The organism is Longispora urticae (genome assembly GCF_053902585.1).
In genome coordinates, this window is record NZ_JAQZSH010000027.1 from 230,686 (window position 1) to 287,491 (window position 56,806).

The following is a 56,806-nucleotide window of genomic DNA, read 5'->3' on the forward strand; positions in this document are numbered from 1 at the left end:
CTCGACCCCAGCCTCGTGGTCCTCGCCGGCTCCGTCTCCCTGGAGGGCGGCCGGGACCTGGCCGAACGGGTCGAGCGCGAGGTGCACGCGATCGCGCCGATCATCCACCCGAAGGTGGTGCTGGCCGAGGTCGACACCGACCCGGTGCTGAACGGGGCGCTGCTCACGGCCGTGGACGCGGCCCGCGAGGAGATCTTCGAGTCCTAGGGACGCGCTGAAAGGGGGCCCGTCCTGGTCGGACGGGCCCCCTTCACGCTGCCCGGGTGTCCCGGGTGGGGCCGGAGTCCCGGGTGGGGCGCCGGGGCCTGGCCGGGTGCCTCCGGCCGTCGGACCGGGACCGTCGACCCTTGCTCAGGTCACGTCCCGCCGGGTGAACGACCAGAACGCCACCCCGAGCGCCAGCACCACCGCCACCCCGAACACGACCGCCGAGTCGGTCATCGTCAGGGTCCAGCCCTGCGGCATGCAGTCCGCCGTCCCGGAGCACTTCGTGTAGTCGGCGAACTCCAGCTTCTTGAGCACCCACGCGCCCGCGTAGCTCGACGGCACGAACCGCTCGTACTGCGGCACCTCGAACAGCCCGGCGAACAGGATCCGCACCCCGACCTCGCCGACCAGGATCACCCCGATCGCCGCGCCCAGGGCCGCCGCCGTCCGCCGCCCGATCGAGGCCACCGCGAACGCGACCGTGCCGATCACCAGGGTCAGGGCGAGCATCCGCAGCCCGGTGAGGCCCAGCGAGGCGGCGTAGCCCGACGTGACCCCGTCGACGTTGCCCCGGAACCGGGCGGTCAGCCACAGGATGCCGGCCCACACCGCGCCGAGCGCCAGGAAGACGGCCGTCAGACCGGTGAGCAGGGCGACGTACTTGCCCAGCAGGGTCGGGGCGCGCTTCGGCCGCCAGAGCAGCAGGTTCGCCACGCCGCCGCTGGACCACTCCGCCCCGATGAACGAGGAGCCGACCAGGAACGCGAACAGGCACATCAGCCCGCCGAACACGGCGACCAGCGGCTCGGCGTTCTCCCGGAACGCGAACGTCGACGGCAGGAACCACTCCGGGTTCGCCGGCTCGATCATGTCGCAGTTCCGGCCCGGGCCGTTCGAGTCCGGGGTGCCCCGCTGGCAGCTGTCCCGCATCTCGGTCGTCGTCGCGGTGGCCTTGACCCGGGCCGCTGCCCAGTCCGCCTCCGAGATCTTCTGGTTGCCGACGAACAACCCGGCCGCGATGACCAGCAGGCCGCCCACCAGCACCAGCAGGGTCATCTTCGTGAACCGGCGACTGGCCAGCCGGTTCCACTCCGCCCTCAGGAGATTCATCGGATGCCCACCTGCTGGTCCACGCTGTCGGTCAGGGTCAGGAACACGCTCTCCAGGTCGGGGCGCAGCGGCACGAGCTCCGCCACGTACAGCTCCCGGGCCGCGAGCGTGCGGGTGATCCACGAGGGGTCGACCAGATCACGGACCACGAACCCGTCATCGTGTACGTCGACCTGGGCCCCCGCCTCCGTCAGGATCTCGGCGGCGAGCAGCGGCTGGTCCACCCGCACCCGGTACTCCCCGCGGTCCTGGCTGGCCAGCACGTGCTCCACCGGCCCGGACACGATGGCCCTGCCCTTGGCCACGATCGTCACCGAGTCGCAGATCTGCTGCACCTCGCCGAGGATGTGGCTGGACAGCACCACGGTCACCCCGTCGGAGGCCAGCTCGCGCATCAGGTCCCGCATCTCCCGGATGCCCGCCGGGTCGAGCCCGTTGGCCGGCTCGTCGAGGATCAGCAGCCGTGGCTTCTTGAGCAGCGCGGACGCGACCGCGAGCCGCTGGCGCATCCCGAGCGAGTAGCCCTTGACCCGGTCCCGGGCCCGGTCGGTCAGGCCGACGGTCGCGAGCACCTCATCCACCCGGGACAGCGGCACGCCGCCCGCCTGGGCCAGCAGGGTCAGCGTCTTGCGCCCGGAGAAGTTGCCGAAGAACTGCGGACTCTCCACGATCGCGCCGATCGAGTCCATCACCTCGGGCAGCGCCGCCGGCACCTCCCGGCCCAGCAGCACCATCCGGCCGGCGTCGGCCCGGATCAGGCCCAGCAGGGTCCGCAGGGTCGTCGTCTTGCCCGAGCCGTTCGGGCCGAGGAAGCCGTGCACCTGCCCGGCGGCGACGCTCAGGTCCAGCCCGTCGAGTGCCCGGTGCTCACCCCCGAACACGCCCTTGTACGTCTTTCTCAGTCCCTCGATCTCGATGACCGCCGTCATTGGCTTCCCTCCTGCACCGCCGGGGGGCCGACCGGCCGTCCCCTCAGCCGGGGCGGGCGCGGCGGAACGTGTGCCGCACCACAGTACGTCGCGGTGCCCGCTGTGGGCACTCGTGGTTGGATGGTCACGTGCCACATGCCGACACCGTTGTTGACCTCGCCGCCGTCACGGTCACCCGTGGCGACACCCGTCTCGTCACCGACATCGACTGGCAGGTGGAGCTGGACGAACGCTGGGTGGTCCTCGGCCCCAACGGCGCCGGCAAGACCACGCTGCTCCGGCTGGCCGGCGGCCGGCTGCACCCCAGCTCCGGCTCCGCGCACGTCCTCGGCGAGAAGCTCGGCGCGGTCGACCTGGCCGAACTGCGGACCAGGGTCGGCCTGACCAGTGCGGCGCTCGCCGACCGGATCCCCGTGCACGAGTCCGTGCACAACGTCGTCGTCACCGCCGCCTGGGACGTCGTCGGCCGGTTCCGCGAGGACTACGAGGCCATGGACGACATCCGGGCCCGGGTGCTCCTCGACCAGCTGGGCGTCGCGCACCTCGCCGACCGGGAGTACGGCACCCTGTCGGAGGGCGAGCGCAAGCGCGTCCAGATCGCCCGCGCCCTGATGGTCGACCCCGAACTGCTGCTCCTCGACGAGCCGGCGGCCGGGCTGGACCTGGGCGGCCGCGAGGACCTGGTCCGCCGCCTCGCCGAACTCGCCTTCGACCCGGAGGCCCCGGCGATGGTGCTGGTCACCCACCACGTCGAGGAGATCCCGCCCGGGTTCACCCACGCGATGCTGCTCCGGGACGGCGGGGTCGTCGCCCAGGGGCTGATCGGCGACGTGATCAACAGCGTGACGCTGAGCGCGACGTTCGGCCTGCCGCTGACCGTCGAACTCCGCCAGGGCCGCTACACCGCCCGGGCGCTCTGACCCGACCAGGACATCCACCCGGGCACGCGGGGCCCGACATGCGGTCGAGTGCCTCCGTGGCCGGTGACCGCCCCACTCGTAGCCCTCCCATGGTGTCGATCTACCGCACCAACCTGATGCTGAACCGGTCGGCCGTCAGCTCCGCGGGCTCCCAGCTGCGGCGCAGCCGCGCCCGGACATGGGTGTCCTCCGTGAGTGAGGCGCACAACGTGAACACCCGCTGCCCCTGCGACCCCGGCAGCACGCCCGACTCGACCCGGTCGGCGACCAGGCTCACCCCGGCCGGCAGCGGCTCCAGCTCCCAGCGGTAGCCCGTGCCGCCGCGCTCGGGGAGCACCAGCTCCAGGGTCTGCCCCGGTGACACCGCCACCGAGCCACCGTTGTGTTCCGCTCCGATCCGCACCGCGCCACCCGCCTTCCGGGACCCCGTTCCCCAGTATGGGGGCCGCGTCAGGGTGATCCCTGATGGCAGACGTGCCAGGGCCGGGCACGCTGGAGAGGTGCGATTCATACTGAACGTGTTGTGGCTGGTCTTCGGCGGATTCTTCCTGGCCCTCGGTTACGCGATCGCCGGCGCGATCTGCTTCCTCCTCGTCGTCACCGCCCCGTTCGGCATCGCGGCGTTCCGGATGGCGAACTACGCGCTGTGGCCCTTCGGCCGCACCATCGTCCGGGCCCCCGGGCACGGGGCGATGTCCTCCCTCGGCAACATCCTCTGGTTCGTGGTCGCCGGCTGGTGGCTGGCGCTCGGGCACCTGGTCGCCGCGATCGGGCTGTGCGTCACGATCATCGGCATCCCGTTCGGGATCGCCCACTTCAAGCTGATCCCGGTGTCGTTGACGCCGCTGGGGCGCGACATCGTCGACCTGTAGCCCGCCCGACGCGACGCGGTGGCTCCCCGGGGCCGCCGCGTCGCTCCCGTTCCCGGCCGGCCGCCGTGGGCCGCGCCCGGCCACCCGCCCCGGCAGGGGAGTGCGCGGCACCGGGCCGTCGGCGCGGGGTTAGGCTCGACCCGTGGCTGACCAGCGGATGCTCGACCGGGTGCGGGCCCTGCTCCGCAAGGCCGAGTCCACGACCTTCCCCGAGGAGGCCGACGCCCTCACGGCCAAGGCCCAGGAGCTGATGGCCAAGCACGGCATCGACGACCTCGGCCCGGGCGCGGACACCGGCCCCGTGCACCGCCGGATCCCCGTCCCGCCGCCGCACGACACCGCCAAGGCCATGCTCCTCGACGCGGTGGCCGGCGCGAACCGGTGCCGGGCCGTCTGGTCCCGGGAGGGGGCCTACGCCACGGTCTTCGGGTTCGCCGCCGACCTGGACGCCGTCGAGGTGCTCTACGGGTCCGTCATCGTCCAGGCCACGAAGGCGATGATCCGCGAGGCGCGCACCCGGGCCCGGTACGGCCGCCCCGACACCCCCGCGTTCCGCGAGTCCTTCCTGATCGCCTACGCCGACCGGATCGGCGCGCGCCTGGCCCGGACCACGGGGGAGGCGACCCCGGAGGATCTGCTGCCCGTGCTCGCGTCGCGGGAGGTGGAGGTCCGGGCGGCGGCCGACAAGCTGTTCCCCGAGGTGGAGAGCGTGCCGGTGGCGGTGCCGAGCCGGGAGGGCTGGAACTCGGGTTCGCTCGCCGCGAACCAGGCGGCCCTGCGGGACCACCGGGGCGTCGAGGGCCGCTGACCGCACCGGGCCCCGGGCCGTTGACCCTGGTCACTGACCGGCCTCCGCCCCGTCCGGGCCCCGTAGGGTAGGACCGTGTCCACCCTGAGAGACCTCGTCGAGGAGCACACCGACCTCGAACAGACCGACATCGACCACCTGCACCGCCTCGCCGGCGACTGGCAGCTCCTCTCGGACCTGTCCTTCGCCGACCTGCTGATGTGGGTGCCGGTGGAGAACGGCGAGTTCCGGTGTGTCGCCCAGGTGCGCCCGACGACCGCCCCCACGGCCTACCTCGACGACCAGGTCGGCCACGTCCTCGGCGGCCCGGACGTCGCGCACCTCGCCGTCGCGCTCGACGAGGCCCGGATCTGGCGGGAGGGCGACCCGGTCTGGTACGGGGACACCCCGGCCCGGCGCGAGGCCATCCCGGTGCGCACGCCCGACAGCCCCCGGGTGATCGCCCTGCTCGGCCGGGACACGAACCTGTCGACGGCCCGCACCCCCAGCCAGCTGGAACTCAACTACCTCACGACCGCCGACGACCTGACCCAGATGGTCGCGGACGGCACGTTCCCGCCGCCGCACCGGCCGGGGGAGACGACGAGCGCGCCCCGGGTCGGCGACGGCCTGATCCGGCTCGACGCGGACGGCAAGGTGGTCTACGCGAGCCCGAACGCGCAGTCGGCGTACCGGCGGATGGGTTTTCCCAGTCATCTCACGGGTGAGGACCTGGCGGCCCTGACCGGCCGGCTCGCGGACGACCCGCTGGAGGGCGGCGAGGCCGTCGAGCGGATCTTCGCGGCGCTGCGCGGGGAGTCGCCGGCCCGCAAGGAGATCGACGGCCGGGGCGCGACGCTGCTGCTCCGGGCCCTGCCGCTGCTGCCGGGCGGGCACCCGATCGGGGCGGTGGTGCTGTGCCGGGACATCACGGAGGTGCGCCGCCGGGACCGCGCGCTGGTCACCAAGGACGCGACGATCCGCGAGATCCACCACCGGGTGAAGAACAACCTCCAGACCGTGGCGGCGCTGCTGCGGCTCCAGGCCCGCCGGGTGGACTCGCCGCAGGCCAAGTCGGCGCTGGAGGAGTCGGTGCGCCGGGTCGCGTCGATCGCGCTGGTGCACGAGACCCTGTCGATGGCCTCGGACGAGACGGTCGAGTTCGACACGATCGTGGACCGGGTGGCGTCGATGGCCGCCGAGCTGTCGGTGGCCGAGAGCCGGGTGACGATCCGCCGGGAGGGCACGTTCGGGGTGCTGTCCGCCGAGATCGCCACCCCGCTGGTCATGGTCCTCAACGAGCTGTTGCAGAACGCGGTCGAGCACGCCTACGGCCCGGCCGAGCAGGGCGAGGTCGTCATCTCCGCGCACCGCTGGCGCCGGCAGCTGCACGTGACGGTGTCCGACTCGGGCCAGGGACTGCCGGCCGACTTCGACCTGGACGCGTCCAAGCGCCTGGGCCTGCAGATCGTCCGGACCCTGGCCACGGGTGAGCTGCGCGGCACGATCGAACTCCGCAACCGCGTCGACTCCGGGATGGAGGCCGTCGTGGTGGTCCCCCTGAGCCGCCGATAGAAGATCATCCGACGGCTACGAGTGGGGCGGTCCCCGGAGACGGAGGGCTTCAGCCGGGTGTCTCCGGCATGAGCCCCAGCTGGGTGAGGAAGTCCACCTGGTCGTAGTACAGCCGGTAGCTGGTGATCCGGCCGTCCTCGACGGTGGCCAGGTCCACTCCCCGGATCCGGATCGACCTCCCCGTGGCGGGCAGCTTCTCCCCGGAGGGCAGCTCGATCGGTCCGGAGTTCTTCCCGTGGAAGAAGCCCTCGTCGATCGCGGTGTCCCCCTGTTCGTACTTGGCCAGCGTGTCGTACCTGCTGTCCGGGATCGCGTCGTACATGGTGCGCCACCACTCGACGATGTTGTCCCGCCCCCGGATCTCGCCCAGGTCCGGCGTGAAAGCGACCGCGTCCTCCGCGTACAGCTCGGCCACGGCCTTCAGGTCCCGGGTCGTGGTGCTGATCTCGGTGAGCCGGTCCATCACCTCTCGTGCCTGTCCCATGATCCACCCCCTCGGGTCGACGATGAACGCCTCCATTTTCCCACGGCCCATGTCACGGGAGTGTTCGAAAATTCGGTGGCTGACCTGCACGTTCGCGCCTCCCGGGCGTCCCCGGCGCGGGACAATCAAGGCGTGCGCGCCGACCTGCCCGCCCGCTTGACCCTGCCCTACTCCGAGCAGGGCGACCCGACCGCCGTACCCGTCGTCCTCCTCCCGGGGGTCGGCGACTCGCACCGGGTGTTCGAGCCCCTGCTGGCCCACCTGCCGCCGGACGTCCACGCGGTGGCCCTGACCCCGCGCGGCTGCGGCGACGCGACCCGCCCCCGGGACGGCTACGGCACGCCCGACCTGGCCGCCGACGTGGCGATGTTCCTCGACGTGCTCGGCCGGGACGACGCGGTCCTCGTGGGCGCGTCGAGCGGCGGGCTGGTCGGCCAGCGGTTCGCCGCCGACCGGCCGGGCCGGGTCCGGGGCCTGGTGCTCCTGGGCGCCCCGGTGACCCTGCGGGGCAACCCGAAGGTGGAGGAGTTCGGCGCGGGCCTGCTCGTCGACCCGATCGAGCCGGGATACGTCCGTCGCATGTGGACGGACCTCCTGCTCCGGCCGTTGCCCGACGGCGTCCTGGACGTCCTCGTCGAGGAGAACCTCAAGGTCCCGGCCCGGGTGTGGCGCGCCCTCCTGGAGGGTCTGGTCGCCGACTCCTCGGCCGACGACCTGGCGAAGATCACCGCGCCGGTCCTGGCGCTCTGCGGGGACCGCGACCCGGTGCTGTCGTTGGCGGACCAGCGGGCCCGGGTGGCGGAACTGCCCCGGGCGGAGCTGGTGGTCTACCCGGACGCCGGGCACTGCTTCTACCTGGAGGAACCGGCCCGGGTGGCGGCCGACCTCACGGACTTCGTGCGATCCCTGTGACCGGAGGCGCCCACCGAGCCCCGGCCCCGCGACGCGCGGCCCCCGCCCGTCTCCGGTGGTACCCGGCCCCGGACGCGCGACAGCCCCTGCCGGGTGGAGGTCCGGCAGGGGCTGTCACCCTGTTGCCCCGTGGGTGAGGGCGCTCTCGGTCGCCCTCACCCGGGGAGGTGAGGCATCAGGCGGTCAGCACGCTCCGGCGTCCGACCAGACGGCCCACGACTGCGGGGCGCCCGGCTCGGCTCCGGTGGAGTACCAGGTGGAGTTCCACTTGTGGCCGTTGTGGTTGACCACGTCACCCGGCACGTAGCCCTGGCTGGCAGACCAGGCGGGGAGCCCGCCGCAGCCACCGGGGTCGGTGCCGGTCACGGTCAGGGTGTAGGTGGCCGAGTGCGTCGCGCTCGTCCCCGTCCCGGTGACCGTGACCGTGTAGACGCCGGCCGGCGTGCTGGCCGACGTGGCGATCGTCAGGCTCGACGAGGAGCCGGACTGCACCGACGACGGGCTGAAGCTCGCCGTGGCTCCGCTCGGCAGACCCGAGGCGCTGAACGTCACGGTCTGCGGGCTGCCCGCGGTGGTCGTGGTGCCCACTGTGGACGTGACCGACGCGCCGGCCTGCGCGGAGCCCGAGGTCGGGTTCAGCGCGACCGAGAAGTCGTTGGCCACGGTGCCGACCGTCAGCGTGTAGCTCGCGGTCCGGGTGACGGATCCGCTGCCCGTGACGGTCACGGTGTACGAACCGGCCGGCGTCGAGGCGCTGGTCTGGATCGACAGGGACGAGGAGCCGCCGGACTGCACCGACGACGGGTTGAAGATGGCGGTGGCCCCGCTGGGCAGGCCGGAGGCGGTCAGGGTGACCGTCTGGGCCGTGCCGGAGGTCGTGGCCGTGCTCACCGTGCTGGAGACCGAGCCGCCCGGCTGGGTGTTGCCCGAGTTCGGGCTGACCGAGACCGAGAAGTCGTTCGTCTGGGTGCCGCCGACGGCGAGCTTCCAGATGGCGTACGCGACACCGTCCGCGCCCCGGTTCAGGGCCGTGGCGTTGATGTTGTTGGTGGTGTCACACGAGGAGTGGTAGCAGGGGTCGTACGCGGCGTTGGCCGAGCCGCCCCACTTGGTGGCCTGCGCCGAGGTCTTGCGGGCGCTCGCACCGGTGGCGTAACCCGAGGTCGGGATGCCGCCCTGCTGGAACGAGTAGTCGTCGGAACGGCCCTGGCCCTCGACGTTCTCCTCCGGCGCCAGGTTCAGCGACGCCCAGTACTCGCGCAACGGGGTGGCCGTCGTCGAGTTGACGTTGTTGATGAAGTACCCGGCGTTGGTGGAGGCGATCATGTCGAAGTTGTAGTAGCCCTTGATGGCCGCCTTCGCGCTCGCCGACAGGGAGTTGACGTAGTGCTTGGAGCCGTTGAGCCCCTGCTCCTCGTCCGTCCACCAGCCGAACCGCACGTGCTTGGTCATGGTCGGGTTCTGCGCGGCCAGGACCAGCGCGTTCTCCAGGAGTACCGCCGAGCCGGAGCCGTTGTCGTTGATGCCCGGGCCCGCGCTGACGCCGTCGAGGTGCGCACCGAACATGACGGTGTTGTTGACGTCACCGCCCGGCCAGTCGGCGATCAGGTTGTTCGACACGTAGGTGCAGCTGGTGCACTGCTGCTCGGTGACCGTGTAGCCGGCCGCCTGGAGCTTGCCCTTCACGTAGGCCAGCGACTGGGTGTAGCCGCCCGAGCCCGCGCGCCGGTTGCCGCCGTTCTGCGAGGCGATCGTGTTGAACTGGGTCAGGTGCGCCTGGACCTTCGCGACGTCGATGTCCGGCGCGTTCGGGTTCGGGTTCACCGTGCCGACGGTCAGGTTGTACGTGGCGGTGTGCGTGACACTACCGGTACCGGTGACCGTGACGGTGTAGCTGCCCGGGGTCGCCGAGGCCGACGCCGTGAGGCGCAGGCTGGACGAGGAGCCGGAGGTGACCGACGCCGGGGTGAAGGCCGCGGTGACGCCGGCCGGCAGGCCCGAGGCGGTCAGGTTGACCGTCTGCGCGCTGCCCGAGGTGGTCGTGGTGCCGACCGTGGTGGTGACGTTCGACCCCGGCTGCACGGAACCCGAGGACGGGCTCAGCGAGATCGAGAAGTCGTTCGCCGGGGTGGTGCTGCAGGTCGCCTCACCGGACTGGGCCGGGACGGAGACGGCGAGCCACGCGGCCTTGACCGTGGCGCACTCGGGGCCGCCCGGGTAGAGGTTCGCGGCGGCCTGCACGGTCGCCTTGCGGACCGTGGCGTGCACCCAGGTCGAGCCCTTGGTCAGCAGCGCGGTGTGGAAGATCTTGCCGGCCTTCTGGATCCCGATGCCGGTGATCGACGCCGGTCCGCCGGAGCAGATCGGGCTGTTCGGCTTGCCGCCACCGGGGGCGGAACCCTCGGCGAGCAGGTAGAACCAGTGGTTCTGCGGGCCCGCGGCGGCGTGCACCTCGGTGTTGGGGATCGAGGAGCTGTAACAGTTCGGGTCGCCGCCGACGAGCGACGGGTTGTACATCTTCCGGATCGGTCCGCTGCCGACCAGGTCGACCTCCTCGCCGACGTCGTAGTCCGGCGGGTCGTTCGGGTTGTTGGCGTAGGCCTCGGTCAGCGCGCCGAAGATGTCACCGGTGGACTCGTTCAGGCCGCCGGTCTCGTTGCCCGAGCCGCCCTGTCCGGTGCCGGAGAACTGGAAGATCGCGTGCCCGTACTCGTGCGCGACCACGTCGATCGGGGTGGCCTGCTTGGTGTTGGCCTGGTTGTGGCCGAAGTTGGTGTAGCTGCCGTTCCAGAACGCGTTGACGTCCGCGAGGCCGACCCGGGCCGGGAACGCCCCGCCGTTGCCGTTGAAGCCGTTGCGGCCCAGCCACTGGCTGGCCATGTCCCATTCCTTCTGGGCGGCGTAGAGCGCGTCGACGCAGGCGGTCTCCAGGTTGGTGCCCTGGCCGTTGCCCCACGCGTCGTCGGTGCCGGTGTAGGCGGTACCGCCCTGGCCGCCACAGCGCAGGCTGCTGCGGGTGGTGTCGGTCATCGACCACGAGGTACCGGAACCGCTGGTGTTGATCGTGACGTTGCCGTTGAAGTACCCGTTGCCGGTGCCGGCCTTGACGTCGTCGTACTTGTCGGCGACGGCCCCGGTCCGGGCGTCGACGTAGACGTGCAGGTTGCTCGGCGCGGTGGCGGTCCGTCCGGCGACGGTGGTCGACCACACGAGGCGCGGGTTGTCGCCGGCGAGCACCGACAGCACCGGGGCGCTGACGTCGGTGACCTGGGCGAGCTGGGCCTTCGCGGTCGCGGCCGCGGCGGCGGCGGTCACGGTGGGCTGGGTGCCGACGGTGATCCGGGCGGTCGGCGAGGCGTTGACGCCCCGGACCTTGCCCTCGGTGTCGGTGGTGACGACCGCGTCCCCGCCGATGACCGGCAGGCCCCGGTAGGTGCGCTCGTAGGCGTTGTAGAAGAGACCGCGCTCGCCCGCGACGGACTTGATCCGGCGGAGGCTCTCACCGGGGCCCTTGGCGAGCCCGTCGAGGCCCGAGTCCGCGGCCACGTCGGCGGCGGACACGGCGCGATTCGCGAGATCGACCGCTGATGGACTGGGGATGGCGGCAGCGCTTGAGGGGATGATCTGCGCGGTCGCGGCTACGATGCCGATCCCGAGCAAGATCGTTGCTGTCCGTTTCACTGAGGTGCTCCTAGGCGACTGTTATCTGTGTAACTGTCAGCACCAAATAAATAAGACTGTTAACAGATCGGTCAATGCCGATCCACCCTTGACGGACCCTTGCGCGGCGTCCAACTCGGCTCGGACCGGCTGTTTTCGCACCTCACAGCCCTGGACTTACCGGGCGCCCGGCCACCGCCGCGAGCCCCGCCCGCCCCAGTCGGGGGCCGGCCCTCAGCCCCACCCCGACCGCCGGGCGCCCCCGGGGCGCCTCCCCGGATCAATCCGGTGATCCCGCCCACACCGCCCCGGGGCACCCGGCCGGGCCCCGTCGGCACGGTCGACGCCCAGTGACCGGGACCATACTGGTGCGCGACGGCCCGACGTGCGACGATGGCCACCATGTACGCCGCCCTGCGCCGCCGCCTCGTGGTCCGCCGCCACGTGGACTACGGCCGCGTGCGCAGCGCCATCTGTCCGGCCCTGTAGACGCCGCCCGCAATTTCCTCGCCGGGCGCGCGGTTCGCGCCGGCAACTTCGCAACTCGGCACAGACCGTGCGCCTCTCCGTATCCAGGAGACGCAGCATGACGACCAGAGCCAAGGGACAGGGCCAATGGGCCCTCGGATACCGCGAACCGCTCAACCCCAACGAGCGGATGAAGAAGGACGACGACGGGCTGAACGTCCGCGCCCGGGTCGAGAACGTGTACCAGTACACCGGTTTCGCTGGGATCGACCCTTCCGACCTGCGGGGCCGGTTGCGCTGGTGGGGCCTCTACACCCAGCGCAAGCCCGGGATCGACGGCGGGAAGACGGCCGTCCTGGAGCCGCACGAGCTCGAGGACGAGTACTTCATGCTCCGGGTCCGGATCGACGGCGGCCAGCTGTCCCTGGAGCAGTTGCGCGTCATCGCCGACATCTCCGTGAAGTACGCCCGCAGCTCCGCCGACCTCACCGACCGGCAGAACATCCAGCTGCACTGGATCCGGATCGAGGACGTCCCCGCGATCTGGAAGGCGCTGGAGGCGGTCGGCCTGTCCACCCAGGAGGCGTGCGGTGACGTCCCCCGGGTCATCGTCGGCAGCCCGGTGGCCGGGGTCTCCGCGGACGAGGTGATCGACCCGACCGACGTGATCCGCGAGATCGAACGGCGCTTCGTCGGCAACCCCGAGTTCTCGAACCTGCCCCGCAAGTTCAAGTCCTCGATCTCCTGGCTGCCGGACGTGCCCTACGAGGTCAACGACGTCGCCTTCGTCGGCAGCGTGCACCCCGACCACGGCCCGGGCTTCGACCTGTGGGTCGGCGGCGGCCTGGCCGTCAACCCGATGCTGGCCAAGCGGCTCGGCGTCTGGGTGCCGCTGAACGAGATCCCCGAGGTCTGGTCCGGCGTGATCGGCATCTTCCGCGACTACGGCTACCGCCGGCTGCGCACCAAGGCCCGGCTGAAGTTCCTGGTCAACGACTGGGGCGTGGCGAAGTTCCGTGACGTGCTGGAGAACGAGTACCTCAAGCGCAAGCTCTCCGACGGGCCCCCGCCGGTGCTCCCGGAGCGCCCCATCGACCACATCGGTGCCGCCCCGCAGGTCGACGGCAACTTCTACCTGGGCGTCGCGCCGGTGGTCGGCCGGGTGTCGGGCGAGAAGCTGCACGCCCTGGCCGACCTGCTCGAAAGGCACAACCTCCGACGGGTACGCACGACGGCGTACCAGAAGCTGCTCGTGCTGGATATTCCCCCGGCGGCCGTGGACACCGTCGCGGCCGAGCTCGACGGGCTGGGGCTGAGCAGCCGGCCCTCCACCTGGCGGCGCGCGACGATGGCGTGCACCGGCATCGAGTACTGCAAGCTCGCCATCGTCGAGACCAAGGGCACCGCCGAGAAGCTGATCACCGAACTGGAGTCCCGGCTCGGGAACGTCGACGCGGACATCTCGATCAACATCAACGGCTGCCCCAACGCCTGCGCCCGGACCCAGGTCGCCGACATCGGCCTCAAGGGGATCCTGCTCGGCGGCAAGGAGGGCTTCCAGCTGCACCTCGGCGGCGGCCTGGCCGTCTCGGCCGGCGCGTGGGCCGAGGACCCCGACGACCCCGACGCGGTCCCGACCGGCGGCCTCGGCCGCAAGCTGCGCGGCCTGAAGTCCACCGCCGAGGACCTGCCCGACTACGTCGAACGCCTGACCCGCCGCTACCTGGCCGCCCGCTCCGACGGCGAGACCTTCGCCGCCTGGGTGGCCCGCGCCGAAGAGGAGGCACTGGCATGACCGCCGCCTTAGAGAAGCTGGCCTACAAGGCCGGCAACGACCTGGAGGAAGCCACCGCCGAGGAGATCGTCACCTGGGCCGTGGAACAGTTCGGCCCGAAGTTCTGCGTGACCAGCTCGTTCGCCGACGCGCTCCTGGCGCACGTGGTGTCGCGGGTCGCGCCCGGCGTGGACGTGATCTTCCTGGACACCGGCCTGCACTTCGCCGAGACCCTGGCCGTCCGCGACCAGGCGGTCCGGAGCCTGCCGATCACGGTGAAGTCCGTACCGCCGCAGCGCACCGTCGGCCAGCAGGACGGCGACCACGGGCCCCGGCTGTTCCACCGCGACCCGAACCAGTGCTGCCACCTGCGCAAGGTCGAGCCGCTGATCCGGGCCCTCGACCCGTACGTGGCGTGGGCCACCGGGCTCCGCCGCGACGAGGGCCCGACCCGCGCCGACACCGCCGTGGTCGCCTACGACTACGAGCGCGAGAAGGTCAAGATCGCGCCGCTGGCCCGGTGGACGGCCGCCGACGCGGACGCCTACATCGCGCTGCACGACGTACCCGTGAACGCGCTCATCGACCAGGGCTTCCCCTCGATCGGCTGCTGGCCGTGCACCCGGGCCGTGGCGCCCGGGGAGGACCCGCGCGCGGGCCGGTGGGCGATGTTCGAGGAGAAGACCGAGTGCGGCATCCACCAGTAGGGCCGCCGTCGCCGACCCTGGACGGGGCCGGTGGGCAGCCCTCCCGGGGCCCGGCGTCGGACGGTGCCGGGCACTCCGCGTCCAGGCCGGCGCTGGTCCTGTTGGCCCACGGCAGCCGCGACCCCCGGGCGGCCATGACGACGGAGGACCTGGCCCTCGCCGTGTCCGCCGCCCGTCCGGGCCTCGACGTCAGGGTCGCCTACCTCGACCACGCCTGGCCCCGGCCGGGCACGGTGCTGGCCGACCTGGCCGCCTCGGGGGCCGGCTCGGCGGTGGTGGTGCCGCTCCTGCTCACCTCGGCGTACCACGGCACCGTCGACGTCCCCGCCGTCCTGGTCGACCCGCCCCTGCCCGTGCACCGCACCCCTATCGTGGGCACCGACCCGGCGCTGTACCCGGCCCTGCTGCGCGGCCTGCGCTCGGCCTTCCGGGCCCGGTTCCCGGTCATCGGCTACGCCGGGGCCCCCCGCTTCCCGGTACCGGACCGGTCGCCGCAGTCGGATGTTCTCCCCGGGCCGGACCAGCTCCACGACCCGGACCGGTTGGGCCACGCGGACTGCCCGCCCGGACTGGCGGAGCCGGACCATGTGTCCGGGGCGGCACCACTCGCCGAGCCGGCAGGCCTCTCCGGGCCGGCCCGGTCCGCCGCGTCGGACCGCTCCGCCGAGTCGGCGCGGTTCGCGGACCCGGGCCGGTTCGCGGACCCGGGCCGGTTCGACGAGCCGGAGCCGGACACCTCGTGGTTCCCGGTCCCGCACGCCCGGATGCCCGCCCTGTCGGGACCCCGGCCGGCGGAGTCGGGATGGCAGCTGGTCCCGCCGGGGGGCCCGGCCGCGTCCCATCAGCCCCGCACGTCGCCCGAGACACCCGGCACGGCGGACGCGGACGCCCGGCGCCTGCGGACCGTCCCCGGGCAGCCGACCGCGCAGACCCGGGCCGGCCGGCTCGGCCTCCCCGGAGCGGGCGTCGGCGGGTGGCCGGTCGGGGCACAGTGCGACGGGCTCGTGGTGATCGCCGCCGGTACGTCCGACGACGCGGCCCGCGCCGGCCTCGCCTTGGCCGCCGCCGGGCTGGGGGAGCGGCTGGGGGTCCCGGCGCGGATCGGTTTCGCCTCCGGACCCGGCCCGAGGCCCGACGAGGCCGTCGCGGCGCTGTACGCGGCCGGTGCGCTCCGGGTGGGTGCCGCCTCGTGCTTCCTGGCCCAGGGCCGGCTCTACGACAGGGCCCGAGACCGCGCGCTGCGGGCCGGGGCGGTGGCCGTGGCCGAGCCGCTGGGGGCGGCGCCGGAGCTGGTGGCGGTCGTCCTGGCCCGGTACGCGGCGGCGACTCTGCCGCTGTCGGCGGTCGCATGAGGACACTTGCACGGTGTTCGAATGTGTGTTCGAATAATGGGGTCAGGTTCGGCCCGGGAGGTTTCACGGCCGTTGCCACCCGGGTCTGACGACGGCCCTTCGGTCAGTGGGGCCCGCGCACGCGAAAACGACCGAGGCCCGGGTTGGTCACCCGGGCCTCGGTCGAAAACGAGATGCGCACAACTCAATACAGGTGCTGGCGTGCGAGGTGATGCGACGTTCTGTGGTGCGCTCCGGAGAAGAAATTCCGGATCACTGCGGCGTTCACGGGAACTATGAGGTTCCGGTCCTGCCACGGAATTCTGGTGTTTCGAGATCTTGATCGCGCGTGTCGACAGTGCGCGGTGTGGATCAGGCGGTGCGAGCCTGGACCCGGAAGCTGCCGCGCCGCTTGAGGGCGCGCCGCTCTTCCTCACTCATTCCGCCCCACACGCCGGCGTCCTGACCACTCTCGAGGGCCCACTGCAGGCACTCGCTGGTCGCGGGACACCGCCGACACACGGCCTTGGCCTGCTCGATCTGGAGGAGGGCGGGGCCGGACGTCCCGATCGGGAAGAACAGCTCCGGGTCCTCGTCGCGGCAGGAGGCAACGTGACGCCAGTCCATGAGGGCAACTCTCCTTGGATTGTGGATCTTCAATGACTGCGGATGTCTTACGTGTCCCGCGCTCAAGCGAAGCTGGGGGCCACCGCAAGCGCGGGAGCGGGCTGTGGTACACGTCTTGCTTCGTTCGCTTGTGAATACTTTCACGAACTCACGCGATGTCAAGAGGTGAGTCCCAAGAAACTTCGACACGGTGAGCAACGTCACCGACTGTTTGTCCGAATTTTATCGGGATTCTCGATCCTGCGATCGCGACTGTATGTAGTTATGGTAGAGCCTGTCGTGACCGCGTGCCCGCGATTTCCGTGAGCCGAGCGTCACCATCTCCGCGATAGCCCACGAGACGCCCAGCAGAGGCGGCATCCAGTGGACTCAGACGATGTCCCGGATCGGGAAAACCCGTTTGGTGGAACAACGAGACGGACGAACAGACGATACGACCGCCGATCAGCAAACTACGCGCAACGCGTCGGGAACGGCGCGGAACTCGACACTGCGCCGTTCGCCGACGTAGTCGCCGTCGACCTGGAACGCCATCGCTTTCGGTGTACTCAGCGTGAAACCCGCCGAGTCGTGCAGCCTCAGGACGCGCTTCCCGTGGGGTTCCCGCCCGCTTGACAACATCTGGGTGATTGTTCTAATGGTGCTCGGCAGCCACAGCCCCCGCAGGGCGAGCACGTCGAGCCCGAGGTCGAACGACGCGTCCGGGTTGGGATGCACCGGTTTCGTCCCGATGTACGTCCACGGTGCGGTGTTCTGCACGATCGCCATGGACAGGCCCGTCTCGTCCGGTTCGCCCTGGCGGCTCAGGGTCAGGTGCGGGTGCCGCTCCTGCCGGCTCGCGTACTGGGTCATGGCGGCCTGGAAGTACAGCAGGGGGGACGCGGTCCGGCCCCGGCGGCGGGAGCGCTCCACGCGGCGGGTGACGGCCGCGTCCATGCCGTAGCCGGCGCAGAACGTGAAGTACCGGTCGTCGGCCCGGCCGAGCCCCACGGACCGGCTACGGCCCTCTCGGACGGCCTCCAGGATCACGCCCGCCGCGTCGACCCAGGAGTTGGGCAGGCCGAGGGCGCGGGCGAACACGTTCGTCGAGCCGCCGGGTACGACGGCGAGGGCGGTGTGCGGGGCCGGGCCGTCGGCGAGCAGCCCGTTGACGGCCTCGTTGATCGTGCCGTCCCCGCCGAGGGTGACGACGAGGTCCATGCCCGCTTCCACAGCTTTTCGGGCCAGTTCCGCCGCATGTCCTCTATGTCCGGTGTGTTCCACCGTGAGGTCCAGTTCCGAGGCCAGGGCCCGCGCCAGGACGTCCCGGCTGCGTTCGTTGGTGGTGGTGGCCTTGGGGTTGACCACGAGGAGCGCCCGCATGGCCGGCACTGTACCGCCCGGTAGGCTGTCCGGCGTGGCAGAACCGGTGGACCCAGTGCGACCCGTCACCCTCAAGGCCCTCGTCGGCCTCCTCTGGGGGAAGGCCGCGGTGCTGGTCGGGCTGACCGGCTGGCTGCTCTACGCGGACCTCTCGGGTCGCGCGGGCAGCACGAAACTCGCGAACTTCGTCACGGTCTACACCGCCGTGTACGCGGTGCTGCTGTTCTTCGTCGGCTGGGCGGTGTTCCGCCAGCGGAGCTGGTCGCGCGGGCCGGCCATGATGCTGGAGCTGTTCCTGCTGCCGATCGGCTACTACATGGTCGCCGGCGGGCAGCCGCTGCTGGGCGTGCCCGTGATCGCGCTCGGCGCGCTCGGCGTGTTCCTCGCGCTGCACCCGCGCACCCGCGCCGCCCTGGGCCTCGACGTACCCCGTCAGAGCCCCTGAGCCGGCGCGGGTCGCGTCAGCGCGTCTCGGTCAGTGCCACCCGGAGTCCGGCCAGGGTCCGGGTCAGCAGGCGGGACACCTGCACCTGTGAGATGCCCAACTCGGCGGCGATCTCGGCCTGGGTCCGGTACTCGAAGAACCGCAGGGCCACCATCCGCTTCTCCCGTTCGGGGAGCTGGCTGAGCAGCGGACGCAGCGCCGCGCGGAACTCCACCGAGTCCAGCGCCTGGTCCGGAGCCGCCCGGTCCGCGTTGTCCAGCGGGACCACGCAGAGCCGTTCGCTCTCCAGGGCCTCGGACACCGCCGCGGCCGAGGAGCCCAGGATGCCGGCCAGTTCGACCAGGGTCGGGGCCCGGCCGAGGCGCTGGTGCAGGTCGGCGGACGCCCGGCTCGCGGCCGACCGCAGTTCCTGGAGCCGGCGGGGCAGGCGCAGCGTGTTGCTCTTGTCCCGCAGGTGCCGCTGGAGTTCCCCGGTCATGGTGGGCGTCGCGAACGTGGTGAACTCCGCGCCCCGGTCCGGGTCGTAGCGGTCCATGGCCTTGAGCAGTCCGACCATCGCGACCTGGATCAGGTCGTCGAAGTCCTCGCCCCGGCCCTTGAACCGGCGCGCCAGCCCCTTGACCAGCGGCAGGTGCCGCCGGACCAGCTGGGTGCGCAGGGCCCGCCACGGCCGCGAGTACTGCTCGGCGGCGGCGAGCCGGGCGAGCAGTTCCCGGGTCTCTGGTTCGGGTGCTTTATCAAGATAAATCGACGGAAAATAGCTGAGAGGCTCGACCGAGCGACTGGGTCGCGGGATCATGGTCGTCAGCGTGGCTGTCGTCATCCGGCGCTCGCCCGACGCTTGGTCATCCGGATCGTCGCCACGCCGGACTGCAGCTCGGCGGCGACGTCGGCGACCAGTGCGGCGAGAACCCGCCAGGCGAACGTCTGGGTGTCCGGCAGGGCGCCGGTGGCCGGGGCGCTGATCGCCACGGCCAGGCTGTCGGGTCCGACATCGAACCGGCACGTCAGTTCGGTGTCCTGCGGGTTCCCGATCGCCGGGAGCAGGAGAGCGCACGCCTCGTCGACGGCGATCCGGAGGTCCTCGATCTCGTCGAGGGTGAAGTGCAACCGGGCCGCGAGGCCCGCCGTGGCGGTGCGAAGAACGGAGAGGTAGGCGCCGTCCGCCGGAACGGTCAGCTCCACGATGTCATCGGTCATCGTCTGGGCGGTCATGGTCTATCGACCCCCTGCTGCTGTCGTGGTCACGTCTAGCCAAACGGGCGGCGCGGCCATCGGTAATGGCCAGGTCCGGGTTACCCCGGTTTGCTCTTTCGAGGAGTCATCCTTCCGGCAAGGAGCCTTGATCGCAAGAGCCCAGGTGAAAGCCCGGATGGCGGCTGAATGGCGAAAAGTCCACAGTATGCGGAGCGCGTCACCATGGGTGCCCGTTCGAAAACAGATGATCACAGTGATTCTCCTAAATTGCTGACTCCTGTTCTATGGCCAATCGCTCACGCGGGATGCTTGGAACTCGGGCCGGAAGGCGTAAGGTGATGAGGTGTTCACTGTCCTCGTCGAGGGGCCGTCAATGACGCCGACCCTGCGCGACGGAGACAGGCTCATCGCGCGACGCGGTGGCCGGGCCATCCGCCCCGGTGACCTGGTCGTGGCCCGGTTCAGAGCCCGTCCCGACACGATCGTGGTGCGGCGGGTCGCCCGGCAGGTTCCCGACGGTTGGTGGCTGACCAGCGACAACCCGTTCGGCGGGGACGACTCCCACACCCTCGGCGCGGCAGAGATCCTCGGTCGGATCCTCTGCCGGGCCAGCCCACGTCCGGGCCCACTGCACGGCCCACCCGCCATTCTGAGCTAGGAGATCCGTGGACCCCGTCTTTGAACTGCACCGCGGCGGCAAGATCGCCGTCACTCCCACGGTGGGACTGGACAGCAGGGAGGACCTCTCCCTGGCGTACACCCCGGGGGTAGCCCGGGTGTGCGAGGCCATCGCGGCCGATCCGACGCTGACCCGGGAGTACACCTGGGTGGGCAACACCGTCGCCGTGGTCACCGACGGCACCGCCGTGCTCGGGCTCGGCGACATCGGCCCCCGCGCCGCGATGCCCGTCATGGAGGGCAAGGCGGCCCTGTTCAAGAAGTTCGGCGACGTCAACGCCGTGCCGATCTGCCTGGACACCAAGGACCCCGACGCGATCGTGGAGATCGTCCGGGCGCTCGCCCCGTCCTTCGGCGGCATCAACCTGGAGGACATCTCCGCCCCGCGCTGCTTCGACATCGAGCGCCGCCTCGACGACCTCCTCGACATCCCCGTCTTCCACGACGACCAGCACGGCACCGCCATCGTCGTCACGGCGGCCCTGCGCAGCGCGGCGACCCTGCTCGGCCGGTCCCTGGCCGACACCCGGGTGGTCGTCTCCGGCGCCGGGGCGGCCGGCGTGGCCGTCACGAACATGCTGCTCGCGGCCGGGGTCGGCGACGTCATCGTGGTCGACTCGCGGGGCGTCATCGACGCGGCCCGGGGCGGGGTCAAGGCCGAGCTGGCCTCCCGTACCAACGTCACCGGGATCCGGGGCGGGATCGGCGACGCCCTGCACGGGGCGGACGTGCTCGTCGGCGTGTCCGGTGGGCAGATCCCGGCCGAGGCGCTGGAGCGGATGACCCCGGGCGGCGCCATCTTCGCCCTGGCCAACCCGAACCCGGAGGTGCACCCGGAGCTGGCCGCGCGGTACGCGAAGGTCGTCGCCACCGGCCGCAGCGACTTCCCGAACCAGATCAACAACGTGCTGGCCTTCCCCGGGGTGTTCCGGGGCGCGCTGGACGCCCGGGCCACCCGGGTCACCGAGGCGATGAAGCTCGCGGCGGCCGACGCCATCGCGGGGCTCGTCGCGGACGACCTGCGCCCGGACCAGATCATCCCGAGCGCGCTGGACCCGAGGGTGGGGCCGGCCGTCGCGGCGGCCGTCGCGGCGGCGTCCAAGAACTGAACAAGCACGCTGCGCGTTCCGGTGGGTACCGGTCCGCGCGGGCGACCAGGGGGCGGCGTTCCGGGAGGAGCGCCGCCTTCGGTGTACCCACCGCGCCCGCGTCGGGCCGCTTCCCCGGCGTACCCGTCGAAAGGGTCTAGAGGGTGTAGCCGCCGCGGTGGTAGATCAGGGGCTCGGTGGCGGCGGCGTCGAGGGCGTGCACCCGGCCGAGGACGAAGTCGTGGTCCCCGGTCGGGATGACCGCCTCGATCACGCAGTCCAGCCACGCCGTGACCCCGTCGAGGACTGGCGCGCCCGAGTGCGGGGCGGGCCGCCACTCCAGGTCCACGAACCGGTCCGCGCCCGGCTTCGCGAACAGCCGGGCCACGTCCTCCTGGCCGGCGGCGAGGATGTTGGCGCAGAACGCGCCGTGCCGGCGGATCGTCGGCCACGAGCCGGAGGTGTGCGCGGGGAAGAACCCGATCAGCGGCGGGTCGAGCGACACCGACGTGAACGAGTTGATGCTCAGCCCCGCCGGTCCCTCGGGGCCGAGGGTCGTGACCACGACGACGCCGGTGGGGAAGTGGCCGAGGACGCGACGGTACTCGGCGGCGGTGATCACGGGCATCGGACCATTGTGCCGGCTGTGTCCGCACTTCGGGCGGCTCGACCGTCGAGGTGACGTCGCTCACGGTCCGGGGCCGGGAGCGCTGATAGGTTCGCGGCATGTTCGCCGCCTACGCAGCCAGGATCAGCCCCGAGGACCCGCTGTCGGCCCTGGAGGTCGGCGAGCTGGCGGAACCGGAGACGCCCGCCGACTGGGTGACCGTCGAGGTGCGGGCCAGCGCGCTCAACCACCACGACCTGTGGTCCCTGCGCGGGGTCGGCCTCGGCGCGGAGGCCCTGCCGATGGTGCTCGGCTGCGACGCCGCCGGGGTGCACGACGGCCGCCGGGTCCTCGTGCACGCCGTGATCGGCGAGGGCGAGGACGAGACCCTCGACCCGCGCCGCACCCTGCTCAGCGAGAAGTGGCCCGGCACCCTGGCCGACACGGTGCGGGTGCCGGCGCGCAACGTGATCGAACTGCCGGACGCGATCAGCTTCACGGACGCGGCGTGCCTGCCGACGGCGTGGCTGACGGCGTACCGGATGCTCACCACCCGGGGCCGGCTCCCGAAGGGCGGCAGCGTCCTCGTGCAGGGGGCCGGCGGCGGGGTCGCCACGGCCGCCGTGGTGCTCGCCCGCGCGTTGGGGGCCCGGGTGTACGCCACGAGCCGCTCGGCGGAGAAACGCGCCCAGATCGAGGCCCTGGGGGCCGTGGCGTTCGACTCCGGCGCGCGGCTGCCCGAGCGGGTCGACGTCGTGATCGAGACCGTCGGCAAGGCCACCCTCGACCATTCCATCAGATGCACCCTGCCGGGCGGCCGGATCGTGGTGTCCGGCTCGACCAGCGGTCACCTGGCCACCGTGGACCTGCGCCGGGTCTTCTTCCTCCAGCAGGAGATCCTGGGTTCGACCATGGGCACCCGCGACGAGCTGGCGGCGCTCCTCGACCTGGTGGCCACGAGCGACATCAAACCCGTGATCGATTCGGTACGGCCGTTCGCCGACGTCCGGGGGGCGTTCGAGGTGCTCGCGTCAGGTGACGTGTTCGGGAAACTGGTGCTGGAGCACTGACCGGGTCTGGGTCGCGATCTCCAGCTCCTCGTCGGTCGGCACCACGCACACCGCGATCCGCGCCCCCGGCGGGGAGATGACCGCCTCGCCCGCCTCGTTGCGGCGCGGGTCGACCTGGATGCCGAGTGGTTCGAGCCCGGCGAGGACGCCCGCCCGGACCACGGGGGAGTTCTCGCCCACCCCGGCCGTGAACGCGATGGCGTCGAGCCGGCCGAGCACCGCGTGGTACGCGCCGACGTACTTGCGGATCCGGTGGCAGTACACGTCGAAGGCCAGGGCGGCCTCCGGGGCGGTACTCGCCAGCAGGTCGCGCATGTCGGAGATCCCGGACAGGCCGAGCAGCCCCGAGCGGCGGCTGAGCAGGTCGTCCACGTCCGCCGGGGAGTAACCGGCGCGGTTCAGGTGGCCGGGGATCGCCGGGTCCAGGTCGCCCGGCCGGGTACCCATCACAAGACCCTCCAGAGGGGACAGTCCCATCGAGGTGTCCACGCTGATCCCGCCCCGGACGGCCGTGGCGCTGGCCCCGTTGCCCAGGTGCAGCACGATCGTGTTCAGCTCCGAGGCCGGCCAGCCCAGCAGCGCGGCCGTGCGCCGGGAGACGAAGCGGTGCGAGGTGCCGTGGAAGCCGTACCGCCGGATGCCGTGCTCCGCCGCGACCGCCGCGTCGATGGCGTACGTGGCCGCCGCCTCCGGGATGGTGCTGTGGAACGCGGTGTCGAACACGGCGACCTGGGGCAGGTCGGGGCGCAGGGCGCGGGCGACCTCGATGCCGGCCAGGTTCGCCGGGTTGTGCAGCGGGGCCAGCGGGATCAGGTCCCGGATCGCGGCCTCGACGGTCGCGTCGATCAGGGTCGGTTCGGAGAACCGGGTGCCGCCGTGCACGACGCGGTGGCCGATCGCGGTCAGGGCCGGGTCGGCGAACAGGTCGGCGAGGGTGCCGATCGCGGCGGCGGGGTCGGTGACGCGTTCGACGAGGCCCTCGGCGATCCGGGTGTCGCCGTCGAGGACGCGGTACTTGACGCTGGAGGAGCCGACGTTGAGGACGAGGACGCGGTCGCCGGTGGGCGGGCCGGGGTGGGAGGCCGGGCCGGGCTCGGAGGCCGCACCGGGCAGCGCCGCCCCGCTCACGACTGCGCCTGGATCGCCGTGATCGCGATCGTGTTGACGATGTCCTGCACCGTGGCCCCCCGCGACAGGTCGTTCACCGGCGCCCGCAGCCCCTGGATCACCGGCCCGACCGCGACCGCCCCGGCCGACCGCTGCACCGCCTTGTACGTGTTGTTGCCCGTGTTCAGGTCCGGGAAGATCAGGACCGTGGCGTGCCCGGCGACCGCGCTGCCCGGCAGTTTCGCGGCGGCCACCCCGGGATCGATGGCCGCGTCGTACTGGATCGGACCCTCCACCGCCAGGTCCGGCCGGCGCTCGCGCACCAGGGCGGTGGCCCGGGCGACCTTCTCGACGTCCGCGCCGGCACCCGAGGCCCCGGTGGAGTAGGACAGCATCGCGACCCGGGGCACGACGCCGAACCGGGCGGCGGTGTCCGCCGAGGACAGCGCGATGTCGGCGAGCTGTTCGGCGGTGGGGTCGGGGTTGACGGCGCAGTCGCCGTACACGAGGACCCGGTCGGCCAGGCACATGAAGAACACGCTGGAGGCGACGGACACCCCCGGTACCGTCCGGATGATCTCGAAGGCGGGGCGGATCGTGTCGGCGGTGGTGTGCGCGGCCCCGGACACCATGGCGTCGACCCGGCCGCTGTGCACGAGCAGGGTGCCGAAGTAGTTGACGTCGGTGACCCGGTCGTAGGCGGCGTCGAGGGTGGAGCCCTTGTGTTTGCGCAGCTCGTCGTAGGTGTGCGCGAACTCGTCGCGCAGCGGGTCGGTCACCGGGTCCATCAGGGTCGCGCCGGACACGTCCAGGCCCAGGTCGCGGGCCTTGCGTTCGATGTCGGCGACGGGGCCCAGCAGCACCAGGTCGGCCACGCCCCGGCGGAGCACCGCGTCGGCGGCCCGCAGGATCCGGTCCTCGGTGCCCTCGGGCAGCACCACCCGGCGCTTCGCGGCCCGGGCGCGCTCGATCAGCCGGTACTCGAACATCAGGGGGGTCACCCGGGTGGTGTGCGGGGCGGCGATCCGGTCGGCCAGTTCGGCGGCGTCCACCCCGGTGGCGAACGCGCCCAGCGCGGCCTGCACCTTGCGCGGGTTGTCGGCGGTCGGCCGGCCCTCCAGCCCCGCCAGCGCGGCGACGGTGTCGAAGCTGTCGGACTTCACGCCCACGATGGCCAGGTCGCCGAGCCGGGACAGCAGTTCCTTGATCCGCCGGTCGGGCTTCTCGCCGAGCGTGAGCACCAGGCCGGCGGGGGTGCACAGCCCGGCGGCGTGCGCGGCGTGCGCGGCCACGATCAGGTCGGCCCGGTCGGCGGGCGTGATCAGGAGCGCGCCGTCGGACAGGTGCGACAGCGCGGTGGGCACGTGCGCGGCCCCGAGCAGGAAATCCAGGACATTCCGCTGGTACGCCGCGTCGCTGCCCGCCAACCGCCGGCCCCCGAGCGCGGTCACCACCTCGGCGACGGTGGGCGCGGCGACGGTCGGCTCGTCGGGGATCGCGTACACCGGGACGGGCAGGGTCACTGACGACGGCTCGACGGCCCGGTTGACCACGACCGCGAGGACCTGCGCGCCGAGCTGTTCCATGGTGTGGAACGCGGCCCGGGTGGCGGCCGCGGTAGCCTCCGCGGAGCGGCCCCGGCCGTCCACGACGGGCAGCAGCACCGCGTCGAACTCGGCGGCCAGCCGGACGTTGAACGCCACCTCGGCGGGCAGTTCCGTGTGGTCGTCCTGGTAGCCGAAGTCGCTGCCGACCACCAGCACGGCGTCCACGGACCGGGCCAGCTCGTTGTACCGGCCGACGATCAGGCTGACCAGTTCCTCCGTCCGGCCCTGGCCGACCAGGTCGCTGGCCTCCGCGTACGTCGCGCCGTGGCCGACCGTCAGCCCGTAGTGCCCGGCGAGCAGGTCGAGGATGCCGTCCCCGGCCGGGCCCGGTGCCGCGCCCCGCACGAGCGGCCGGAACGCGGCGACCCGTCCGAGCCGGGCGACGAGGATCTCCGCCACGCCGAGGGCGACGGTGGACTTGCCGCCGCCGGAGCTCATGCCGGCCACGTACACGCAGGTGGTCACGGGCACTACGCTAGCGCCCCCACCCGCTCGGGCTCCCGTTCTTGTCCCAGGTCACACCGGACCGCGTTCTCGGCGGCCAGGGCCAGCCGGCGACGGGAACGGTCGGGCTCGATGGCCGGCAGGGCGGTGACCTCGATGGTCAGCTCCCGCAGCGCGATCACCCGGCGCAGCGACGCCCACAGGGTGTCCTCGCCGATGAACGACGCCGACCGGGTGCTGTACCGCAGGCTCACCGGCCGGATCCGGGCCCCGGAGTCGATCGCGGCCTGGAACGCGGCCCGCCGGAACGGCCCCACCCGGGCCCCGCACCACGTGGTGCCCTCGGGGAAGACGAGCACGCTGCGGCCGGCCCGCAGTACCCAGGTGAGGGTCGCCACGGTGTCGGGGAGCGCGCGCGGCCGGGTCCGGTCCACGAACACCGTGCCGAACGACCGCGCGACCCGGCCCAGCAGCGGCCAGCCGTCCACCTCGTGCTTGGACAGCGGGGCCGCCCCGGTGTGGCTGAGCAGGACGAGCACGTCGAGCCACGACACGTGGTTGGGGACGATCAGCTCGCCGGACCCCAGGACGCCCCGGGAGTCCACCCGGACCCCGATGATCCGGGGCACCCGGCGCAGGGCCGGCGGGTGGAACGGGGCGGCCAGGAGCAGGGCGAACACCCCGAGCCACCGGACCAGCTGGCGTGGCCACCCGGCCCGGGGCCCGTCGTGCGCGGGCAGGCACGCGACCTCGCACGGCGAGAGCGGCAGCCAGCCCAGGGCCGGTGGGTGGTCATGGTCGACGCTCATGTCTCGCCCAGGAAGTGGCGCATGTACCGCTGGTCGACCCGGTCGAGCGGCAGCAGGGTGAACAGGTCGGCGCAGCCGAAGTCCGGGTCGTCGGCCGGCGGTCCGCCGACCCACGCGCCGAGCCGCAGGTAGCCGCGCAGCAGCGGCGGGATCGCCACCCGGCCGGGGACGGGGCCGGACACGTCGAACGGGCGGTGCGGGGTGACCCGCAGGGCCGGCGGCGCGAGGTGCTTGCCCTGGACCTTGGCCCACACGGCGGCGGCGTCGGCGGCCGGTACGGAGGCACAGCCGGCGAGCCAGCGGTGCCCGGTGAGGTGCATGTACCGCGCGAGCCCCGCCCAGAGCAGGTTCACGACCGCGCCGCCCCGGTGGTCGGGGTGCACGCACGACCGGCCGGCCTCGACCAGGCTGGGCCGCAGGTCGCGGAGGTTGCCGAGCGCGAACTCGGTGTCCGAGTACAGCCGGTCCATCCGGCCGGGCGGCAGCAGGCGGTACGTGCCCACCGGCATGCCCGTGCCGTCCTGGTACACGATCAGGTGGTCGCAGTGCGCGTCGAACTCGTCCTCGTCGTGCGAGTCGTCGCCCGCCAGCTTCGCGCCGAGCTCGCCGGCGAACACCTCGTGCCGCAGCCGCTGGGCGGCTCGCACCTCGACGGAGTCATCCGTCATCACCACGGAATAGCGCGCGGCCTCGTCGATCGCGGGGGCCGCCGGTACGAGCACTCGGGATGCCATGGGTCTGAGGTTGAGGGCCGCAGGCCTACGGCCCTCAACGACGGAATTTCGCGCAGGTGAATTATCCTCGACCTGTGCTTATTGATGGACGTTTCTGTGGTCCGCCCGGGTCGGGCAACGGTGGCTACACGGCGGGGCTGCTCGCGGGCTCGGTGCCGGGGGCCCGGCCCGGCGACGCGGTCGAGGTGACCCTGCGCCGCCCGCCGCCGCTGGGTGTGGAGTTGCCCGTCGAGGCCGAGGAGGGTTCCGCGACGGTCCTGCTGCCCGGTCCGGGGGACGACATCGTGGTGGCGCACGCGGTCCTGCTGGACCACCTCGACGTCGTGCCCGCCGCGTGGACGGCCGAGCGCGGCGTCTACCCCGGACACACCCACCACCCCTTCCCGTCCTGCTACGTGTGCGGCCCGGACAACGAGGACGGCCTGCACATCTACCCCGGCCGCCCCGCGCCGGGCCGGACCGCCGCCGACTGGGTCGTCCCCGAGGATGTGAGTTCAGCCACAGTGTGGGCCGCGCTGGACTGTCCCGGGGGCTGGACGATCCAGCTGGAGGAGCGCCCGTCGGTCCTCGGCCGGTTCGCGGTCCGGATCGACGAACTGCCCGCGCCGGGTAGCGAATGCGTCATCGTCGGTGAGCTGCGCGGTACCGAAGGGCGCAAATCGCATCCCGTGACGAGCCTCTACGGCCCCTCCGGCCAGCTGTTGGCTGTGGCCCGCGCCACGTGGATCGCGCTGGCCTGACCCGGTTACCCAAAACCGCTTTCGGGCGCGTAGCCTGGATCGTCGGACGTGCTTAGAGCTCCACAAACCGCGCTGAAAGAGGCGATCGCGGCCGTGTCGACCCAGCAGAATGCTCAGGACAACCCCCTCGCGGGCTTCGGCCCCAATGAGTGGATCGTCGAGGACATGTACCAGAAGTACCTGTCCGATCCAGCGAGTGTGGACCCCGCCTGGCATAACTTCTTCGCTGACTACAAGCCTGAGGCCGCCCCGGCCGCCCCGGCTCCCGTCGCACCGGCCCCCGCGCCGGTGACACCCCCGGTGACGGCCCCGCCGCCCGTGGAGACGGCTGCCGCGGCCCCGGCGACGCCGGTCAAGCCGGCCCCGGCTCCGGCCGTGAAGGCCCCGGCCGCCCCGGCGGTCAAGAAGCCCGTGCCGCCCGGCACCACGGTGATCAAGGGCGTCGGCGCCAAGCTGGTGCAGAACATGGACGCGTCGCTGACCGTCCCGGTCGCCACCAGCGTGCGCGCCGTGCCCGCCAAGCTGCTGGCCGACAACCGGGTGGTCATCAACAACCACCTGAGCCGCGCCCGGGGTGGGAAGGTCAGCTTCACCCACCTGATCGGGTACGCGATCGTGCGGGCGCTGGCCGACTTCCCCGAGATGAACAACTCGTTCACCGAGGTCGACGGCAAGCCGGCGGTCGTCACCCCCGAGCACGTGAACTTCGGGCTCGCGATCGACCTGAAGAAGCCGGACGGCTCGCGCACCCTCGTGGTGGCCAGCATCAAGGGCTCCGAGCAGTACGACTTCCGGGGCTTCTGGCAGGCGTACGAGGACATCGTGCGGCGCGCCCGGCGCAACGAGCTGACGATGGACGACTTCACGGGCACGACGATCTCCCTGACGAACCCGGGCGGCATCGGCACCGTGCACTCGATGCCGCGGCTGATGGCCGGCCAGGGCACGATCATCGGCGTCGGCGCGATGGAGTACCCGTCGCCGTTCCAGGGCATGAGCGACGAGCAGCTCGCCGACATGGCCGTCAGCAAGATCATCACGCTGACCAGCACCTACGACCACCGGATCATCCAGGGCGCGCAGTCGGGCGAGTTCCTCAAGCGCATCCACGAGCTGCTGCTCGGCGAGTCCGGCTTCTACGACGACATCTTCACCTCCCTGCGGATCCCGTACGAGCCGGTCCGCTGGGTCAAGGACGTGCCGCGCACCTCCGAGGGCCAGATCGACAAGGCGTCCCGGGTGATCGAGCTGATCCGGGAGTACCGGGTCCGCGGCCACCTGATGGCGGACACCGACCCCTTGGAATACGAGATCCGCCGGCACCCCGACCTCGACATCCTCGAGCACGGGCTGACCCTGTGGGACCTGGACCGGGTGTTCCCGGTCGGCGGCTTCAACGGCCAGCAGAAGATGAAGCTGCGCGACGTCCTGGGCGTCCTGCGCGACTCCTACTGCCGCCGGATCGGCATCGAGTACTTCCACATCCAGGCTCCCGAGGAGCGCAACTGGATCGCGGAGCGGGTCGAGAAGAAGTACGAGAAGCCCCCGGTCGAGGCGCAGAAGCACATCCTCAACCGGCTGAACGCGGCCGAGTCGTTCGAGACGTTCCTCGCGACGAAGTACGTCGGGCAGAAGCGGTTCTCCCTCGAGGGCGGCGAGAGCCTGATCCCGCTGCTCGACGAGGTGCTCGCGGACTCCGCGACGGCCGGCATGGACGAGGTCGTCATCGGCATGGCGCACCGCGGCCGGCTGAACGTGCTCGCGAACATCGTCGGCAAGCCCTACGAGAAGATCTTCTCGGAGTTCGAGGGCTTCATCGACCCGAAGACCGTGCAGGGCTCCGGGGACGTCAAGTACCACCTGGGCATGACCGGCAAGTTCACCACCCCGGACGGGCTGCACGCGACCACGGTCTCCGTGGTGGCCAACCCGTCGCACCTGGAGACGGTGAACCCGGTCCTGGAGGGCATCGTCCGGGCCAAGCAGGACCGGATCGACCTCAAGCTCGAGGGCTACACGGTGCTGCCGGTCCTGATCCACGGGGACGCGGCGTTCGCCGGCCAGGGCGTGGTCGCCGAGACCCTGAACCTGTCCCAGCTGCGCGGCTACCGCACCGGCGGCACGGTGCACATCGTCGTCAACAACCAGGTGGGCTTCACGACCGCGCCGGAGTACAGCCGCTCGTCGCTGTACTGCACGGACGTCGCCCGCATGATCCAGGCGCCGATCTTCCACGTGAACGGCGACGACCCCGAGGCCGTGGTCCGGGTCGCCAAGCTGGCGTTCGACTACCGCCAGGCGTTCAACAAGGACGTCGTGATCGACCTGATCTGCTACCGCCGGCGCGGCCACAACGAGGGCGACGACCCCTCGATGACCAACCCGCAGATGTACCAGATCATCGACACCAAGCGTTCCGTCCGCAAGCTGTACACCGAGGCGCTGATCGGCCGGGGCGACATCACGGTCGAGGACGCCGAGGAGGCGCTCCGCGACTTCGGCGGCATGCTGGAGACGGTGTTCCGGGCGACCAAGGAGGCCACGGCCAGCGCGAAGCCGGCCAGCCTGCGCGCGCACGTCACCGAGGCCGAGCCGGTCGTGGAGACCCGGGTGGACGCCTCGGTGCTCCGCCGGGTCGGCGAGGTGCACGCCGCGGTGCCGGAGGGCTTCACCCCGCACAAGCGGATCACCCAGCTCCTCGAGAAGCGCGCGAAGATGTCCGTCGAGGGCGACATCGACTGGGGCATGGGCGAGATCGTGGCCTTCGGTTCGCTGCTGATGCAGGGCGTTCCGGTCCGGCTCGCGGGCCAGGACTCCCGGCGCGGCACGTTCGTGCACCGGCACGCGGCGATCGTGGACGCGGTCAACGGCTCCGACTACCTGCCGTTGCAGCACCTGGCCGAGAACCAGGCCTCGTTCTTCGCGTACGACTCGCTGCTCAGCGAGTACGCGGCGATGGGCTTCGAGTACGGCTACTCGGTCGAGCGCCCCGAGGCCCTGGTCCTCTGGGAGGCCCAGTTCGGTGACTTCGTCAACGGCGCGCAGTCGATCGTCGACGAGTACCTCTCCTCGGGCGAGGCGAAGTGGGGCCAGCGCGCGAGCGTGACCCTGCTCCTGCCGCACGGCCACGAGGGCGCCGGTCCGGACCACACCTCGGGCCGCCCGGAGCGGTACCTGCAGCTGTGCGCCGAGGACAACATGCGGATCGCCAACTGCACCACCCCGGCGAACTACTTCCACCTGCTGCGCCGCCAGGCGTTGTCGCCGAAGAAGAAGCCGCTGGTCGTGTTCACGCCGAAGTCCCTGCTCCGGCACAAGCTGGCCGTGTCGCAGATCGAGGACTTCACCACCGGCACGTTCCAGCCGGTGATCGGGGACCCGACGGTGACCGGTGCCGCCAAGGTGCTGCTGTGCTCGGGCAAGGTCTACTACGACCTGCTCCAGGCGCGGACCGACCGGGGGATCACCGACACGGCGATCGTCCGGGTCGAGGAGATCTACCCGCTGCCGGTCGACGAGCTGCGGGCCGCGCTGGCCCCGCACCCGGGCGCGGCGATCTCCTGGGTCCAGGAGGAGCCCGCCAACCAGGGCGCCTACTCGTTCGTGGCGCTGAACCTGTTCGGCGAGCTGGGCATCAACCCGCGCCGGGTCTCCCGGCCGTCGGCGGCCGCCCCGTCCACGGGCTCCGGCAAGGTCCACGAGGTCGAGCAGGCGGCGCTGATCAACGAGGCCTTCGCCAGCTAGGTTCCACGTCTGTTCCGGGGAAGTCGTCGCGGCGGCTTCCCCGGCACTGTTTCCAGGGGGCGTCATGTATTTCACGGACCGGGGTATCGAGGAGCTCGCCGAGCGGCGCGGCGAGGAGACCGTCACGCTGGACTGGCTGGCCGAGCGGATGAAGGAGTTCGTGGACATCAACCCGGACTTCGAGATCCCCGTCGAGCGGCTGGCGACCTGGCTCGCCCGGCTGGACGACGACTTCGAGGAGTAGTAGCTTTCGAGTGCTTTGTGCGGTTTGATCAGGTTGATGCGCCGCACACTGCTCGTCCTGCTCGTCCTCGCCGGGGTGCTGACCGCCGCCCGGGCGGAACCCGTCGCGCGCCGCGCCCCCGGGCCCGAACACCTGGCCGTCGGCGGGCCGGCCCGGACGGGCGTGCTCACCGGGTACCAGATCAGGTCCTCCGCCCTGGTCCCCGTCGGGGGATCCGAGGTGTCCCGGACCGGCTTCGACACCGCCGGCTGGGCCCCGGTGCCCGCCCGCTCGACCGTGTTCGGCGGCCTGCTGGGCACCGGCGCGTACCCCGACCCGTTCCACTCCACCGCCATGGCCGCCGTGGACCCGGCCGCGTTCGCCGTGCCGTGGTGGTTCCGCGCGGACTTCCCGGTCGCCCCGGACGCCGGGGAGCACACGTCCGTGGAGTTCAGCGGGGTGCTGTCCCGGGCCGAGGTGTGGGTGAACGGCACCCGGGTGGCCGGCGCGGACACCGTCGTCGGCATGTACCCGACCTACGAGTTCGACCTGTCCGCCCTGGTCCGGCCGGGGGTGAACACCCTGGCGTTCCTGGTGCACCCCAACGATCCGGCGCGCGACCTGACCACCGGCTGGATCGACTGGAACCCGGCCCCGCCCGACCGGAACACGGGCCTGGTCGGGGACGTGACCATCCGGCAGTCCGGCCCGGTGGCGCTGCGCGGCGCGCGGGTCCTCACCCGGCTGGAGCTGCCCGGCCGGGACCACGCGGACCTCACCGCGAAGGTCGAGGCCCGCAACAACTCCGACCGGCCGGTACTGGCGGCCCTCACCGGGTACGCGGGCCCGGTCCCGCTGAACGCCACCGTGGCCCTCGCCCCGCGCGAGACCCGGACGGTGACCTTCGAGCGGGCCACCGTGGTCCAGCCACGGGTGTGGTGGCCGGCGGGGATGGGGGAGCAGCACCGGTACGAGCTGCTGGTCGACGCGACCGTGGCCGGCCGGTACTCCGACGGCGCCCGCGACCGGTTCGGGGTCCGGGGGGTCACCACGAGGGTCGAGGACGACATCCGGCACTACGCGATCAACGGCCGGCCGCTGGTGATCCGGGGCGCGGGCTGGTCGCCGGACCTGTTCCTCCGCGACGACCCGGCCCGGCTCGCCCAGCAGTTCGCGGCGGCCCTGGACCTGGGGCTCAACACGCTCCGCCTGGAGGGCCGGCTGGGCAACGACGACCTGTACGAGGAGGCCGACCGGGTCGGGCTGCTGCTGCTCCCCGGCTGGGAGTGCTGCGGCAGGTGGGAGGACCCGGACAGCTGGACGGCGGAGGACCACGCGGTGGCGCGCGCCTCGATGGCCGGGGTCGCCGCCCGGCTGCGCAACCACCCGAGCGTGCTGTCGTTCCTGATCGGCAGCGACGAGGCCCCGCCGGAGCGGGTGGCGGCGGACTACCTGGCCGCGCTGGGTGCCGCCGACTGGCCGACCCCGGTGCTGTCCTCGGCGTCCGGGGCCGAGAGCCCGGGAACGGGGCCGCCGGGGCTGCGGATGACCGGGCCGTACGACTGGGTGCCGCCCGGCTACTGGTACGCCAAGCGGGACGGCGGCGCGTGGGGCTTCAACGCGGAGACCAGCGCGGGGGCGGCACTGCCCAGTATGGACACCCTGCGCGCGATGTCGACTCGTGAGGAACTGGACCGGCTGTGGCGCGAACCGGACGCGCCCGTGTACCGGGCCGGCACCCAGGGGTTCGCCGACCTGCGGATCTTCCACGCGGCGCTCGCGGGGCGGTACGGGCCGCCGACCGGGCTGGAGGACTACGTCGGCAAGGCGCACCTGGCCCAGTTCGAGGCGGTCCGGGCGCAGTTCGAGGCGTACGCGCGCAACTCCGCCGACGAGGAGCGCCCCGCGACCGGGCAGATCTACTGGAACCTGACCGCCGCCTGGCCCTCGGTGCACTGGCAGCTGTTCGACAGCTCCCTGGACCCGACGGCCGGCTACCACGCGGCGAAGCGGGCACACGAGCCGCTGCACGTGCAGTACTCCTACGACGACCGGTCCGTGGTGCTCGTCCGCCGGGGCCGGGACCTGTCCGGGCTGACCGTGCGCGCCGAACTGTTCGGGCTGGACGGCCGCCGCCTCGACGGGGAGGAGTACACCGACGTCACCGCCGAGGGCGGCAACCGGGGCGGCACCGTCGGCGTGACCCGGCTCGGCACGGTCGCGGCCCCCGACGAGCCCACCTATCTGCTCAGGCTGGTCGCCACCGACGCGAAGGGCAGAGAACGCAGCCGCAACGTGTACTGGCTCTCCGCCGCCCCCGACGTCCTCGACTACCCGGCGACCAGCTACATCACCACCCCGACGTCCTCCTACGCCGACCTGACGGGCCTGGCCGGGATGGCCCGCGCGGAGGTGGCGGCCGCGTACTCGTCGGAGTCCCGGTCGAACGGCGACACCGTGACGACGGTGACCCTGAGCAACACCTCGCAGGTGCCGGCGTTGCAGGTCGGCGCCCGGGTGCTCGGGGCGGGCGGCCGGTCGGTGCTGCCGGTCCGGTGGTCGGACAACCTGGTGTGCCTGTGGCCGGGGGAGTCGGTGACCCTGCGGGCGACGCACCGGGCGCCGGGGGCGGTGACGGTCCGGGTCGAGGGCTGGAACGTGACCTCCGGGGCGGCCGCCCCCGGGCCGGCACCGGCGCCGGGGCGTGATCCCGGGCAGGGGCGGCCTCACGGGCGGTAGGCGGCCCCGGGTGGCCCCACGCGGGCCCAGACAGGCCCGGCAGGCACGTCGGGGCCTTGGGCGGGCAGCCGGCCCGCCACCTACCGCTCGCTGTCCAGATGCGCCATCATCGGCGCCGCGTACCGGGCCCCGGCCGCGGCCCCCACCGGCACCGCCGCCTCGATCGCGGCCAGGTCCCCGGCGTCCAGCACCACGTCCAGCGCCCCGAGCGCCTCGGCCAGCCGGACCCGGGTCCGGGCCCCGACCAGCGGCACGATGTCCGCGCCCTGGGCGAGCACCCACCCGATGGCCAGCTGCGCCACGGACACGCCCTTCGCGGCGGCCACGGTCCGCAGCGTCTCCACGAGCCGCAGGTTGGTCTCCAGGTTCGACCCGCTGAACCGGGGGCTGTGGCCCCGGAAGTCGTTGGCGGCCAGCGACCGGTCGGGGGTCCAGTGCCCGCTGATCAGGCCCCGGGACAGCACCCCGTAGGCGGTGACGGCGATGCCCAGTTCCCGGGTCACCGGCAGGATCCTCTCCTCGATCCCCCGCGAGATCAGCGAGTACTCGATCTGCAGGTCGGTCACCGGGTGCACGGCGTGCGCGCGCCGGATCGTGTCGGGGCCGGCCTCGGACAGGCCGACGTGCCGCACGTACCCCGCGTCGATCAGGTCCTTGATCGCGCCCACCGTGTCCTCGATCGGGACCTCCGGGTCGACCCGGGACAGCCGGTACACGTCGAGGTGGTCGACGCCGAGCCGGCGCAGGCTGTAGGTGGCGAAGTTCTTCACCGCCGCCGGCCGGCCGTCGTAGCCGAGGAACGCCCCGTCGGGTCCGCGCAGCGCGCCGAACTTCACGCTCAGGGTGACCTGGTCGCGGTCGCGGGTCGCCAGCGCCTCACGGACCAGCAGCTCGTTGTGGCCCATGCCGTAGAAGTCGCCGGTGTCGAGCAGGGTGATCCCGGCGTCGAGGGCGGCGTGCACGGTGGCGATGCTCTCGGCCCGGTCGGACGGCCCGTACAGGTCGGACATGCCCATCGTGCCGAGGCCGAGGGCGGAGACGGTCGGGCCGGTGGTTCCCAGGGTTCGCGTGTTCATGGCACCCAGCCTGCGGCGGCGGGAGAGGGGGCGGGAGAGACCCGTCGAGCCTGGGATCGACGATCCCAGGCTGGGCCCACGGGGCTGGGGCATGCTGGGAGCCATGGACCGCGTCGAGTTCGCCCACTTCCTGCGCGCCCGCCGGGCCCGGATCACCCCGGCCGACGTCGGGCTGCCCGCCGGGGCGCGCCGTCGGACCCCGGGACTGCGCCGGGAGGAGGTCGCCCAGCTCGCCGGCATGTCCGCGGACTACTACATCCGGCTCGAACAGGGCCGGGGCCCGCACCCGTCGACCCAGTTGCTGAACGCGCTGGCCCGGGCGCTGCGGCTGACGTCCGACGAGCGGGACCACCTCTACCACCTGGCCGACCAGCCGCCGCCGGTCCCGAACCACCCGACCGGGCACGTGAAGCCGGCGCTGCTCAAGCTGCTGGACCGGCTGACCGACACCCCGGCCCAGGTGCTGTCCGACCTGGGCGGGATCCTGGCCCAGAACCCGCTGGCCTCGGCCCTGTTCCGGGGCACCCTGGGCCGCAACATCATCTGGGAGTGGTTCGCGAATCCGGAGGCCCGCGAGCTGTTCCCGGTGGCGGAGCGCGCGCACCACGCCCGGGCGCACGTGGCGCACCTGCGGGCCACGGCCGGCCGGCGGCGGTCCCCGGAGGTGACCGACCTGGTGGCCCGGCTGCTGGCGGTCAGCGACGAGTTCCGGGCCCTCTGGGACGCGCACGAGGTCGCGGTACGCCGGGCCGACACGAAGACGGTGCTGCACCCGACGGTCGGCCGGATCGAGCTGGACTGCGAGGAGCTGCTCACCCCCGAGCACGACCAGACCCTGCTGCTGTACAGCCCCCGGCCGGGCACGGATGCCGCCCAGAAGCTGGAACTGCTCCGGGTGGTCGGTACCCAGGACTTGGGTGGCTCTCAGGAAACTCTCAGCCTGTTCTCAGCCGGGGTCGAGCCGCGCCCGGAATGATGGTGCTATGACCACGCCGGAGGCCCGCCTGCTCGTCGTCGAGGACGACCCGAACATCGTCGAGCTGCTGTCCGCCAGCCTGCGGTACGCGGGCTTCGACGTGGCCACCGCCATGAGCGGGGCCGACGCGATCACCACGGCCGGCGAGCACCGCCCCGACCTGGTGGTCCTCGACGTGATGCTCCCCGACTACGACGGCTTCGAGGTCATCCGGCGGATGCGCGCCGACGGCCGGCGGGTGCCGGTGGTGTTCCTGACCGCCCGGGACAACACCGACGACAAGATCCGCGGCCTGACCCTCGGCGGCGACGACTACGTGACGAAGCCGTTCAGCCTGGAGGAGCTCACCGCCCGGATCCGGGCCGTGCTGCGCCGTACCCAGGGCGCGGGTCCGACCGGCCGGCTGAGCTTCGGTGACCTGGAACTCGACGAGGAGACCCACGAGGTGTACCGGGCGGGCCAGCGCGTCTCGCTGTCCCCGACGGAGTTCAAGCTCCTGCGGTACCTCATGATCAACTCTGGTCGGGTGCTGTCCAAGCGGCAGATCCTCGAACACGTGTGGAACTACGACTTCCGCGGCGAGGACAACATCGTCGAGTCGTACATGTCCTACCTGCGCCGCAAGATCGACACGACGGAGCCCCGGATCCTGCACACGATCCGCGGCGTGGGGTACGTGCTGCGGGCCTCCGATGTTTGAGCGCGTCCCGCTACGCGTCAAGCTCGTCGCCGCCGTCCTCGGCCTGGTCGCCGCGGCGCTGCTCGTGATGGGCGTGGCCACGGTGACGGCCCTGCGCGGCTACCTCCTCGACCGGGTCGACACCCAGCTCAAGTCCGTCGCGGACCCGATCGACACCCAGGTCCGGCGCGGGGCCACGAAGCTGGGCTTCGACCCGCCGAGCGGGGTCCAGTCGTCGTTTTCGGTGCCGAACCCGTTCGTCGTGCAGCTGCGCGGGCCGGAGGGCAACGTGCTCGCCGAGTACCCCAGCGACCTGGACGTCGACGAGGGCCCCCGGCTCACGGCCGCCGACCTGGCCCGGCAGGACTACTTCATCGTCGACGGCTACGGCAGCCGCTGGCGGGTCGTCGTCGTGCCCGGCCCGGACCCCGGCCAGCGGGTCGTGATCGCCTCGACCCTGTCCGACCTGGACAACGCGGTCGCCCGGCTGATCTGGCTCGACCTGTTCGTCGGTACGGCGGTGCTGATGCTCGTCGCCCTGATCGGCGTGACCGTGGTCCGCCGCAGCCTGCGCCCGCTCGTCGAGATCGAGCGCACCGCCGGGGCCATCGCCGGGGGCGACCTCAGCCAGCGGGTGCCCGAGCGCGACCCGGGCACCGAGATCGGCCGGCTCGGCCGCGCCCTGAACGGCATGCTCGCCCAGATCGAGACGGCCTTCGCGGCCCGGGCGGCCTCGGAGCACCGGGCGCTGCGCTCGGAGGACCGGATGCGCCGGTTCGTGGCCGACGCCTCGCACGAGCTGCGCACCCCGCTGACCACGATCCGCGGCTTCGCGGAGCTGTACCGACAGGGGGCCGGCGAGCCCGAGCAGGTCGTCAAGCGGATCGAGGACGAGGCCGCCCGGATGGGCCTGCTCGTCGAGGACCTGCTGCTCCTGGCCCGGCTCGACCAGCAGCGGCCCCTCGCGCGGGAGCCCGTGCACCTGGACGTGCTGGTCGCCGACGCCGCCGAGGGCGCCCGCGCGCAGGCCCCGGACCGGGAGATCCTCCTGATGGTGGCCCCGGCCGCGGCCCCGGTGGTCGTGACCGGCGACGAGTCCCGGCTGCGCCAGGTGATCGGCAACCTGGTGACCAACGCGCTGACCCACACCCCGGCCGGCACCCCGGTCGCGGTCCGGCTGTCGACGGCGGACGGCCAGGCGGTCCTCGAGGTCGCCGACAGAGGCCCCGGCCTCACCCCGGAGCAGGGCGAACGCGTCTTCGAACGGTTCTACCGCGCGGACCCGGCCCGGAGCCGGCGGAGCGGGAGCACGGGCACCGGCCTGGGGCTGGCGATCGTCGCGGCCATCGTCGCCGCGCACAGCGGCACGGTCGAGGTGTCGTCGGCGGCGGGGGAGGGCGCGACGTTCAGGGTCCGGCTGCCGCTGGCCCCGCCCGACAGTACCGAATAGCTCAAAAGCACTGAAATGGGTTTAAAGCGCTCCCAGGAAACTTTCAGCTGGGGCCCAGGGGGATTCAAGCTTCGGAAGGCAGAGTGGTTTCCATGAGCAACGACGAGACCAACCGCGACCCGCAGTCGACGACGGTGAACCCGGCCCCGTCGACGCCCACCGACACCCCCGCCGCGACCCCGCACGTCGAGTCCGCGCCCGTGGCCACCCCGGCCGCCGGCACCGCACCGACCGTGGCCGTCCCGGCCGCCGCGCCCACCGAGGCGCTGGCCGTCACCCCCGAGCAGCTCGCCGACGCCGTCAGGGCCCAGGCCGAGCGCTCCGCAGCGCTCCGGGGTGACCTCGACCAGGGTGCCTACCAGGCCCCTGCCGAGGTCGCCCGGGAGACCAACCTCGGCCCGGACCAGGCGGCCCTGGTCGGCGAGATCCAGCCCGTGGCCGGCCACACCGCCCCGGGCCCCGGCGGACCGGCCCCGCAGAACCCCGCGACCCTGGGCTACGACGCCCCCGGCTACGACGCCCCGGCCCGCACCCAGGTCACCGCCGCGCTCCCGACCACCGGCCCGGTCCCGCCGCAGGCGCACCCGCACCACCCCCCGGTCTTCATGCCGGCCCCCGGCCAGCCCGGCGCCCCGCTCCCGATGGGCGGCCCCGCCGGCCCCGGCGGCCCGCCGTACTACCCGGGCGGGCACCCCATGCCGGCGTTCCAGCCCCAGCCGACCCCGCGCAAGAAGATGGGCGCGCTCCCCAAGATCCTGATCGGCACCGCCGCGGCCCTGGTGCTCTCCGTCAGCGCCGGCACGGTCGGTGGCCTGGTGGGCTTCGCGCTCGGCGACAGCAACGGCTCCAACGTCGTGGCCACGTCGAACGGCCGCGCGGTCACCAACGGCGGCACGCTCGCCGACGTGGCCGAGCAGGCCCAGAAGAGCGTCGTCGGCGTCAAGACCGGCACCGGCGAGGGCTCGGGCGTCGTGTTCAACAAGGACGGCTACATCGTCACGAACAACCACGTGATCGACGGCGCCCGGGGCCAGATCACGGTCACCCTGTCCGACGGCAAGACCGTGCCGGCCACCCTGGTCGGCGCCGACCCCACCAACGACCTCGCGGTCCTGAAGATCACCGGGGTCGACGGCCTCCAGCCGATCACGTTCGCCGACAGCGGCGACATCAAGGTCGGCGACGACGTCCTGGCGATCGGCAACCCGCTCGGCCTCGACGGCACGGTCACCAAGGGCATCCTGAGCGCCCGGAACCGCACGATCGACGAGGGCGGCGACAACGAGTCGCAGGGCCAGGGCAAGCGGCTCTCGGGCCTGCTCCAGACCGACGCGGCCATCAACCCCGGCAACTCCGGCGGCGCGCTCACCGACTCGGCCGGCCGGCTGATCGGCATCAACACGGCCATCGCCACCGGCGGCTCCGGCTCCAAGGGCAACATCGGTGTCGGATTCGCGATTCCGAGTAACAAGGTGAAGAGCGTCGTCGAACAGTTGATGAAGGGCGGCAAGGTCGGACACCCGTACATCGGCGTCCGCGTCGTCAACAGCACCACCCAGGCCGGCGCTGTCGTGGACAGCACCGAGGCCAACAGCCCGGCCGCCCAGGCCGGTCTGGTCAAGGGCGACCTGGTCACGGGGGTGAACGGCAAGTCGGTGAAGAACAGCGACGAGCTGGTCTCCGCGATCCAGTCGGGCAAACCGGGCGACAAGCTCACGCTGACGGTGGTCCGCGACGGCAAGAACGTCACGGTCACGGTCACGGTGGGCGAGAGCCCCACAGGCTGAACACGGTGAGGGGGTGTGCGGGCCGGGGTTGAGGGGCTTCGGGTCGCACACGAGGAAGCTGGGGCCTGTCCCCTGGTCGTTGAGGGGCGACCAGGAGACAGGCTTCAGCGCTTTCTCGACGGGTACGCGGGGGGCCGCGCCCGGCTAGTCCACCCAGTTCAGGGTCTTCGACACGGCCTTGCGCCACTGGGCGTACCGGGCCTCCCGCTCCTCGACCGCCAGCACGGGCGTCCACCGCGCGTCGGCCCGCCAGTTGGCGCGCAGTTCGTCCAGCGAGGACCAGAAGCCGACCGCCAGCCCGGCCGCGTACGCCGCCCCCAGGGCCGTGGTCTCCGGCACGGTCGGCCGCACCACCGGTACCCCGAGGATGTCCGCCTGGATCTGCATCATCAGCGAGTTCGCCGTCATGCCGCCGTCGACCCGCAGCTCGGTGAACGCCACCCCGGCGTCGCTGATCATCGCGTCGGCGACCTCCCGGGTCTGCCAGGCGGTGGCCTCCAGCGCGGCGCGGGCCAGGTGCGCCTTCGTCACGAACCGGGTCAGGCCCGCGATGACGCCGCGCGCGTCCAGCCGCCAGTGCGGGGCGTACAGCCCGGAGAAGGCCGGCACGAAGTACGCGCCGCCGGTGTCGGGGACGCTCGCGGCCAGCGGCTCGATCTCGTCGGCGGAGGAGATGAGTTCCAGGTTGTCCCGCAGCCACTGGACGAGCGCGCCGGTGATCGCGATGGACCCTTCGAGGGCGTACGTGGCCGGCTGGCCGTCGAGCTGGCACGCCACGGTGGTGAGCAGGCCCCGCCAGGAGTGCACCGGGGTCGTACCCGTGTTGAGCAGCAGGAAGCTGCCCGTGCCGTAGGTGTTCTTGCCCTCGCCGGGGGAGAAGCACGTCTGTCCGAACAGCGCGGCCTGCTGGTCGCCGAGCGCGGCGGCCACCGGCACCCCGGCGAGCTCCGGCAGCCCGGTGACCGGCCCGTACACGGCCGAGGACGGCACGATCTCCGGCAGCGCCGCCCGGGGCACGCCGATCGCGTCGAGGAGCAGCGGGTCCCAGTCCAGGGTGGTGAGGTTCATCAGCATCGTGCGGCTGGCGTTGGTGACGTCGGTGATGTGCCGCCCGGTGAGTTTCCAGAGCAACCACGAGTCGACGGTACCGAAGAGCACCTCGCCCTTCTCGGCGCGTTCGCGCAGGTCGAGGTGGTCGAGGAGCCAGCGCATCTTGGGGCCGGCGAAGTAGGTGGCCAGCGGGAGGCCGCACCGGTCCCGGAACCGGTCGAGCCCACCGGCCGGGCGCGGGGCCGCTCCGTGACCGGTCCTCGGCCCGGACGCCGGGCTGTCGGGCGCGGTCTGTCCGGAGGTCCGCGTCACCGGCCCGGGCGGCGCGGCGGCCAGTTCCCTGATCAGGGCGTCGGTGCGGGTGTCCTGCCAGACCAGGGCGTTGTGCAGCGGCTCGCCGGTCGCGGCGTCCCACACCACCGTGGTCTCCCGCTGGTTGGTGATGCCGAGCGCCACGACCTCGCCGTCCACCTGGGAGAGCGCGCCGGCCACGACGGCGGCCACCGACTCCCAGATCTCGGTCGGCGAGTGTTCGACCCAGCCGGCCCGGGGGTAGTGCTGGGTGATCTCCCGCTGGTCGACGGCCACCACCCGGCCGGACCGGTCGAAGAGGATGCACCGGGAGCTGGTCGTGCCCTGGTCGATCGCGGCGACGAAACGCATGGCCGAAATCTAACCCAACGCGTACGTGGGCGGTGAGAATGGGACGCGTGGCGACTGACGGGGGTCCGGGACGGCTCGCCGGCTGGGCGCTGGTGGTCGCGGGGTGCACGTACGCGGCGTGGGTGCTCGGGTTCTGGGTGAATCCCGGGGTGGACGCGCGGTCGGGCTACGTCAGCTCGTACGCGGCCACGGACCAGCCGCACCGCGCCCTCTTCATCTTCGGCGACTGCGCCACCGGGGTCCTCGTCGTCCTCGCCGTCCTCCTGGTCGCCGTGACCCGGGCCGGCGTGTGGAACCTGTGGGCCGTGGCCGGCTGGCTCGGCCTGGGCCTGTTCGGCGCGGGCACGGTCGCCGACTCGGTCCTCACCCTGGACTGCTCGCCGTACAGCGACGCGACGTGCGCGCTGCTCGAACGCTCCGGGCACGTCTCGCTCGCCCACGAGCTGCACGCGACCACGAGCAGCCTCGCGGTGACCGGCGCGTGCGTGAGCATGTTGGCCATGGCGCTGGCCTGGCGGCGGCGGTGGATCTGGGCCCTGGCGGCGGTCGAGCTGCTCGCCGTCGCGTTGTCGCTGGTCGCGATGCTGGCCGGCGACTGGATGGGGGTGGCCCAGCGGGTCCAGGTCGGGGTGGTGTCGGTCTGGCTGGTGGCCCTCGGCGCGATCCTCCTGACCCGGCCCCGCCCCGAGCAGACCCGACCACAGGAGGCGAGGATCAAACCCCACGGCGAGACGGGTACCGGCCTGCACGTCGTCGACGAGGGCGCCGGGGAGCCGGTGGTCGTGCTGGTCAGCGGACTAGGGGAGGCCTGGTTCGACTGGGACGCGGTGGCCGGGCGGCTCGACACCCGGGTGCTCCGGTTCGACCGGCCCGGCCTCGGACGGAGCGTGCCCGAGCCGGGGCCGTCCACCCTGCGCGCCGAGGCCGACCGGATCGCGGCGGTGTGCCCCGGGCCGGCCGTGGTCGTCGCGCACTCGCTGGGCGGGTTCCACGCGGAGGCCTTCGCCCGCTGGTACCCGGAGAAGGTTCTCGGTCTGGTCCTGGTCGACCCGAGCTGCGAACCGGAGATGAGCCGTCGGCCCGGCTGGTTGTCGTGGCCGCTGAGGGCCGTTCCGCCGGTGGTCAGCCTGCTCGCGGCCGGCCCGGCCCCCGCGCTCGGCCCGTGGGTCCGCAACCGCGCGGTCCGGGCCCAGACGGCCGCCGGGATCGCGCCGGGCAGCCCCGGACAGGTCCGCGAGGTGTTCGGCTCGGCCCGGGTGCTCGGCACCGCCGTCAAGGAACTCCTCGGATACCGGGACATGGCCGCCGAGCTGCTCGAACTGCGCGCGACGGCCGGGTTCCCGCCCGTGCCGGTGGTGGTGCTGACCGCGCTCGGCGACGTGTCCGGCCACGAGGCCGTCGAGTGGCGGGAGCGGCACGCGGCCCTCGCGGCGCTGCTCGGCGGGCGGCAGGAGGTGCTGACCGCCGCGCGGCACATGTTCCAGGTCGACCGGCCGGAGGTGGTGGCGGCGGCGGTCCGCGAGGTCACCCGGGCCGCGCGCCCGGACCGGGAGGCGCCGTGAGGGGCCCCGTGCGCGGCCCGGGAGGCATCGTCGGGCGCCCCGCGGCCGGAACGGGAGGTACCGGTCGGGCGGGCCCCGGGAGGCCCTGGCTGCTGCTCGTGCTGCCGCTGCTGCTGGCCGGCTGCACCGACCCCGCGACCACCATCGCCGAGGGCTCCTACCGCAACGCCGTCGCCCTCGGCGCGGGCCGGGTCCTGGCCGACCAGGGGGTGCACCTGACCCGGCGCCTGCACTGCGTCACCACCAGCCCCGACGACTGGCGCACCGTCCACACGGTGTGCACGGGGCGGGCGACGGACGGCCGGTCGGTCCGGGTCGAGGGCCTGGCGGAGCGCGCCGACACCGCCACCCCGGCGGAGCGCTACGCGATCTCGGTCGACGGCACGGTGCTGGTGCTGACGAACAGCCTGTGAGCGCCCGGGAGCCGGGCCCGGGCCGGGGAGTCGGGCCCCGGCCCTACCGCGCCCGCACCAGCGGGAACGCCAACGTCTCCCGGATCGACTTCCCGGTCAGCAGCATCACCAGCCGGTCCACCCCGAGCCCCAGTCCCCCCGTGGGCGGCATCGCGTACTCCAGCGCGGTCAGGAAGTCCTCGTCCACCTCCATCGCCTCCGGATCGCCCCCGGCGGCCAGCAGCGACTGCTCCGTCAACCGCCGCCGCTGCTCGATCGGGTCGACCAGCTCGGAGTACGCCGTGCCCAGCTCCGTCCCGTACGCCACCAGGTCCCAGCGCTCGGCGAGCCGGGGGTCGTCGCGGTGCGGCCGGGTCAGCGGAGACACCTCGGTCGGGAAGTCCGTGTAGAACGTCGGGGCGGTGGTGGGCTCCTCGACGAGCCGCTCGTACATCTCCAGCACGATCTGGCCCCGGTTCCACTGTGGATTCAGCGGCACCCGGGCGGCCTGGCACAGTTTGCGCAGCGCCGGTACCTCGGTGTCGGCGGTGACCTCCTCGCCCAGGGCGCGCGAGATCGCCGCGTTGACGGGGACGACCGGCCAGTCCCCGCCCAGGTCGTGGCCGCCCACGACGAGGGAGCCGTTCGCGGCGCGGCAGGCGTTCTGGATCAGGTCCTGGGCGAGTACCCGCATGATGGTGTAGTCGGCGTAGGCCTCGTACGCCTCCAGCATCGTGAACTCGGGGTTGTGCTTGTAGGACACGCCCTCGTTGCGGAAGGTCCGCCCCAGCTCGAACACCTTCTCCACGCCGCCGACCGCGAGCCGTTTGAGATACAGCTCGGGGGCGATCCGCAGGTACAGGTCCATGTCGTAGGCGTTCATGTGCGTCCGGAACGGCCGGGCGTTGGCCCCGCCGTGCACCGTCTGCAGCATGGGCGTCTCGACCTCCAGGTACCCCTGGCCGATCAGCGTGGTCCGCAGGCTGTGCACGGCCGCGCTCCGGGCGGTGAGGACCGCGCGGGTCCCGGCGTTGACGGCCAGGTCCAGGTAGCGCTGCCGGACCGCCGCCTCGCCGCCCAGCCCGTGCCGCTTGTCGGGCAGCGGGCGCAGGCACTTGGCGGTCAGGGTCCAGTCCTCGACCCGCACGGACAGCTCACCGCGCCGGGAGGCGACGATCTCGCCGGTGACCCCGACGTGGTCGCCCAGGTCGATGTCGGTGCCCCAGGTGCCGATCGCGGAGCCGGTGAGCAGCAGCTGCACGTCGCCGGTCCAGTCCCGCAGCCGGGCGAAGCACACCCCGCCGTGGTCGCGGAGCAGCAGCACCCGGCCGGCGAGGGAGACCCGTTCCCCGGTGGCGGTGTCGGGGGCCAGACCCGGGAACCTGGTCACCACGTCGGCGCAGGTCGCGGTCCGGTCGTATCCCAGCGGGTACGGTTCCCGGCCCTCCCCGCGCAGCCGCTCCAGCTTCGCGATCCGGACCAGGGTCTGCTCGCCGTACACGGGACCGCCGACGGTCTGGCGGACGACGGCCGGCGGGATGTCGTGCACGTCCCGCTCGGCGGTGACGTCGCGCCGCCCCCGGTTGAACAGCTGCGGCAGGCTCGGCACGGTCACGAAGCCCTCGGCGATGCCGAACGCGATCGAGATCCGGATCAGTTCGCGGCGCTCGGCGAAGCACACGAAGCGCGGCAGCCACTCCGGGTGGTACTTGGCGTTGGACCGGTACAGCGACTCCAGCTGGTACCACCGGGAGAAGAACAGCAGCGTCTTGCGCCACAGCAGCAGTACCGGGCCCGCGCCGATCCGGCCGCCCTCGTCGAACACGGAGCGGAACATCGCGAAGTTCAGCGACACCCGGTCCACGCCGAGCCCCGGGCAGGCCGCCATCAGCGAGGCCACCATGAACTCCATCAGCCCGTTGTCGGCCCCGCGGTCCCGGCGCATCAGGTCCAGGGACAGGCCGCGCGCCCCCCACGGGCTCAGCGACAGCAGGGCCGTCTCGTTGCCCTCGGCGTCCAGGCACTCGACGAGGACGCACCGGTTGTCGGCCGGGTCGCCCAGCCGGCCGAGCGCCATCGAGAAGCCGCGCTCGGTCTCCGTGTCCCGCCACTGCGCGGCCAGGGTGACGATCCGGACCATCTCCTCGGCGGAGATGTCGGCGTGCCGGCGGATCCGGGCGGTGTGCCCGGCGCGTTCCACCCGGTTCACGGCCTGCCGGACGACCCGCATGTCCCGGCCGTCCAGGCTGAACCGGGACGCGTACAGGATCGCCTCGTCGCCGAGCTCCAGAACCCGCAGCCCCGCGCGCTTGTACGCGGTCGCGCCCTCCTCGCTGGCCCCCATCACGGCCGTGGCCCAGCCGTGCGCCTCGGCCTCGGCGAGCCACTCCTCGATCGCGTGCCCCCACGCCTCGGGGTCCCCGATCGGGTCGGCGCTGGCCAGGGACACCCCGGCGACCACCCGGTAGGTGACCGCCGCCTTGCCGCTGGGCGAGAAGATCGCCACCTTGTCGCGCCGGGTGGCGAAGTAGCCGAGGGAGTCGCGTTCGCCGTGCTCGGCGAGGAGTTGGCGGAGCCGGCGTTCGTCCTCGGCGGGCAGCACCGCGGCGGCCCGTTGCGAGCGGAACAGGGTGAACAGGGCCGCGAACAGCGCGACCGCGCCGAACAGGCCGACCGTGAAGTTGACCCAGCCGGGCGCGCCGCCGGTCCGGGCGATGTCGAGTTTGACCGCCCCGCCGAACACCTTCTCCATGGTCCAGCTGAACCGGTACCGGCCGCCCTCCAGGGTGCCGGGGAAGGCCGTGACCAGCGCGTATCCGGCGCCGGTGAACAGGACCGCGAGTGCGCCGAAGACGACGATGGCCTTGCGCAGGCTGGCGGTCTGCACGCTCGCGTAGAACTGGTGCTTGGCCCGGGTCAGCACGAGCACCGCGACCGTGGCGAGCAGGGCGTTGACCGCCGTCGCGTAGGGCAGGTAGGTCGGGACCGGGCCGACGTCGGACGGCTCCTGGTACCGGTAGTACAGCATCAGCGCGCCGAGGAACGCGTCCAGCACGATCTGGAGCGCGAAGTAGCCGAGCAGCAGCCAGTACGCGACCCGCTTACGCCGGGACACCGCCGCGGCGAGCACCCCGATGAACAGCGCGTACGCCAGGTTGGGCGGCGCCGGGACGAAGACGCGTTCGATCGTCTGCCGGACGCCGTACACCCGTTCGCGGAGGACCAGGCTGAGCGCCATGAGCGCGCAGAGCACCGCGAGCACGGTGAGTATGGTCGCGAACACGCTTGGCACACTGCGGGTCCAGCCGGAGCGATTCTCCTCGGCCTGGGTTGCCACAATCCCCCCGAAAAGTAAGGGTCAGGTGAAGTCTGGTCAGCGTTCAAGGTACTGGTCCGGCCGTGCCCGAGCGTGCTCCGGGTCGCCGGCTACCGTGGGTCCATGCAGCTGTTACGCCGCCCGGCAGCCCGGTTTGTCCTCCTTCTGGCAGGACTGGCCGTGCTGGGCGGGCTCGTCGCACTGTACGGCCCGCCGGACGTCGCCGCGATCGACGCGTTCATCGCCGGCAGCGGCCGGGCCGCCCCGCTCGTCGCCGTCCTCGGCTCCATGGTCCTCACCCTCGCGATGGTGCCCCGCACCGTGCTGGCCTTCGTCGGCGGCCTGCTGTTCGGCGCCCTGCCCGGCGGCCTCTACGTCCTCGTCGGCGCCCTGCTCGGCGCGAGCGTCGGCTTCGCGGCCGGCCGGCTGCTCGGGCGCGACTTCGTGGCCGCCCGCACGGCGTCCCGCGAGGACGGCCGGCTCGCCCGCCTGGACGCCTGGCTCGGCCGGCGCGGCGTGTTCGGGGTGCTCGCCGTCCGTCTGGTGCCCCTGGCCCCGTACGGGCTGATGAGCTACGCGTTCGGCACCACCGGTACCCGGTTCCGCGACTTCCTCGCCGGCAGCGCGCTGGGCGCCACCCCGACCAGCCTCGGGTACGCGGCGGTGGGCGCCGCCGCCCTCACCGCCAGCCCCACCGCGCTGGCCGTCGGGGCCGGCGCGCTGGGCCTGCTGATGCTCGGCGGCACCTGGGCGGCCGGCTGGGCCCGCACCCGGCTCGGGGCGCCGACGCTCACGTCGGCCGACGCCGAGCAGGCCCCCGCGGGAGCCCCCGCCGGCACCTGAGCGGACCCCGGCCCCGAGCCGAACCGGGGGTCACTCCCGCCGCAGCTCCACCCCGCCCGTGATCGACAACGCCTCCAGCAGCTCCACGAGGTCGACGGCGGTCAGGCCGAGCACCTTGACGGACACCACCCGGTGCGTCGGATAGTCGCTGGTGGGCGAGCCGTCGCCCAGGATGATGACGGGGTTCGTCGCGACCAGCGTCGGATACAGCTGCGGCCGATCCACGTACTCGATGTTGACCATGCGCTCTAGAGTAATTCCATGGCCCAGACCATCGAGGTCCACGAGATCAGCAAGCACTACAAGGATGTCCGGGCCGTCGATGGCGTGTCCTTCGCCGTCGAGGAGGGCGAGTTCTTCGGCATCCTCGGCCCCAACGGGGCGGGCAAGACCACCACACTGGAGATCATCGAGGGGCTGCGGGCCGCCGACTCCGGCACGGTGAAGGTGTTCGGCGAGTCCCCGTGGCCGCGCAACCCGAAGCTGCTGCCCCGGATCGGGGTCCAGTTGCAGGCCACGGCCTTCTTCGACCGGCAGACCACCCGCGAGCAGATCCGGACCTTCGCCGCGCTGTACGGGGTGCCCGGCAAACGCGCCGACGCCATGCTGGAGACCGTCGGGCTGGCCGAGAAGGCCGACGTGCGCACCGAGAAGCTGTCCGGCGGCCAGATGCAGCGGCTGTCGATCGCGTGCGCCCTCGTCCACGACCCGGACCTGGTGTTCCTCGACGAACCCACGGCGGCGCTGGACCCGCAGGCCCGCCGCAACCTGTGGGACCTGCTGCGCGCCATCAACGCCCAGGGCCGCACCGTCGTGCTGACCACGCACTACATGGACGAGGCCGAGATCCTCTGCGACCGGGTGGCGGTCATGGACCACGGGAAGATCCTGGAACTGGGGCCACCGGCCGCGTTGATCAGCGACCTGGACAGCCCGACCCGGATCACGATCGAGTCGGGGCTGCTCACCGAGGCCGCGGCCGGCCGACTGCCCGACGTGGACCGGGTCGCCGACGACGGGGTGACGCTCACCCTGGAGACCCGCCAACCGGCGGGCGTTCTGGTGGCGCTGGCCGAGCGCGACGCGCTGCGCGGTCTCCAGGCGCGCGGCGCGACCCTGGAGGACGTGTTCCTCAACCTCACCGGACGGGAGTACCGGGCGTGAAGGGCAGTTTCGCGGCACTCTCCGGCGCCATGGTCCGCGCGTTCGTGCGCGACCGCACCGCCATGTTCTTCACCCTGCTCTTCCCGCTGATGTTCCTCGTCGTCTTCGGCGGGATCTTCAAGGACGCCGGGGTGTCGAAGTCCAGGGTGATCGAGATCGGCCAGGTGTCGATCCTGGACAACGCGCCGGCCGGGGCCTTCGACGAGGTCCTGGAGATCTCGCGGCAGACCGACCGGGCGAAGGCCCTCGAAGCCGTCCGGCAGGGCGACTACGCGGCGGCCATCGAGGCCGACGGCGACCGGCTCGTCGTGCACTACTCGGCTGCCGACCAGGTCCGGGCCGGGGTCGTGCGGGGCGTGCTCCAGTCCGTGGTGGACGCCGCGAACCGGGACGGCGCCCCGCTGCGGTTCACCCTCGCGACCGAGCAGGTGGAGGACAGGTCCCTCAAGGCGATCCAGTACTTCACGCCGGGGCTGCTGTCCTGGGCCATCTCGATCGGCGCGACGTTCAGCGCCGGGCTGACCCTGGTGGAGTGGCGGCAGAAGAAGATCCTCCGCCGGCTGCGGCTGGCCCCGGTGCGCACGGCCACCATCGTCGGCGCCCGGGTCTCGGTGAGCGCGCTGGTCGCCCTGGCCCAGTTGGCCGTCTTCATCGGCGTCGCCTCGCTGCCCTACTTCGGGCTGCGGCTCGCCCACAACTGGTGGCTGGCGGTCCCGATGGTGCTGTGCGGGACGCTGGCGTTCATGTCGATCGGGCTGGTCGCGGGCGCCGTGGCGAAGACGGCCGAGTCGGCGAACGCGATCGTGCAGCTGATCGTCATGCCGATGGCGTTCCTGTCCGGGGCGTTCTTCCCGCTGGACAACGCGCCCGGCTGGCTGAAGAGCGTGTCGAACCTGCTACCCATGCGGCACCTGGTCACCGGCCTGCAGGACGCGCTGGTCCGGGACGGGTCGATCGCCAGCGTGCTGACCCCGATGGGCATCCTGCTCGGCTTCGCCGTGGTGCTCACCGCGGTGGCGACCCGGCTCTTCAGGTGGGACGACGTCTGATCCGCTCCTCGACCGCCAGGAGGCCGGCGCGCAACGTGTCGGCCGCCTCGGTGGACCGGCCCTGCGCGAGCAGGTCGTCCGCCAACTGTCGATAGTGGCGGGCCAGTTCCAGGGGAACGGCGCCGCCATCGACGCTGCTGGTGCCCCCGCCGACTGACATGGCTTGAGTGTACGGAAGTTGGCGCCTCAGTAAAGAGGTCAGTTTTCGATGGCTAGACGGCTGAATCTTCCGCCCGGTCGGCGAGTGTGGACCGGGAACGGGGCACGAGCTGGGTGGCCGGGGGCGCCGGCGGGCAGAGCAGGTCGCGGACGCCGACGGCGGTGAGCACCCGGTCGACGAGCGCGTTCTGGTTGTACACCGAGAAATCGATGCCCATCTGGCGACTGATCCGGTACGCCACGACGAGGATGCCGATGCCCGTGGAGTCCAGCAGGGTCACCCGGGCGAGGTCGACCCGGATCCGGGTGGGACCCAGCTGGTCGATGGCCTCGGAGATGGCGGCGCGCAGGTCAGGGGCCGTCGCGTAGTCGATCTCACCGGAGACGGTGACCACAATCTGCCGACCGCCGAGGTCAGCAACGTCGACCGCAAACGTCATCCCGTGCTCCCCGGGCGTTGAGGGTGTGTCTTTGTTCAGCCACACCAGCGTAGCCTCGGTATGGGCAAACGCGCCCGTTACCGCTCCGACAGCCACGATCATGCCAGTCAGGGCGCGGATATACCAGTCGGGAATCGTATATTACGCACTTTCCATAAAAATAGGTCCTGCCCGGACGGCGGGAACATACCGTCGTCCGGGCGGGAACCTTCGTTTCTACTGCCTGCGCAGGCGGGGGGCGAACACGACCAGCCCGAGCGCGGCCAGCGCCACGAGCCACGGCCACGTCGGGGAACCGTCCCCGGCAGACTCGCCGTAACCGCCGGCCTTGCCCGCCTTGTCATAGGCGGAGCCCGGCAGCTTGTCGGCGTAGCGCTTGTTCACGAGCTTCTGGTACGCGGCCAGGCTCACGCCCTCGCCGACCGAGGTGCGCGCGTCGGCGTTGAGCGGGGTGACCCGGTCGCCGCGGAGCACGTACCACGCGTTGATCTGGGGCTCCTTGAACACGGTGCCGCCGGTGCCCGCCAGGGCGTAGTCGACCTCCTCGCTGCCCTCGGCGATGTTCACCACCGTCCACGCGCCGCCCTGCTTCGCCGTCCACACCGAGGCGGACCGGCCGTCGCTGGCCACCGCCTTCGTCGCGATCATGTCGGTGACCGCCACGGCCGCCGACGCGGACTTCACGAAGGCCGGGTTCAGCGAGTACACCGCCACCGGGTCCCCGACGACGCGGGGCGCGGCCGCCGTGGCCCGCGCGGCCAGGTCAGCCGGAGCGACCCCCTGCGGGTTCTGGCCGTTGGAGGCGAAGAACCGGCCGACCTCCGACAGGCTCACCGAGGTGGCCTGCCGGGCCGCCGCGAGGTCCGCGGTCGAGGGGGCCGCCACGCCGGGCGCCGCCGAGGCGGGGCTCGCGATCAGGAGGGCCAGGGTGGCGCCTGCTCCCACCAGTACCAGTCTGGGCATGTTCATGGTGTTCACCTCACAGGCCGATCTGGTAGAGGGAGTGGGTCCAGAAGAACGAGTTGTTGTTGACGTAGTAGCTGTGGGTGCCCCAGTTGTAGCGGGTGCTCGAACCCCACGGGTTGCCCCAGTAGACCCAGCTGCTGGCCGTGTCGTAGCCGTAGATGTCCATCATGTGGCCACCGCCGGACTGCCACTCGATCCGCGTCATGACCGGCCGGTTGGCGTTGATCTCGGTCTGGACGGTGCTGTAGTTCAGCCAGCCCGACACGTACCGGCCCGGCCGGATCCCGATCTGGCTGAACGCGGTCTGGTCGTTGCCGAGGGTCGCCTGGTTGTTCGGGCAGCTCGAGTTCATCGACCGGTTGAACGCCAGGTTGCAGAACTGGTTCTGGCTGTAGCTGTAGCCGTAGAACGCGGCCACGGTGTTGCCGGACGCCGCCCAGCACCAGTTCGAGTACTGCTGGGCCTGCATCGTGATGTTCAACCGCTTCGACGCCAGCGCCGCGCCCACCACGGAGGTGGACTGGCCGGCCGCGGCGGCGGGGGCCGCCGCGCTGCCGGACGACGTGGCCGCTGAGGCTGCTGAGGGAACAGCCACCGCCGCCAGGAGTGCCACCGACAGCGCCGCCGCACGTGCCCACTGTGTGGGACCGCGGGTCAGGGAATTCATATCCGCTCCTTGAGGGGTAGGAGAAGTGCCGTTCGCACACGATCTCCCCGCCGGGCCCCGGAGACAACAGCCCAGCGTCAACCAGCGGGAACTCAGTGAATTGGGCACGCTCAGGGGTGGCTTTCAGGTGACAGGGCTGTGAACATTCACAGATAGCGACGCACGGACGGCCACCCCCTCGGCCGTCCGGCGGAGCCAACTGTCGAACGACTCACCCCTGACGCTGGGGAGGCGCACATGGGGCGTGATGACCTGACGGCGGTGCTGCGGAGTGGTCCCTTCCACCTCGCGCTGCGCGCCGCCATCGAGGCCCGGGGCCTCGCGCTGCAGAGGATCCAGTTCCGGCTGGCCGAACAGGGCCTGCACGTGGGCGTCGCGACCCTGAGCTACTGGCAGCAGGGCCGCCGGCGACCCGAGCGGCAGGACTCCCTGCGGGCCGTCACGGCGCTGGAGGAGATCCTCGGCCTGCCGCCGGCCGCGCTGACCGTGCTCCTCGGTCCGCCGCGCCCCCGGGGCCGGGGAGTGGGCCTGCCGCCGGGCGCCCGGCGGTACGCGGAGCTGATCTCGCCCGTGTCCGCCCTCGACCGGATGCTCGCCGAACTGGACAGCCCGGCCGACGGCAGGCTGCACACGGTCAGCCTGTTCGAGGACATCGACATCGGGGCGGACCGGTCCGGGCTGCGCCGGCGATGTCTGCACGTCGTGAAGGCGCATCAGGAGGTTGACCGGTATGTCACGATTTTCCAGGGGGACGAGGGCTGCGACCCGTTCCTGATCGAGGTCGTCCCCCTCGCGAACTGCCGCCTCGGCCGGACCCGCCGCGACGTGGCCTCCGGCATCGTGGTCGCCGAACTGCTGTTCGACCGGACCCTGCGGATCGACGAGACCCACATCCTGGAGTACGAGTACCGCGACGCCAGCGGGGTCGAGTGCCGTGACTACCACCGGGGGGTCAGGTTCCCCACCGGGCAGCTCACCGTGCAGGTCCGGTTCGCGCCCGAGGTGATGCCGGTGCGGTGCTACCGGTACAACCAGCGGTATCTCAACGGGCCGGACATCGAGCGCACCGAGCTCACCGTGACCGGACACCGGACGATCCACCTGATCGCCACGGAGGTGCCGCCGGGCATCGTGGGGATCCGGTGGGACTGGGAGTAAACAGAACGGCGGGGCCGCGGCGTTCTCCTCTCTGACACACCGAGCGGAGAGGACCTGCGGGTGACGTTCGAGGAGTACGTGACGGCCAGGGGACCGGGGTTGGTCCGGCTGGCCAGGCTGCTGTGCGGGGACCCGCACCGGGCCGAGGACCTGGTGCAGGACGTGTTGGCCAAGGCGTACGCGCGGTGGCGGAAGATCTCCGGCACCGAGCGGCCCGACCTGTACGTGCGCCAGATGCTGGTCAACCAGAACCGGTCCTGGTGGCGGCTCGGCCGCAACCGGGAACTGGCCGTGTCCGAACCCGCGGCGACCGCGACCGTGGCCGGCGCCGAGTCCGGAGTGGTCGAACGGGACGCGTTGTGGCGCATGGTGCTGAGCCTGCCCCAGCGGCAGCGCGCCGTGCTGGTGCTGCGCTTCTACGAGGACCTCGACGACGCCGCCATCGCGGAGATCCTCGACGTGTCGCCCGTGACGGTCCGCACCCACGCGATGCGGGCCCTGGCCCGACTCCGCGAGCTCCACGCGCCGGAGCTGGCGCCCAGTACAGGAGGACAGCAGTGAGCATTGAGGAGAAGCTGGCCGAGACCCTCGCGGTGCGTGCCGAGGGGGAGGTCGACACGGGGGCGCTGCTGACCCGCTCGACGGCCCGCGGCAGGGCGCTCCGACTCCGCAGGCGGGCGGGGATCGCGCTCGCGGCGGTGGCCGTCCTGGGGGTGGCGGTCGCCGTACCCGTCGCGGTGTGGCCCTCGGAGCGGCCGCGCGGTCAGTTCGCGGTCCCCGGGACCACGGCCGCGTCCCCACCGGCCATCCTGAACGTGCTCCAGCCGCCGCTCCTGCCGGCGGCCCCGGGCCCGAGCGCGGCGGACGACCCGGCGGTCGTGGGCAGCGACGCGAACCTGTTGCACCTGACCTTCGACCCGGTGCTGCTGGCCCCCGGGAGGTCCGGGGTCGCCGCCGTCGCGTCCTGGGCGAGCCGGACGGGCATCGAGAACGTGTTCCTGGAGTCGCTGGACGTGAACTTCAAGGCCGGGGCCGCCGCGGAGCAGGAGGACCTGGGCTCCAACCTCACCCCCGTCCGCGATGTCGCGGTGCGCGGCCGGCCCGGGAAGCTGTACTCCGGCCCGGGGAGCGGCGGGGGCCGGGTCCGGTTCGCGCTGCGCTGGGAGCCGGCGCCCGGGGTGGTGGTCGTCGGGACGAACCGCAACGACGCCACGGACGCGGACCTGCTGGCGGCGGCCCAGGCGCTGCGGGTCGACCGGGTCACCCGGTGCGCCTCGACGTTCGGCACCACCGGCCTGCCGGCGGGCATCCGGTTGACCGGCTGCTACATCAACTCCGACTCCCGGGGGCCGACGCCGACCGGTCAGTTGACGTACACCGGCGCCGACGGTTCGGTCCTGCAGATCCGGGACAACGACGGCGTCCCGGCGGGCCAGAACGGCACCCAGGGCGACGAGGCGCCCAACACCACGGCCGCCAGCCGGCCGGCCTACTGGGGCCCCGGCGGCCAGCAGGGCACCGAGGGTTCGGTCCTGATCGTGCCGGACTGGAACGGTCGCAAGGTCAGCATCCTGGTCAACGGCTCCTACGGGCGCGCGGACGCGGACCGGGCGATGGCGGCGATGACCTGGTCCTGAGACGCACCGGCCCGTTCCGGCTCCCTGGTGAGCGGGCGCGGGCCGGTGCGTCCCGGCCGGAAGTCGGCGCGCGGTGGGGCCGGTGGAACCGGTTCGGGGGCATAGGGTCGAGGTATGACAGCGCAGGTCACGGCCAGGACGACCATCAGAGCCACCCCCGAGCGGGTGTACGCGGCCCTGGTCGACTGGGAGTCCCAGGGCAGCTGGATCCCGCTGACCACGGTCCGGGTCACCGAGGGCGACGGCGGGGTGGGCAGCCTCGTCGAGGCGGTCACCGGGCTGGGTCCGGCCCGGTTCGTGGACGTGATGCGGGTCGAGGAGCTGGAGCCGCCGTACTCGATCAGGGTCCTGCACGTGGGGAAGCTCGTGCGCGGGCCCGGGGTGTTCCGGTGCGTGCGGCGCGCGGACGGGGCCACGGACCTGGAGTGGCGGGAATGGCTCGAGCTGCCCGGCGGGAGGGCCGGGCAGCTCGGATGGCCGCTGGTCAGGCCGGGGGCGGCGGCGTCCCTGCGGTGGGGGTTGCGCCGCCTGGCCCGGCGGTTGGAGACCAGCTCCTGGTAGTGCGGCCCGGGACCGTGCGGTGCGGCCCGGGACCGTCCGGGCGGGTCCGGCGGTGGCGCCGCGCGGTGCCCGGCCCGGCGGCAGAGTGGGCCGGATCAGGCCGTGATGAGCGCCTGGTACGCCTCCTCGGTGAGCAGCTCGCCCGCCTCGGTGACCGCCACGGAGAACAGCCAGCCCGCGCCCTGCGGGTCCGAGTTGATCAGGGACGGGTCGGCCACGACGGCCTCGTTGCGGGCCACGACGGTGCCGGTGAC

General features: G+C 72.4%; 53 protein-coding genes (2 of these 53 running past the window's edge). 30 read left to right on the forward strand and 23 right to left on the reverse strand.

What is annotated here, in order from left to right:
• Window positions 1-207: the 3' end of an ROK family transcriptional regulator gene (locus tag PT931_RS17315; RefSeq protein WP_456246761.1), read on the forward strand. It extends 879 nt beyond the left edge of the window; 207 of the gene's 1,086 nt are visible here — the last part of the coding sequence; the start codon falls outside the window, past its left edge; its stop codon occupies window positions 205-207.
• 144 nt (window positions 208-351) lie between these two features.
• Here PT931_RS17315 and PT931_RS17320 read toward each other — a convergent pair whose 3' ends face one another.
• Complete coding sequence (locus tag PT931_RS17320; protein ID WP_456246762.1) at window positions 352-1,317, reverse strand: ABC transporter permease subunit; 966 nt, start codon at window positions 1,315-1,317, stop codon at window positions 352-354.
• On the reverse strand, window positions 1,314-2,246 hold the full coding sequence (locus PT931_RS17325) for an ABC transporter ATP-binding protein (protein WP_456246763.1): 933 nt from the start codon (window positions 2,244-2,246) through the stop codon (window positions 1,314-1,316). Before PT931_RS17325 ends, PT931_RS17320 begins: the two co-directional genes overlap by 4 nt.
• Window positions 2,247-2,374: 128 nt before the next feature.
• Between PT931_RS17325 and PT931_RS17330 the strand changes: the two genes are divergently transcribed.
• The gene (locus tag PT931_RS17330) at window positions 2,375-3,166 is read left to right on the forward strand and encodes an ABC transporter ATP-binding protein (protein WP_456246764.1); all 792 of its coding nucleotides are present in this window, start codon (window positions 2,375-2,377) and stop codon (window positions 3,164-3,166) included.
• A 100-nt stretch (window positions 3,167-3,266) separates the two neighbouring features.
• Here PT931_RS17330 and PT931_RS17335 read toward each other — a convergent pair whose 3' ends face one another.
• Window positions 3,267-3,569, reverse strand: a complete 303-nt coding sequence (locus PT931_RS17335) for a protease inhibitor I42 family protein (RefSeq protein ID WP_456246765.1) — start codon at window positions 3,567-3,569, stop codon at window positions 3,267-3,269.
• A 97-nt stretch (window positions 3,570-3,666) separates the two neighbouring features.
• Between PT931_RS17335 and PT931_RS17340 the strand changes: the two genes are divergently transcribed.
• From PT931_RS17340 to PT931_RS17350, 3 genes are all read left to right on the forward strand, one after another.
• A complete protein-coding gene (locus tag PT931_RS17340; RefSeq protein ID WP_363728266.1) occupies window positions 3,667-4,038 on the forward strand; it encodes a YccF domain-containing protein in 372 nt (123 codons plus the stop codon).
• A 142-nt stretch (window positions 4,039-4,180) separates the two neighbouring features.
• Window positions 4,181-4,846: a DUF2786 domain-containing protein gene (locus PT931_RS17345; protein ID WP_456246766.1), complete on the forward strand. Its 666-nt coding sequence runs from the start codon at window positions 4,181-4,183 to the stop codon at window positions 4,844-4,846.
• Between the two features lie 75 nt (window positions 4,847-4,921).
• Window positions 4,922-6,400 carry a sensor histidine kinase gene (locus tag PT931_RS17350; protein ID WP_456246767.1) on the forward strand — a complete coding sequence of 493 codons (1,479 nt, stop codon included), beginning with the start codon at window positions 4,922-4,924 and terminating at the stop codon, window positions 6,398-6,400.
• Between the two features lie 49 nt (window positions 6,401-6,449).
• On the opposite strand, the gene PT931_RS17355 is transcribed toward PT931_RS17350, so the two are convergent.
• Complete coding sequence (locus PT931_RS17355; RefSeq protein WP_456246768.1) at window positions 6,450-6,884, reverse strand: ester cyclase; 435 nt, start codon at window positions 6,882-6,884, stop codon at window positions 6,450-6,452.
• Window positions 6,885-7,016: 132 nt separating this feature from the next.
• Here PT931_RS17355 and PT931_RS17360 point away from each other — a divergent pair, with 132 nt between their 5' ends.
• On the forward strand, window positions 7,017-7,796 hold the full coding sequence (locus tag PT931_RS17360; RefSeq protein ID WP_456246769.1) for an alpha/beta fold hydrolase: 780 nt from the start codon (window positions 7,017-7,019) through the stop codon (window positions 7,794-7,796).
• Between the two features lie 183 nt (window positions 7,797-7,979).
• Here PT931_RS17360 and PT931_RS17365 read toward each other — a convergent pair whose 3' ends face one another.
• Entirely contained in the window at window positions 7,980-11,441 is a 3,462-nt protein-coding gene (locus PT931_RS17365) for a M28 family peptidase (RefSeq protein ID WP_456246867.1), read from the reverse strand.
• Between the two features lie 601 nt (window positions 11,442-12,042).
• On the opposite strand from PT931_RS17365, the gene PT931_RS17370 reads away from it, so the two are divergent.
• From PT931_RS17370 to PT931_RS17380, 3 genes are read left to right on the forward strand one after another with little or no spacing between them, the layout of a single operon-like run.
• Window positions 12,043-13,719 carry a nitrite/sulfite reductase gene (locus PT931_RS17370; RefSeq protein WP_456246770.1) on the forward strand — a complete coding sequence of 559 codons (1,677 nt, stop codon included), beginning with the start codon at window positions 12,043-12,045 and terminating at the stop codon, window positions 13,717-13,719.
• A complete protein-coding gene (locus PT931_RS17375; RefSeq protein ID WP_456246771.1) occupies window positions 13,716-14,405 on the forward strand; it encodes a phosphoadenylyl-sulfate reductase in 690 nt (229 codons plus the stop codon). Before PT931_RS17370 ends, PT931_RS17375 begins: the two co-directional genes overlap by 4 nt.
• Window positions 14,387-15,757: a CbiX/SirB N-terminal domain-containing protein gene (locus PT931_RS17380; RefSeq protein ID WP_456246772.1), complete on the forward strand. Its 1,371-nt coding sequence runs from the start codon at window positions 14,387-14,389 to the stop codon at window positions 15,755-15,757. Before PT931_RS17375 ends, PT931_RS17380 begins: the two co-directional genes overlap by 19 nt.
• Window positions 15,758-16,108: 351 nt before the next feature.
• Here the strand turns inward: PT931_RS17380 and PT931_RS17385 are convergent, their stop codons facing one another.
• Window positions 16,109-16,363: a WhiB family transcriptional regulator gene (locus PT931_RS17385; RefSeq protein WP_197007424.1), complete on the reverse strand. Its 255-nt coding sequence runs from the start codon at window positions 16,361-16,363 to the stop codon at window positions 16,109-16,111.
• Window positions 16,364-16,807: 444 nt separating this feature from the next.
• Window positions 16,808-17,725: a diacylglycerol/lipid kinase family protein gene (locus PT931_RS17390; protein ID WP_456246773.1), complete on the reverse strand. Its 918-nt coding sequence runs from the start codon at window positions 17,723-17,725 to the stop codon at window positions 16,808-16,810.
• A 34-nt stretch (window positions 17,726-17,759) separates the two neighbouring features.
• Here PT931_RS17390 and PT931_RS17395 point away from each other — a divergent pair, with 34 nt between their 5' ends.
• Window positions 17,760-18,170 (forward strand): hypothetical protein, encoded by a 411-nt coding sequence (locus PT931_RS17395; protein ID WP_456246774.1) that lies wholly within the window; start codon window positions 17,760-17,762, stop codon window positions 18,168-18,170.
• Between the two features lie 16 nt (window positions 18,171-18,186).
• Here the strand turns inward: PT931_RS17395 and PT931_RS17400 are convergent, their stop codons facing one another.
• A complete protein-coding gene (locus PT931_RS17400; RefSeq protein WP_456246775.1) occupies window positions 18,187-18,969 on the reverse strand; it encodes a sigma-70 family RNA polymerase sigma factor in 783 nt (260 codons plus the stop codon).
• Between the two features lie 20 nt (window positions 18,970-18,989).
• Window positions 18,990-19,385 carry an ATP-binding protein gene (locus PT931_RS17405; protein ID WP_363728277.1) on the reverse strand — a complete coding sequence of 132 codons (396 nt, stop codon included), beginning with the start codon at window positions 19,383-19,385 and terminating at the stop codon, window positions 18,990-18,992.
• A gap of 325 nt (window positions 19,386-19,710) precedes the next feature.
• Between PT931_RS17405 and PT931_RS17410 the strand changes: the two genes are divergently transcribed.
• Together PT931_RS17410 and PT931_RS17415 are read left to right on the forward strand one after the other, a co-directional pair.
• A complete protein-coding gene (locus PT931_RS17410; RefSeq protein WP_456246776.1) occupies window positions 19,711-20,025 on the forward strand; it encodes a S24 family peptidase in 315 nt (104 codons plus the stop codon).
• 7 nt (window positions 20,026-20,032) lie between these two features.
• Window positions 20,033-21,154, forward strand: coding sequence for an NAD(P)-dependent malic enzyme (locus PT931_RS17415; protein WP_456246777.1), 1,122 nt, complete (start codon window positions 20,033-20,035; stop codon window positions 21,152-21,154).
• Window positions 21,155-21,290: 136 nt separating this feature from the next.
• Here PT931_RS17415 and PT931_RS17420 read toward each other — a convergent pair whose 3' ends face one another.
• The gene (locus PT931_RS17420; RefSeq protein WP_456246778.1) at window positions 21,291-21,761 is read right to left on the reverse strand and encodes a flavin reductase family protein; all 471 of its coding nucleotides are present in this window, start codon (window positions 21,759-21,761) and stop codon (window positions 21,291-21,293) included.
• A gap of 98 nt (window positions 21,762-21,859) precedes the next feature.
• On the opposite strand from PT931_RS17420, the gene PT931_RS17425 reads away from it, so the two are divergent.
• Window positions 21,860-22,810, forward strand: a complete 951-nt coding sequence (locus PT931_RS17425; RefSeq protein WP_456246779.1) for a zinc-binding dehydrogenase — start codon at window positions 21,860-21,862, stop codon at window positions 22,808-22,810.
• Here the strand turns inward: PT931_RS17425 and PT931_RS17430 are convergent.
• The 4 genes from PT931_RS17430 to PT931_RS17445 are packed head-to-tail and all read right to left on the reverse strand — an operon-like array spanning window position 22,772 to window position 27,511.
• Complete coding sequence (locus tag PT931_RS17430) at window positions 22,772-23,923, reverse strand: acetate/propionate family kinase (protein WP_456246868.1); 1,152 nt, start codon at window positions 23,921-23,923, stop codon at window positions 22,772-22,774. The two genes, PT931_RS17425 and PT931_RS17430, sit on opposite strands and share 39 nt — an antisense overlap.
• 11 nt (window positions 23,924-23,934) lie before the next feature.
• Window positions 23,935-25,989 carry a phosphate acetyltransferase gene (gene pta, locus PT931_RS17435; RefSeq protein ID WP_456246780.1) on the reverse strand — a complete coding sequence of 685 codons (2,055 nt, stop codon included), beginning with the start codon at window positions 25,987-25,989 and terminating at the stop codon, window positions 23,935-23,937.
• Window positions 25,990-25,994: 5 nt separating this feature from the next.
• Window positions 25,995-26,777 carry a lysophospholipid acyltransferase family protein gene (locus PT931_RS17440; RefSeq protein ID WP_456246781.1) on the reverse strand — a complete coding sequence of 261 codons (783 nt, stop codon included), beginning with the start codon at window positions 26,775-26,777 and terminating at the stop codon, window positions 25,995-25,997.
• Window positions 26,774-27,511 carry a GNAT family N-acetyltransferase gene (locus PT931_RS17445; RefSeq protein ID WP_456246782.1) on the reverse strand — a complete coding sequence of 246 codons (738 nt, stop codon included), beginning with the start codon at window positions 27,509-27,511 and terminating at the stop codon, window positions 26,774-26,776. Before PT931_RS17445 ends, PT931_RS17440 begins: the two co-directional genes overlap by 4 nt.
• A 74-nt stretch (window positions 27,512-27,585) precedes the next feature.
• Here PT931_RS17445 and PT931_RS17450 point away from each other — a divergent pair, with 74 nt between their 5' ends.
• The 4 genes from PT931_RS17450 to PT931_RS17465 all read left to right on the forward strand — a co-directional run bounded on the left by PT931_RS17450 (window position 27,586) and on the right by PT931_RS17465 (window position 34,957).
• Window positions 27,586-28,251 carry a hypothetical protein gene (locus PT931_RS17450; protein WP_456246783.1) on the forward strand — a complete coding sequence of 222 codons (666 nt, stop codon included), beginning with the start codon at window positions 27,586-27,588 and terminating at the stop codon, window positions 28,249-28,251.
• A 93-nt stretch (window positions 28,252-28,344) separates the two neighbouring features.
• A complete protein-coding gene (locus PT931_RS17455) occupies window positions 28,345-31,995 on the forward strand; it encodes a multifunctional oxoglutarate decarboxylase/oxoglutarate dehydrogenase thiamine pyrophosphate-binding subunit/dihydrolipoyllysine-residue succinyltransferase subunit (protein ID WP_456246784.1) in 3,651 nt (1,216 codons plus the stop codon).
• A gap of 64 nt (window positions 31,996-32,059) precedes the next feature.
• Window positions 32,060-32,239 carry a DUF6104 family protein gene (locus tag PT931_RS17460; protein WP_197007437.1) on the forward strand — a complete coding sequence of 60 codons (180 nt, stop codon included), beginning with the start codon at window positions 32,060-32,062 and terminating at the stop codon, window positions 32,237-32,239.
• Between the two features lie 36 nt (window positions 32,240-32,275).
• A complete protein-coding gene (locus tag PT931_RS17465) occupies window positions 32,276-34,957 on the forward strand; it encodes a glycosyl hydrolase 2 galactose-binding domain-containing protein (protein ID WP_456246785.1) in 2,682 nt (893 codons plus the stop codon).
• 80 nt (window positions 34,958-35,037) lie between these two features.
• Here the strand turns inward: PT931_RS17465 and PT931_RS17470 are convergent, their stop codons facing one another.
• A complete protein-coding gene (locus PT931_RS17470; protein WP_456246786.1) occupies window positions 35,038-36,033 on the reverse strand; it encodes an aldo/keto reductase in 996 nt (331 codons plus the stop codon).
• Between the two features lie 103 nt (window positions 36,034-36,136).
• Between PT931_RS17470 and PT931_RS17475 the strand changes: the two genes are divergently transcribed.
• From PT931_RS17475 to PT931_RS17490, 4 genes are all read left to right on the forward strand, one after another.
• On the forward strand, window positions 36,137-37,009 hold the full coding sequence (locus PT931_RS17475; RefSeq protein ID WP_456246787.1) for a helix-turn-helix transcriptional regulator: 873 nt from the start codon (window positions 36,137-36,139) through the stop codon (window positions 37,007-37,009).
• A gap of 7 nt (window positions 37,010-37,016) precedes the next feature.
• Entirely contained in the window at window positions 37,017-37,709 is a 693-nt protein-coding gene (locus PT931_RS17480) for a response regulator transcription factor (protein WP_456246788.1), read from the forward strand.
• Window positions 37,702-39,138 carry a sensor histidine kinase gene (locus PT931_RS17485; protein ID WP_456246789.1) on the forward strand — a complete coding sequence of 479 codons (1,437 nt, stop codon included), beginning with the start codon at window positions 37,702-37,704 and terminating at the stop codon, window positions 39,136-39,138. The genes PT931_RS17480 and PT931_RS17485 overlap by 8 nt, the downstream gene beginning before the upstream one ends.
• Before the next feature lie 92 nt (window positions 39,139-39,230).
• Complete coding sequence (locus PT931_RS17490) at window positions 39,231-40,925, forward strand: trypsin-like peptidase domain-containing protein (protein WP_456246790.1); 1,695 nt, start codon at window positions 39,231-39,233, stop codon at window positions 40,923-40,925.
• 144 nt (window positions 40,926-41,069) lie between these two features.
• On the opposite strand, the gene PT931_RS17495 is transcribed toward PT931_RS17490, so the two are convergent.
• On the reverse strand, window positions 41,070-42,638 hold the full coding sequence (locus PT931_RS17495; protein ID WP_456246791.1) for an FGGY family carbohydrate kinase: 1,569 nt from the start codon (window positions 42,636-42,638) through the stop codon (window positions 41,070-41,072).
• A gap of 47 nt (window positions 42,639-42,685) precedes the next feature.
• Between PT931_RS17495 and PT931_RS17500 the strand changes: the two genes are divergently transcribed.
• Together PT931_RS17500 and PT931_RS17505 are read left to right on the forward strand one after the other, a co-directional pair.
• Entirely contained in the window at window positions 42,686-44,200 is a 1,515-nt protein-coding gene (locus PT931_RS17500) for an alpha/beta fold hydrolase (RefSeq protein ID WP_456246792.1), read from the forward strand.
• On the forward strand, window positions 44,197-44,613 hold the full coding sequence (locus PT931_RS17505; protein WP_456246793.1) for a hypothetical protein: 417 nt from the start codon (window positions 44,197-44,199) through the stop codon (window positions 44,611-44,613). Before PT931_RS17500 ends, PT931_RS17505 begins: the two co-directional genes overlap by 4 nt.
• A gap of 43 nt (window positions 44,614-44,656) precedes the next feature.
• On the opposite strand, the gene lysX is transcribed toward PT931_RS17505, so the two are convergent.
• Window positions 44,657-47,929: a bifunctional lysylphosphatidylglycerol synthetase/lysine--tRNA ligase LysX gene (gene lysX, locus PT931_RS17510; protein ID WP_456246794.1), complete on the reverse strand. Its 3,273-nt coding sequence runs from the start codon at window positions 47,927-47,929 to the stop codon at window positions 44,657-44,659.
• Window positions 47,930-48,031: 102 nt separating this feature from the next.
• Here lysX and PT931_RS17515 point away from each other — a divergent pair, with 102 nt between their 5' ends.
• The gene (locus PT931_RS17515; protein ID WP_456246795.1) at window positions 48,032-48,751 is read left to right on the forward strand and encodes a TVP38/TMEM64 family protein; all 720 of its coding nucleotides are present in this window, start codon (window positions 48,032-48,034) and stop codon (window positions 48,749-48,751) included.
• Window positions 48,752-48,781: 30 nt separating this feature from the next.
• Here PT931_RS17515 and PT931_RS17520 read toward each other — a convergent pair whose 3' ends face one another.
• Complete coding sequence (locus PT931_RS17520; RefSeq protein WP_456246796.1) at window positions 48,782-48,994, reverse strand: hypothetical protein; 213 nt, start codon at window positions 48,992-48,994, stop codon at window positions 48,782-48,784.
• Window positions 48,995-49,012: 18 nt separating this feature from the next.
• Here PT931_RS17520 and PT931_RS17525 point away from each other — a divergent pair, with 18 nt between their 5' ends.
• A complete protein-coding gene (locus tag PT931_RS17525; RefSeq protein WP_456246797.1) occupies window positions 49,013-49,915 on the forward strand; it encodes an ABC transporter ATP-binding protein in 903 nt (300 codons plus the stop codon).
• Entirely contained in the window at window positions 49,912-50,964 is a 1,053-nt protein-coding gene (locus PT931_RS17530) for an ABC transporter permease (RefSeq protein WP_456246798.1), read from the forward strand. Before PT931_RS17525 ends, PT931_RS17530 begins: the two co-directional genes overlap by 4 nt.
• Here PT931_RS17530 and PT931_RS17535 read toward each other — a convergent pair.
• From PT931_RS17535 to PT931_RS17550, 4 genes are all read right to left on the reverse strand, one after another.
• Entirely contained in the window at window positions 50,945-51,124 is a 180-nt protein-coding gene (locus PT931_RS17535; RefSeq protein WP_363728302.1) for a hypothetical protein, read from the reverse strand. The two genes, PT931_RS17530 and PT931_RS17535, sit on opposite strands and share 20 nt — an antisense overlap.
• A gap of 52 nt (window positions 51,125-51,176) precedes the next feature.
• Complete coding sequence (locus PT931_RS17540) at window positions 51,177-51,563, reverse strand: STAS domain-containing protein (protein ID WP_363728303.1); 387 nt, start codon at window positions 51,561-51,563, stop codon at window positions 51,177-51,179.
• Between the two features lie 216 nt (window positions 51,564-51,779).
• Window positions 51,780-52,532: a hypothetical protein gene (locus tag PT931_RS17545; RefSeq protein WP_456246799.1), complete on the reverse strand. Its 753-nt coding sequence runs from the start codon at window positions 52,530-52,532 to the stop codon at window positions 51,780-51,782.
• A 10-nt stretch (window positions 52,533-52,542) separates the two neighbouring features.
• Window positions 52,543-53,196: a papain-like cysteine protease family protein gene (locus tag PT931_RS17550; protein WP_456246800.1), complete on the reverse strand. Its 654-nt coding sequence runs from the start codon at window positions 53,194-53,196 to the stop codon at window positions 52,543-52,545.
• Window positions 53,197-53,433: 237 nt separating this feature from the next.
• On the opposite strand from PT931_RS17550, the gene PT931_RS17555 reads away from it, so the two are divergent.
• From PT931_RS17555 to PT931_RS17570, 4 genes are all read left to right on the forward strand, one after another.
• On the forward strand, window positions 53,434-54,354 hold the full coding sequence (locus PT931_RS17555) for a hypothetical protein (protein WP_456246801.1): 921 nt from the start codon (window positions 53,434-53,436) through the stop codon (window positions 54,352-54,354).
• Window positions 54,355-54,414: 60 nt separating this feature from the next.
• Window positions 54,415-54,915 (forward strand): SigE family RNA polymerase sigma factor, encoded by a 501-nt coding sequence (locus tag PT931_RS17560; RefSeq protein ID WP_456246802.1) that lies wholly within the window; start codon window positions 54,415-54,417, stop codon window positions 54,913-54,915.
• Window positions 54,912-55,991, forward strand: a complete 1,080-nt coding sequence (locus tag PT931_RS17565) for a hypothetical protein (RefSeq protein WP_456246803.1) — start codon at window positions 54,912-54,914, stop codon at window positions 55,989-55,991. Before PT931_RS17560 ends, PT931_RS17565 begins: the two co-directional genes overlap by 4 nt.
• A gap of 114 nt (window positions 55,992-56,105) precedes the next feature.
• Complete coding sequence (locus PT931_RS17570) at window positions 56,106-56,552, forward strand: SRPBCC family protein (RefSeq protein WP_456246804.1); 447 nt, start codon at window positions 56,106-56,108, stop codon at window positions 56,550-56,552.
• A gap of 95 nt (window positions 56,553-56,647) precedes the next feature.
• Here the strand turns inward: PT931_RS17570 and gcvH are convergent, their stop codons facing one another.
• Window positions 56,648-56,806 carry the 3' portion of a glycine cleavage system protein GcvH gene (gene gcvH, locus PT931_RS17575; RefSeq protein WP_363728310.1) on the reverse strand. It continues 198 nt past the right edge of the window, so 159 of the gene's 357 nt are visible here — the last part of the coding sequence; its start codon lies off the right edge, out of view — the gene reads right to left on this strand; the stop codon is at window positions 56,648-56,650.

Coding starts and splice junctions, on each gene's coding strand:
- PT931_RS17325 (WP_456246763.1), bottom strand. CDS start 2,246: ATGACGGCGGTCATCGAGATCGAGGGACTGAGAAAGACGTACAAGGGC.
- PT931_RS17550 (WP_456246800.1), bottom strand. CDS start 53,196: ATGAATTCCCTGACCCGCGGTCCCACACAGTGGGCACGTGCGGCGGCG.
- PT931_RS17555 (WP_456246801.1), top strand. CDS start 53,434: ATGGGGCGTGATGACCTGACGGCGGTGCTGCGGAGTGGTCCCTTCCAC.
- PT931_RS17465 (WP_456246785.1), top strand. CDS start 32,276: ATGCGCCGCACACTGCTCGTCCTGCTCGTCCTCGCCGGGGTGCTGACC.
- PT931_RS17520 (WP_456246796.1), bottom strand. CDS start 48,994: ATGGTCAACATCGAGTACGTGGATCGGCCGCAGCTGTATCCGACGCTG.
- PT931_RS17515 (WP_456246795.1), top strand. CDS start 48,032: ATGCAGCTGTTACGCCGCCCGGCAGCCCGGTTTGTCCTCCTTCTGGCA.
- PT931_RS17420 (WP_456246778.1), bottom strand. CDS start 21,761: ATGCCCGTGATCACCGCCGCCGAGTACCGTCGCGTCCTCGGCCACTTC.
- PT931_RS17540 (WP_363728303.1), bottom strand. CDS start 51,563: ATGACGTTTGCGGTCGACGTTGCTGACCTCGGCGGTCGGCAGATTGTG.
- PT931_RS17375 (WP_456246771.1), top strand. CDS start 13,716: ATGACCGCCGCCTTAGAGAAGCTGGCCTACAAGGCCGGCAACGACCTG.
- PT931_RS17545 (WP_456246799.1), bottom strand. CDS start 52,532: ATGAACATGCCCAGACTGGTACTGGTGGGAGCAGGCGCCACCCTGGCC.
- PT931_RS17525 (WP_456246797.1), top strand. CDS start 49,013: ATGGCCCAGACCATCGAGGTCCACGAGATCAGCAAGCACTACAAGGAT.
- PT931_RS17390 (WP_456246773.1), bottom strand. CDS start 17,725: ATGCGGGCGCTCCTCGTGGTCAACCCCAAGGCCACCACCACCAACGAA.
- PT931_RS17370 (WP_456246770.1), top strand. CDS start 12,043: ATGACGACCAGAGCCAAGGGACAGGGCCAATGGGCCCTCGGATACCGC.
- PT931_RS17460 (WP_197007437.1), top strand. CDS start 32,060: ATGTATTTCACGGACCGGGGTATCGAGGAGCTCGCCGAGCGGCGCGGC.
- PT931_RS17485 (WP_456246789.1), top strand. CDS start 37,702: ATGTTTGAGCGCGTCCCGCTACGCGTCAAGCTCGTCGCCGCCGTCCTC.
- PT931_RS17470 (WP_456246786.1), bottom strand. CDS start 36,033: ATGAACACGCGAACCCTGGGAACCACCGGCCCGACCGTCTCCGCCCTC.
- PT931_RS17440 (WP_456246781.1), bottom strand. CDS start 26,777: ATGAGCGTCGACCATGACCACCCACCGGCCCTGGGCTGGCTGCCGCTC.
- PT931_RS17385 (WP_197007424.1), bottom strand. CDS start 16,363: ATGGACTGGCGTCACGTTGCCTCCTGCCGCGACGAGGACCCGGAGCTG.
- PT931_RS17480 (WP_456246788.1), top strand. CDS start 37,017: ATGACCACGCCGGAGGCCCGCCTGCTCGTCGTCGAGGACGACCCGAAC.
- PT931_RS17400 (WP_456246775.1), bottom strand. CDS start 18,969: ATGATCCCGCGACCCAGTCGCTCGGTCGAGCCTCTCAGCTATTTTCCG.
- PT931_RS17355 (WP_456246768.1), bottom strand. CDS start 6,884: ATGGGACAGGCACGAGAGGTGATGGACCGGCTCACCGAGATCAGCACC.
- PT931_RS17490 (WP_456246790.1), top strand. CDS start 39,231: ATGAGCAACGACGAGACCAACCGCGACCCGCAGTCGACGACGGTGAAC.
- PT931_RS17320 (WP_456246762.1), bottom strand. CDS start 1,317: ATGAATCTCCTGAGGGCGGAGTGGAACCGGCTGGCCAGTCGCCGGTTC.
- PT931_RS17570 (WP_456246804.1), top strand. CDS start 56,106: ATGACAGCGCAGGTCACGGCCAGGACGACCATCAGAGCCACCCCCGAG.
- PT931_RS17425 (WP_456246779.1), top strand. CDS start 21,860: ATGTTCGCCGCCTACGCAGCCAGGATCAGCCCCGAGGACCCGCTGTCG.
- PT931_RS17445 (WP_456246782.1), bottom strand. CDS start 27,511: ATGGCATCCCGAGTGCTCGTACCGGCGGCCCCCGCGATCGACGAGGCC.
- PT931_RS17535 (WP_363728302.1), bottom strand. CDS start 51,124: ATGTCAGTCGGCGGGGGCACCAGCAGCGTCGATGGCGGCGCCGTTCCC.
- PT931_RS17495 (WP_456246791.1), bottom strand. CDS start 42,638: ATGCGTTTCGTCGCCGCGATCGACCAGGGCACGACCAGCTCCCGGTGC.
- PT931_RS17475 (WP_456246787.1), top strand. CDS start 36,137: ATGGACCGCGTCGAGTTCGCCCACTTCCTGCGCGCCCGCCGGGCCCGG.
- PT931_RS17405 (WP_363728277.1), bottom strand. CDS start 19,385: ATGACCGCCCAGACGATGACCGATGACATCGTGGAGCTGACCGTTCCG.